At 45.4% G+C, this 57,671-nt stretch carries 46 protein-coding genes and 1 pseudogene (1 of these 47 running past the window's edge); 31 read left to right on the forward strand and 16 right to left on the reverse strand.

What is annotated here, in order from left to right:
* Window positions 1-199 precede the first annotated feature (199 nt).
* From A28LD_RS03105 to A28LD_RS03115, 3 genes are read left to right on the forward strand one after another with little or no spacing between them, the layout of a single operon-like run.
* Entirely contained in the window at window positions 200-1,756 is a 1,557-nt protein-coding gene (locus A28LD_RS03105; RefSeq protein ID WP_007419606.1) for a type I restriction-modification system subunit M, read from the forward strand.
* Window positions 1,746-2,927, forward strand: a complete 1,182-nt coding sequence (locus A28LD_RS03110) for a restriction endonuclease subunit S (RefSeq protein WP_007419607.1) — start codon at window positions 1,746-1,748, stop codon at window positions 2,925-2,927. The genes A28LD_RS03105 and A28LD_RS03110 overlap by 11 nt, the downstream gene beginning before the upstream one ends.
* Window positions 2,928-2,954: 27 nt before the next feature.
* Window positions 2,955-5,936 carry a type I restriction endonuclease subunit R gene (locus A28LD_RS03115; RefSeq protein WP_007419608.1) on the forward strand — a complete coding sequence of 994 codons (2,982 nt, stop codon included), beginning with the start codon at window positions 2,955-2,957 and terminating at the stop codon, window positions 5,934-5,936.
* A 352-nt stretch (window positions 5,937-6,288) separates the two neighbouring features.
* Here the strand turns inward: A28LD_RS03115 and A28LD_RS03120 are convergent, their stop codons facing one another.
* Complete coding sequence (locus A28LD_RS03120; RefSeq protein ID WP_007419610.1) at window positions 6,289-7,938, reverse strand: hypothetical protein; 1,650 nt, start codon at window positions 7,936-7,938, stop codon at window positions 6,289-6,291.
* 552 nt (window positions 7,939-8,490) lie between these two features.
* Here A28LD_RS03120 and A28LD_RS12310 point away from each other — a divergent pair.
* The 3 genes and pseudogenes from A28LD_RS12310 to A28LD_RS03135 all read left to right on the forward strand — a co-directional run bounded on the left by A28LD_RS12310 (window position 8,491) and on the right by A28LD_RS03135 (window position 11,322).
* Window positions 8,491-8,984: pseudogene (locus A28LD_RS12310) on the forward strand (tyrosine-type recombinase/integrase).
* 252 nt (window positions 8,985-9,236) lie between these two features.
* Window positions 9,237-10,697 (forward strand): hypothetical protein, encoded by a 1,461-nt coding sequence (locus A28LD_RS03130; protein WP_007419611.1) that lies wholly within the window; start codon window positions 9,237-9,239, stop codon window positions 10,695-10,697.
* 82 nt (window positions 10,698-10,779) lie between these two features.
* Window positions 10,780-11,322, forward strand: coding sequence for a hypothetical protein (locus tag A28LD_RS03135; protein ID WP_007419612.1), 543 nt, complete (start codon window positions 10,780-10,782; stop codon window positions 11,320-11,322).
* 17 nt (window positions 11,323-11,339) lie between these two features.
* Here the strand turns inward: A28LD_RS03135 and A28LD_RS03140 are convergent, their stop codons facing one another.
* Window positions 11,340-12,683 carry a hypothetical protein gene (locus tag A28LD_RS03140; protein WP_007419613.1) on the reverse strand — a complete coding sequence of 448 codons (1,344 nt, stop codon included), beginning with the start codon at window positions 12,681-12,683 and terminating at the stop codon, window positions 11,340-11,342.
* 482 nt (window positions 12,684-13,165) lie between these two features.
* Here A28LD_RS03140 and A28LD_RS03150 point away from each other — a divergent pair, with 482 nt between their 5' ends.
* Window positions 13,166-13,855: an aspartate/glutamate racemase family protein gene (locus A28LD_RS03150; RefSeq protein ID WP_007419615.1), complete on the forward strand. Its 690-nt coding sequence runs from the start codon at window positions 13,166-13,168 to the stop codon at window positions 13,853-13,855.
* A gap of 97 nt (window positions 13,856-13,952) precedes the next feature.
* Here the strand turns inward: A28LD_RS03150 and A28LD_RS03155 are convergent, their stop codons facing one another.
* Entirely contained in the window at window positions 13,953-15,347 is a 1,395-nt protein-coding gene (locus A28LD_RS03155) for a sensor domain-containing diguanylate cyclase (protein WP_007419616.1), read from the reverse strand.
* Window positions 15,348-15,462: 115 nt separating this feature from the next.
* Here A28LD_RS03155 and A28LD_RS03160 point away from each other — a divergent pair, with 115 nt between their 5' ends.
* Window positions 15,463-15,723, forward strand: coding sequence for a helix-turn-helix domain-containing protein (locus tag A28LD_RS03160; RefSeq protein WP_007419617.1), 261 nt, complete (start codon window positions 15,463-15,465; stop codon window positions 15,721-15,723).
* Between the two features lie 349 nt (window positions 15,724-16,072).
* Window positions 16,073-17,956 (forward strand): DUF885 domain-containing protein, encoded by a 1,884-nt coding sequence (locus A28LD_RS03165; RefSeq protein WP_007419618.1) that lies wholly within the window; start codon window positions 16,073-16,075, stop codon window positions 17,954-17,956.
* Window positions 17,957-18,078: 122 nt separating this feature from the next.
* On the opposite strand, the gene A28LD_RS03170 is transcribed toward A28LD_RS03165, so the two are convergent.
* Window positions 18,079-19,071 carry a sodium-dependent bicarbonate transport family permease gene (locus tag A28LD_RS03170; protein WP_007419619.1) on the reverse strand — a complete coding sequence of 331 codons (993 nt, stop codon included), beginning with the start codon at window positions 19,069-19,071 and terminating at the stop codon, window positions 18,079-18,081.
* Between the two features lie 155 nt (window positions 19,072-19,226).
* Here A28LD_RS03170 and A28LD_RS03175 point away from each other — a divergent pair, with 155 nt between their 5' ends.
* Window positions 19,227-20,120 (forward strand): LysR family transcriptional regulator, encoded by an 894-nt coding sequence (locus A28LD_RS03175; protein WP_007419620.1) that lies wholly within the window; start codon window positions 19,227-19,229, stop codon window positions 20,118-20,120.
* An 8-nt stretch (window positions 20,121-20,128) separates the two neighbouring features.
* Here the strand turns inward: A28LD_RS03175 and A28LD_RS03180 are convergent, their stop codons facing one another.
* Window positions 20,129-21,430 (reverse strand): GGDEF domain-containing protein, encoded by a 1,302-nt coding sequence (locus A28LD_RS03180; protein WP_007419621.1) that lies wholly within the window; start codon window positions 21,428-21,430, stop codon window positions 20,129-20,131.
* Between the two features lie 153 nt (window positions 21,431-21,583).
* On the reverse strand, window positions 21,584-22,558 hold the full coding sequence (locus A28LD_RS03185) for an ATP-grasp domain-containing protein (protein WP_007419622.1): 975 nt from the start codon (window positions 22,556-22,558) through the stop codon (window positions 21,584-21,586).
* A gap of 301 nt (window positions 22,559-22,859) precedes the next feature.
* Between A28LD_RS03185 and A28LD_RS03190 the strand changes: the two genes are divergently transcribed.
* The 3 genes from A28LD_RS03190 (at window position 22,860) to A28LD_RS03200 (ending at window position 24,171) form a co-directional block, all read left to right on the forward strand.
* Window positions 22,860-23,288 carry an organic hydroperoxide resistance protein gene (locus tag A28LD_RS03190; RefSeq protein ID WP_007419623.1) on the forward strand — a complete coding sequence of 143 codons (429 nt, stop codon included), beginning with the start codon at window positions 22,860-22,862 and terminating at the stop codon, window positions 23,286-23,288.
* Between the two features lie 255 nt (window positions 23,289-23,543).
* A complete protein-coding gene (locus tag A28LD_RS03195; protein WP_007419624.1) occupies window positions 23,544-23,774 on the forward strand; it encodes a type II toxin-antitoxin system prevent-host-death family antitoxin in 231 nt (76 codons plus the stop codon).
* Window positions 23,764-24,171, forward strand: a complete 408-nt coding sequence (locus A28LD_RS03200; RefSeq protein ID WP_007419625.1) for a hypothetical protein — start codon at window positions 23,764-23,766, stop codon at window positions 24,169-24,171. Before A28LD_RS03195 ends, A28LD_RS03200 begins: the two co-directional genes overlap by 11 nt.
* A gap of 20 nt (window positions 24,172-24,191) precedes the next feature.
* Here A28LD_RS03200 and A28LD_RS03205 read toward each other — a convergent pair whose 3' ends face one another.
* Window positions 24,192-24,524, reverse strand: a complete 333-nt coding sequence (locus A28LD_RS03205) for a YebG family protein (RefSeq protein ID WP_007419626.1) — start codon at window positions 24,522-24,524, stop codon at window positions 24,192-24,194.
* Window positions 24,525-24,770: 246 nt separating this feature from the next.
* Here A28LD_RS03205 and ppiC point away from each other — a divergent pair, with 246 nt between their 5' ends.
* From ppiC to A28LD_RS03220, 3 genes are all read left to right on the forward strand, one after another.
* Window positions 24,771-25,049 (forward strand): peptidylprolyl isomerase PpiC, encoded by a 279-nt coding sequence (ppiC, locus tag A28LD_RS03210; protein ID WP_007419627.1) that lies wholly within the window; start codon window positions 24,771-24,773, stop codon window positions 25,047-25,049.
* Between the two features lie 84 nt (window positions 25,050-25,133).
* Window positions 25,134-26,069, forward strand: coding sequence for a M14 family metallopeptidase (locus tag A28LD_RS03215; protein WP_007419628.1), 936 nt, complete (start codon window positions 25,134-25,136; stop codon window positions 26,067-26,069).
* A gap of 27 nt (window positions 26,070-26,096) precedes the next feature.
* Entirely contained in the window at window positions 26,097-27,149 is a 1,053-nt protein-coding gene (locus A28LD_RS03220) for a threonine aldolase family protein (protein WP_007419629.1), read from the forward strand.
* Between the two features lie 36 nt (window positions 27,150-27,185).
* On the opposite strand, the gene A28LD_RS03225 is transcribed toward A28LD_RS03220, so the two are convergent.
* Window positions 27,186-28,169 carry a phospholipase A gene (locus A28LD_RS03225; protein WP_007419630.1) on the reverse strand — a complete coding sequence of 328 codons (984 nt, stop codon included), beginning with the start codon at window positions 28,167-28,169 and terminating at the stop codon, window positions 27,186-27,188.
* A gap of 107 nt (window positions 28,170-28,276) precedes the next feature.
* On the opposite strand from A28LD_RS03225, the gene A28LD_RS03230 reads away from it, so the two are divergent.
* Window positions 28,277-29,272 (forward strand): hypothetical protein, encoded by a 996-nt coding sequence (locus tag A28LD_RS03230; RefSeq protein WP_007419631.1) that lies wholly within the window; start codon window positions 28,277-28,279, stop codon window positions 29,270-29,272.
* Here A28LD_RS03230 and A28LD_RS03235 read toward each other — a convergent pair.
* The 3 genes from A28LD_RS03235 to A28LD_RS03245 form a co-directional block, all read right to left on the reverse strand.
* A complete protein-coding gene (locus A28LD_RS03235; RefSeq protein WP_007419632.1) occupies window positions 29,228-30,103 on the reverse strand; it encodes a DUF1028 domain-containing protein in 876 nt (291 codons plus the stop codon). The two genes, A28LD_RS03230 and A28LD_RS03235, sit on opposite strands and share 45 nt — an antisense overlap.
* A gap of 4 nt (window positions 30,104-30,107) precedes the next feature.
* Window positions 30,108-30,968: an acyl-CoA thioesterase II gene (tesB, locus tag A28LD_RS03240; protein WP_007419633.1), complete on the reverse strand. Its 861-nt coding sequence runs from the start codon at window positions 30,966-30,968 to the stop codon at window positions 30,108-30,110.
* 64 nt (window positions 30,969-31,032) lie between these two features.
* Window positions 31,033-32,367 carry an alkaline phosphatase family protein gene (locus A28LD_RS03245; RefSeq protein WP_007419634.1) on the reverse strand — a complete coding sequence of 445 codons (1,335 nt, stop codon included), beginning with the start codon at window positions 32,365-32,367 and terminating at the stop codon, window positions 31,033-31,035.
* Window positions 32,368-32,595: 228 nt separating this feature from the next.
* Here A28LD_RS03245 and acnA point away from each other — a divergent pair, with 228 nt between their 5' ends.
* Window positions 32,596-35,313 carry an aconitate hydratase AcnA gene (gene acnA / locus A28LD_RS03250; protein WP_007419635.1) on the forward strand — a complete coding sequence of 906 codons (2,718 nt, stop codon included), beginning with the start codon at window positions 32,596-32,598 and terminating at the stop codon, window positions 35,311-35,313.
* Window positions 35,314-35,448: 135 nt separating this feature from the next.
* Here the strand turns inward: acnA and A28LD_RS03255 are convergent, their stop codons facing one another.
* Together A28LD_RS03255 and mfd are read right to left on the reverse strand one after the other, a co-directional pair.
* Complete coding sequence (locus A28LD_RS03255; RefSeq protein ID WP_007419636.1) at window positions 35,449-36,645, reverse strand: DUF2803 domain-containing protein; 1,197 nt, start codon at window positions 36,643-36,645, stop codon at window positions 35,449-35,451.
* 19 nt (window positions 36,646-36,664) lie between these two features.
* Window positions 36,665-40,141: a transcription-repair coupling factor gene (gene mfd / locus A28LD_RS03260; RefSeq protein WP_007419637.1), complete on the reverse strand. Its 3,477-nt coding sequence runs from the start codon at window positions 40,139-40,141 to the stop codon at window positions 36,665-36,667.
* 172 nt (window positions 40,142-40,313) lie between these two features.
* Here mfd and A28LD_RS03265 point away from each other — a divergent pair, with 172 nt between their 5' ends.
* From A28LD_RS03265 to A28LD_RS03275, 3 genes are read left to right on the forward strand one after another with little or no spacing between them, the layout of a single operon-like run.
* The gene (locus tag A28LD_RS03265) at window positions 40,314-41,561 is read left to right on the forward strand and encodes a lipoprotein-releasing ABC transporter permease subunit (protein ID WP_007419638.1); all 1,248 of its coding nucleotides are present in this window, start codon (window positions 40,314-40,316) and stop codon (window positions 41,559-41,561) included.
* Entirely contained in the window at window positions 41,554-42,258 is a 705-nt protein-coding gene (gene lolD, locus A28LD_RS03270; protein WP_007419639.1) for a lipoprotein-releasing ABC transporter ATP-binding protein LolD, read from the forward strand. Before A28LD_RS03265 ends, lolD begins: the two co-directional genes overlap by 8 nt.
* Window positions 42,255-43,493, forward strand: a complete 1,239-nt coding sequence (locus A28LD_RS03275; protein WP_007419640.1) for a lipoprotein-releasing ABC transporter permease subunit — start codon at window positions 42,255-42,257, stop codon at window positions 43,491-43,493. The genes lolD and A28LD_RS03275 overlap by 4 nt, the downstream gene beginning before the upstream one ends.
* A 1-nt stretch (window position 43,494) precedes the next feature.
* Here A28LD_RS03275 and A28LD_RS03280 read toward each other — a convergent pair whose 3' ends face one another.
* Window positions 43,495-44,049: a DUF2062 domain-containing protein gene (locus tag A28LD_RS03280; protein ID WP_007419641.1), complete on the reverse strand. Its 555-nt coding sequence runs from the start codon at window positions 44,047-44,049 to the stop codon at window positions 43,495-43,497.
* 82 nt (window positions 44,050-44,131) lie between these two features.
* On the opposite strand from A28LD_RS03280, the gene A28LD_RS03285 reads away from it, so the two are divergent.
* From A28LD_RS03285 to kdsB, 5 genes are all read left to right on the forward strand, one after another.
* Window positions 44,132-46,672, forward strand: a complete 2,541-nt coding sequence (locus A28LD_RS03285; protein ID WP_007419642.1) for a DNA internalization-related competence protein ComEC/Rec2 — start codon at window positions 44,132-44,134, stop codon at window positions 46,670-46,672.
* A 57-nt stretch (window positions 46,673-46,729) separates the two neighbouring features.
* A complete protein-coding gene (msbA, locus tag A28LD_RS03290; RefSeq protein WP_007419643.1) occupies window positions 46,730-48,472 on the forward strand; it encodes a lipid A export permease/ATP-binding protein MsbA in 1,743 nt (580 codons plus the stop codon).
* A 25-nt stretch (window positions 48,473-48,497) separates the two neighbouring features.
* Window positions 48,498-49,658: a tetraacyldisaccharide 4'-kinase gene (gene lpxK, locus A28LD_RS03295; RefSeq protein ID WP_007419644.1), complete on the forward strand. Its 1,161-nt coding sequence runs from the start codon at window positions 48,498-48,500 to the stop codon at window positions 49,656-49,658.
* Between the two features lie 99 nt (window positions 49,659-49,757).
* Window positions 49,758-49,937, forward strand: coding sequence for a Trm112 family protein (locus A28LD_RS03300; protein ID WP_040486982.1), 180 nt, complete (start codon window positions 49,758-49,760; stop codon window positions 49,935-49,937).
* Window positions 49,934-50,686, forward strand: coding sequence for a 3-deoxy-manno-octulosonate cytidylyltransferase (gene kdsB / locus A28LD_RS03305; RefSeq protein ID WP_007419646.1), 753 nt, complete (start codon window positions 49,934-49,936; stop codon window positions 50,684-50,686). Before A28LD_RS03300 ends, kdsB begins: the two co-directional genes overlap by 4 nt.
* A 91-nt stretch (window positions 50,687-50,777) precedes the next feature.
* Here kdsB and A28LD_RS03310 read toward each other — a convergent pair whose 3' ends face one another.
* Complete coding sequence (locus A28LD_RS03310) at window positions 50,778-51,050, reverse strand: DUF1289 domain-containing protein (protein WP_007419647.1); 273 nt, start codon at window positions 51,048-51,050, stop codon at window positions 50,778-50,780.
* Window positions 51,047-51,985: a helix-turn-helix transcriptional regulator gene (locus A28LD_RS03315; RefSeq protein ID WP_007419648.1), complete on the reverse strand. Its 939-nt coding sequence runs from the start codon at window positions 51,983-51,985 to the stop codon at window positions 51,047-51,049. Before A28LD_RS03315 ends, A28LD_RS03310 begins: the two co-directional genes overlap by 4 nt.
* A gap of 234 nt (window positions 51,986-52,219) precedes the next feature.
* Between A28LD_RS03315 and A28LD_RS03320 the strand changes: the two genes are divergently transcribed.
* The 5 genes from A28LD_RS03320 to A28LD_RS03340 all read left to right on the forward strand — a co-directional run.
* Window positions 52,220-53,716 carry a CoA-acylating methylmalonate-semialdehyde dehydrogenase gene (locus A28LD_RS03320; RefSeq protein WP_007419649.1) on the forward strand — a complete coding sequence of 499 codons (1,497 nt, stop codon included), beginning with the start codon at window positions 52,220-52,222 and terminating at the stop codon, window positions 53,714-53,716.
* A gap of 16 nt (window positions 53,717-53,732) precedes the next feature.
* Entirely contained in the window at window positions 53,733-54,890 is a 1,158-nt protein-coding gene (locus tag A28LD_RS03325) for an acyl-CoA dehydrogenase family protein (RefSeq protein ID WP_007419650.1), read from the forward strand.
* 30 nt (window positions 54,891-54,920) lie between these two features.
* Window positions 54,921-56,066, forward strand: a complete 1,146-nt coding sequence (locus A28LD_RS03330; RefSeq protein WP_007419651.1) for an enoyl-CoA hydratase/isomerase family protein — start codon at window positions 54,921-54,923, stop codon at window positions 56,064-56,066.
* A 100-nt stretch (window positions 56,067-56,166) separates the two neighbouring features.
* The gene (gene mmsB / locus A28LD_RS03335; RefSeq protein ID WP_007419652.1) at window positions 56,167-57,051 is read left to right on the forward strand and encodes a 3-hydroxyisobutyrate dehydrogenase; all 885 of its coding nucleotides are present in this window, start codon (window positions 56,167-56,169) and stop codon (window positions 57,049-57,051) included.
* A gap of 15 nt (window positions 57,052-57,066) precedes the next feature.
* Window positions 57,067-57,671: the 5' portion of an SDR family oxidoreductase gene (locus tag A28LD_RS03340; RefSeq protein WP_007419653.1), read on the forward strand. It continues 160 nt past the right edge of the window; 605 of the gene's 765 nt are visible here — the first part of the coding sequence; its start codon is at window positions 57,067-57,069; its stop codon lies off the right edge, out of view.

The following is a 57,671-nucleotide window of genomic DNA, read 5'->3' on the forward strand; positions in this document are numbered from 1 at the left end:
CACCATTAAAGCAATATGCGAAAAATGCATATGTTCCAGATTGGAACTTATGGTTGAGGACTTTGTGTTACTCAAGGCCGATAAATTAAAATACGAACCTAATAAGCAAAACGGCAAAACTACAGTACCAAAAATGAACGCAGTAGCCGTTTCAATTGAAGAACATTAATTTTCAGTAAGCACAAAAAAGGACACCACGATGTCAGAAGAACAGAAGCGCATATTGCAGCAACAGCTGTGGGCAATATGTAACCTGCTTAGGGGCCGCATGGCAGCGGATGATTTTAGGGATTATATTCTTGGCTTTATCTTTTATAAGTTTCTATCCGAGCGCCTGTATAGCATAGCGCAAGAGGCGTTATCACAAGATGGGTTAGATTACGCGTTGTTAGAGGAAACGAACCCAGAGCATGCGGAAATTATTGCGGCAATTCGGGAAGAGGCGATTGATACCTTAGGTTATCACCTGATGCCAAACCAATTGTTTATGAGCGTGGCTGAGCGCATGCAACAAGATGCCAATGCGTTCATTTTATCTGATTTACAGAGTGTGTTAAGTGATATTGAAAACAGCACCCGTGGCCAAGAATCAGAGGCTGATTTCATTCATTTGTTCGAAGATCTCGATTTAAACTCCACCAAACTCGGCAAAACCGTTGAAGACCGCAATAAGGTGATTAAAGAGATCTTGGTGCGTTTGGATGCCATTGATTTTATGATCGATGATACCGAGGCGGATGTTCTCGGTGATAGCTATGAGTACTTAATCAGCAACTTCGCCTCCGATGCCGGTAAGAAAGCAGGGGAGTTCTATACCCCACAACGCGTTTCAGAGATCCTTGCGCGTGCCGTATCACTGGGTAAAGATGAACTGAAATCTGTTTACGATCCAACCTGTGGTTCCGGTTCACTGCTGTTGCGTGTTGCCAAGCAGGTGAAAACCGTGGGTCGTTTCTATGGCCAAGAATACAACCGCACCACGTTTAACTTAGCCCGCATGAACATGATTTTGCATGGGGTGCATTATAAAGATTTTGATATCAAACAAGATTGCACACTAGAGCGCCCGCAGCATATTGAACAGCGCTTTGAGGCCATCGTCGCCAATCCACCGTTCAGTTTAGATTGGTCCGCTAATCCTTTATTTCTGAGTGATGATCGCTATTCTTCATACGGCAAACTGGCACCCAGAACTAAAGCCGATATGGCGTTTATTCAGCACATGCTGTTCCAGTTAGATGAAAATGGCACCGCAGCGGTGGTTGTCCCGCATGGGGTGTTGTTCCGTGGTAGTAGCGAAGGTCATATTCGCAAGCACATGATTGCTGAGATGAACGCTCTGGATGCAGTGATTGGCTTACCGTCTAACCTCTTTTTTGGTACTGGCATACCAGCGGCTGTGCTGGTGTTCAAGAAATGTAGGGAAGACAGTGAACACGTGCTGTTTATCGATGCTAGCCGCGATTTTGCACCCGGTAAGAACCAGAACACCCTCCGTAATCAAGATGTCGATAAGATTATTCACACTCTAGAAAACCGCACACTCATTGATAAGTATAGCTACCTCGCTACCCTCGATGAAATCAAGGAAAACGATTACAACCTCAACATTCCGCGCTACGTGGATACCTTTGAAGAGGAAGAAGAAATCGACCTGATGGCCGTTCAGTTAGAACGCGCAGATATAGAAGCCGAGATTGCACAACTAAATGAGCAGATGAAGGGTTATCTGAAGGAGTTGGGTTATGTTGCCTGAGGGGTGGAAGCTTCAAGTAGTTGGGGTGCTTTTCGATGTGCAGCTCGGAAAAATGCTTAACAAAGCAGCAAAAGAAAAGGAACCACAATTAAAGTATCTTACCAACTTTAATGTTCGTTGGGGCTCTTTTGATACTAGCAGATTGAATACCATGTATTTTTCAGAGCGAGAACAAGAGAAGTTTGGTTTGAAAAGTGGTGACATCATATTGTGTGAAGGAGGTGAAGTAGGTAGGTGCGCAATTTGGCTAGGAACTGATTTTCCGTGTTACTACCAAAAAGCACTTCATCGTCTGAGAACTAAGGGCGATATTTTACCTGAGTATTTTCAGGCTTACATGGCTTCTATTGCAGGATCAAAGTTATTAGATGATTATACAAGCCGTACTAGTATCGCTCATTTGACGCGTGAGAAGCTTGTAGAACTTCCAGTCAAAGTCCCGCCTCTCCCCGAACAAAAAAAGATCGCCCAGATTCTGAGCACATGGGACAACGCGATTTCAGCCAGCGAGCGACTGCTTGAGAACAGTCAACAGCGCAAAAAAGCCTTGATGCAGCAACTCTTGACCGGCAAGAAACGGTTGCCTGGGTTTGAAAGAAAATTCATAGATAATGAGCTAAGTAATATAGCTGATATGACAATGGGAACATCACCTAAATCTGAAAGTTATAACGAATATGGAGGTGGCCTTCCGGTAATTCAAGGTAATGCTGACATCAAGTATAGAAAATCAAGCCCTAGAATTTTCACATCTGAAATAACTAAAACTTGCTCACCTAATGATATTTTATTAAGTGTCAGGGCTCCTGTAGGAAGTGTTGCTATATCAGGACATGAAGCATGTATTGGTCGAGGAATCTGTTCAATCAGAGCAAAAAATGGTAACAATCAAAACTACTTGTATCAATGGATGCTCTGGTATGAACCACGATGGTCTAGTTTGTCTCAGGGAAGTACATTTGAGTCTGTAAATAGTAAGGATATTAAGAGTCTTAAGATAACAATACCTGCTGTGGATGAACAAAAAGCCATCGCCAACGTACTCACCACCGCTGACCAAGAAATCGACGCCCTACACAAGCGTATCAGCCATCTCAAGCAAGAAAAGAAAGCTCTTATGCAGCAGCTGCTCACCGGCAAGCGGCGGGTTCAGGTAGGCGATGCGGCTTAAGTGAATGACGATAAGGACCTCGAAAACATGAGCACCGAAAGCGAATTGGAAATGGAAAAGAAACTCGTTGAGCAGCTAGAGCGCATGGGCTATGAGCGAGTGGAAAAGTGCAACGAAGCAGATTTGGTGAAAAATCTCAAAGTTCAGTTGGAAAAACACAACCGTATCCAGCTCACCAGTGACGAGTTTGAGCAAATCAAAGACAAGCTAAAAAAAGGTGATGTTTTCGATAAAGCGCGAATGTTGCGGGGTCGTATTGATGTAATCGGCGCGGATGGTATCCCCAAGTACATCGAGCTTTTTTCCGTAAAGCACTGGTGCCAGAATCGTTTCCAAGTTGCCCGCCAAGTAACTAACCGCTCGGCAGTTGACCATAGCCGTTATGATGTGACCATCTTAATGAATGGCTTACCTTTGGTTCAGATTGAACTGAAAACCAGAGGTGGCGATATGCGCTCGGCCTTTGATCAAATCGATCGCTATCGCAGCAAATCTTACGAAAACAACAGCGGCCTATTTGGCTTTATTCAGTTGTTTATTATCAGTAACGGGGTAAACACGCGTTACTTTTCCAACAACCAAAAGCTGAACTACCAATTCACCTTTGAGTGGTCCGATATTGATAATCAACGGGTGAACCGGCTGGATGCGTTTGCCGAAACCTTCATGGAGCGCTGCCACCTCTCGAAGATGATTGCTCGGTACATCGTGCTACACGAAACCTCTCGTAATCTGATGATTCTTAGGCCATACCAATATTATGCGGTTGAACGTATTCTGGAGCGCGTTGGCTATGGCCGTGGCGATGGCTACATATGGCATACCACCGGTTCAGGTAAAACGCTTACATCATTCAAGGCGAGCCAGATTCTTAGCCAAGATTCGAATGTGGATAAAGTGTTGTTCGTAGTAGATCGCCGAGACCTTGATTATCAAACGGCTCGCGAATTTAATGCGTTTAGTGCCGACAGTGTGGATACCACAGAGAACACGAAAAAACTGGTTGAGCAATTAAACGATACGGCCAGTAAGCTGATAGTTACCACGATTCAAAAGCTCAATGCCGCAATATCAAGAGAGCAGTTTAAAAACCGATGCAAAGCAGTGGCAGATAAAAAGGTGGTCTTTATTTTTGATGAATGCCATCGCAGCCAATTTGGTGATACGCATCAGCGTATCTGTGATTTTTTCAATAACCGGCAAATGTTCGGCTTCACTGGCACACCGATATTTGATGCCAACACAGTGAAAACCAAGTTTGGCAATAAAACTACTCGCGATTTGTTTGGTGAAGCCCTGCACAAGTATGTGATTACTGATGCCATTCATGATCGCAACGTGCTGCGGTTCTCGGTTGAATACCGAGACATGGTGAAGCCATCCGATGTGGTTGAAATGAGCGATGGTAGCGCTGTGCCAGCCAACGCATTAAATGACGAACAGCTGAATCATAAATCGTTCATTAATTCACCGCAGCGAGTAAATAAAGTGGCGAGTGATATTCTTGCACTGCACCCTTCGAAAACTTTCAGCCGCGAATACACAGCAATGCTGTGCGTGAGCAGTGTGGATTTGCTGCGAGAGTACTACCTATCATTTAAACGGCTACAGGCCGAATTGCCTGATGATGAAAAACTGCGTATCGCCACTATTTTCAGCAGCGGCCCTGATGATTCGGAGGAGTTCACAGGTTTAGAAGAAACCACTGTACCCTCGGTAACAGGGCGCAATGTTGATGCTAGCCGCATGGAGTTTTTAAAAGGCTGTATTGGTGATTACAATAGCCTTTATGCAACCTCATTCGATGCTACCGACAGTAAATCTTTCTATGAGTATTACCAAGATATTTCCCAGCGTGTTCGGCGCAAAGAAGTGGACATGTTGCTGGTTGTAAACATGTTCTTAACGGGCTTCGATAGCCCACCCTTGAACACACTGTATGTGGATAAAAACCTACGACACCACGGCCTTATTCAAGCATTTTCGCGCACCAACCGCATTTATGATGCAAAGAAATCACATGGCAATATCGTGTGTTATCGGCGCTTGAAAGATGCCACCGATGAAGCGCTATCTATCTTTGCCAATCGTGATGCAAAAGCCGGCGGTGTGGAAGAGGTGATTAGCACCGTTATCATGCAGCCATACCCAGATTTGGTGGATTCGTTCAGAGAAGAGGTTGCGCAACTAAAAGCGATTGCGGCAACACCAGATGCCGTTGATGAGTTGTTCCAAGAAGAAGAGCAACTCAATTTCTTGGCTAAATTCCGTGATGTTCTGCGCATGCAAAACACCCTAAAAACGTTCAGCGAATTTCATGCAGATCTCGATAGCAGTATGCTGGATATCGATGAGCAAACCTTGCTTGATTATCAAAGTAAATACCTTGATAAGCGTGAAGAGATGGAAGCGGTACAGCGCGAGCTGAGGAAGAAAAAACCACTTGCTGATGCGCAGGACAAAGAACTGGCAGAAGAGGCAGAAGAATATCAAGTGGGCTTTGATTTCGATTTTGAAATTGACCTGATTAAGCGCGATGAGGTGAACGTAACCTATATTCTGCAGCTAATTGAGAAGCTAAAAGAAGGCGGCAGCAACCAGAAAAACTACGAGCTCACCCGCGATATGATTTTGAGTGTGCTACAAACCGATCCAGAGCTAAGGCATAAAAAACAGCTGTTCCAAGATTTTATCGACATCAAGCTACCGAAACTAAAAACCGAATCAGACGATAAGGTAGAAGGGTTCGTTAAAAAGCAGTTCAATACTTTTGTTAACGAGAAAAGAGCTGAGGCTATGGCAGCAGCCTGCGATGAACTTCATGCTGATGCCGAGGGATTTAAGAAACTTTACGATGAGTATATCTATCGGGGTAGGCTACCGGACATCAAAGAGCTGTTAGCCATCTTATCTGTGAAGCCAAGCATTATTGCGCGGAAAGCTGTTGCAGAGCAAATGCGTGAGAAAATGGAAAAATTAGCTTCGGTGTATGAGAGTTCTGAGGGATAGGGGGCCTACGATTGCGTTAGTCTACAAGCTTGTATTCGGGCTCCGGCTGGGCATCTCCGCCTACTTTAAGTTTGATTTGAATTTATATGGTCATCTTCGCAAACTAGGTCTAAGACATTCGAATTTTGGACAGAATGTGCTTTTATAGCTTTATTTTCGTACCCGATACTGCGCTCAAGGCATTTATTAAACTCAGAGTTGATACTAGAGTAGAAAAGCTTCTTTAACTCACCGTCATTTATGCTCATTTATTCTGTCCGAATTTTTACGGTTAACACTGCATGAAATGTAACGCCGCGCTCTGCGGCAAATTTGGAGCGCAGCGGATAATTTGTCCGACAGCAGCGCTTTGTTATGCCTGAGAGCTATCAACATTCTCTTGCAATCTTCTTCTTAACTCGTCAGATAGATCAAGGTCATATGGAATACGATCAAACTCTTCAAATGCATCAAGAAGATATTGAGCGTATTCATAAGATGTTTTGCCCATGCTAAATCCACCACACTGAATGGAGTTCATCAATGCATCTGCGTAAGGCTGTGTTGCGGCATCTTTTCGCAACTCGAAGTATCGTCGATATACGATATCTGTTATGTATTTTTTGAACCTGCCAGAAAGTGCATCAGTCATCAGTATTTGCTTGGCTATCTGACCAAGTGCCAACATGCTACTTTTAGGTATGTTCCCATTTTCGTGGTGTGCCGATGTCGTTTCTAGTGCAACGTTGTCTTGATCCAACGGAAGATGGCCAACAGCAGAAGCCCACTTACAAAGACAAGAGGTTATTTCATACAGTGCATAATGGTATTTAGTAGGCCACTCAGCATGAAAGTCGACAAGTTTCTCGTTGGGATCTAAATTTCTTAATATACGCTCAACAAAGTGCGTAAAGTAATAGAGCCACATATGCCATTGTATGTTCTGGTACAAAGCGCTTGTAACCATGATATCGAAAAATCTAATTCCTACCATAAGTTTTGAATCCCACTGGCCCTCCTCAAAAAAATCACCCATAGGTTCATTATATGGGTCAGGTAAGGAACTACTGTATAACTCATCTAGATGGGAGATAACAAATTCCCCAATAGGCTTATATACCCCGTATCTTTCAGCAACCTTGCAATCTTCGAATAAGTAATTGAGGAGCCGGTTTCTTTTAGGGAGGGCATAACGATCTCGGCCCGCCAAGTTCTGATTGTTGCGCAACTCATGGTACAAAACGCTTTTTGTGTCTTCTGCCAAGTATCTTAGGTACGTATCTACAAATTCATTATTCTCGTAAAATTCATAAGGGAATATTTGCAACGCGAAATACGGCCTTACTTCAGAAATCGCTTTGACGGTGTTTCTGTTTATCAAAACCTCATGCACAATTTCCGTTGCGACTTCCTTTTCTCTTTCATAGGTGGGAAGTACTCGAGCCAACAGCCCAGAGCACTTCCTTAGAACTGTATGGATTATATCACGCCCCATAGGCTCACGTTCGTTGGGAGAACCCCCTAACTCAGAAATCAACGATCGAATATCTGGATAGTCTCTTGAGCGCCGTTGAAGATAGGCTTGGAGTCTTGAGAGTACGAAGCGCCCGTTATATATACGTGCAACATGGTTGATATTTCTCTCAATCAACGAAAATAGCTCTGAGTATTTTTTCTCACGTGAAAGCTCAAAAACATATTCCCTGAATTTAACAATGTTAGATCTAGAGAGCCGTCTAAAACGCAGGTAAACGAATAAAGTCAGGGACATTAGCAGGATTATTAAAAATGAAGCATTAGAAGGCGTGATTGACCATCTAGAGAGATTTAAGCTTGGCGTAAGGCCCAAGGATCTAAATGTTTGGTAAAACTGCAAATACAGAATAGACGCCACGGAGATTAATAGTATTGCCCAGCCAACCTTTCCAAATCGAAGAGAGATCTCTAACCGTCTTACCCTAGGAATAATTGCATAAACTGCGACAAACAAACCCGCAACTGTTATCAGGCTATCTAAGTTCACGCATTACCTCTCAAGGGGGCATAACATTTAAATACTAAGCATGCGCGGTGTATTGAAGGTGGAAATTCAAAGGAGGGGCTTGTAGATACTGGGTCTTTCATAATACGCTCCCTGCGTTATCTGCGCACAAATCGTGCATGCCTGTTCGTCGCTCTTATAGCGATATTTTTGCCGCGCTTTTTATGTTCAATAGTTTGACTTTAGCCTGCTTCAAATCAATCATCAAGCCGATAATATGCGCCATTGCCTAGCAAAGTGAGCATTCTGGTCGGGGAAATGTGAGCTAATTTATTGTAATGGATGACAAACAACGGATGTTAACCAATAACTCAAAGCCCTTTCATGGAGATGTTGCGCTCTGAAATGCGCTTGTGCGGCAATCCCCTGGGCACTGAGAAATCTTATCTGTACTAGATTCGCCAATACATTCGCCTCCATAATTTCACCCACCCCCACGAGATGGGGGCTGACCAGGTCATTTCTATCTTGGCTCGCATATGAACGCTATGTTGCCGTCAATAACCAAAAGTGGCCCTGAACGCTCTAGTTTTCATGTATCACAAAGTGTTAAAACAAGAGCTCGGTGAGCTGAACTTTAAGCTAGCCCAAAAGCAGCGCCGTCTCCGAATTGTGTTGACGCCTGAAGAAGTCTTAAAGATATTAAATCGCCTGAATGGGCGAAACAGAATCATAGTTGAAATATTGTATGGTGGCGGCTTAAGGGTAAATGATTGCCTATCCCTGCGCGTACAAGATGTTTGCTTGAAAACCTGTGCGGTCACAATCTCTGGTGGCAAGGGCAATAAAGACCGGCAGAGCATTTTAAGCCAGCTGTGTTAGCAGTTGGCATTCATAAGAAAGTAAATTGCCATACGTTTAAGCACTCATTTGCCACGCATCTACTGCAAAACGGCTGTGATATACGTACCGTGCAAGAACTGCTCGGTCACAACGATGTTAAAACTACCCCAATATATACTCATGTATTTGGCCAACACTACGCCGGAACGATAAGCCCGTTAGACAGAATAAAAGGTATGCCGTAACCCGCCGCGTATCTCTACTCATCGTGGCACATTATCAACTTGCCTAATGGCGGGAAGCCGTTTATGGTTTACTGTATAAAATAAATAACAAGCATACTTGCGAATGGAAACAAGCACGCACAGATTGTGCTGCACGAACACAGGGAGTCGTTCATGAAATCCTCAGTATTTATCTCCCTAACGCTTGGTTTCGTGCCTCAAATACATTGCGCATGCTTAGTATTCAAATGTTAGATTACAAGGAGGGTTCGCTTGAACGTATATTTCTCGGATTGGTTTGATGTGTCCCCCAATGATTTGGAAGATTACGGTGCATTCAATGTATCACTTATCAACGACCTTCCTGTTTTCATTGACCCATTTCTTTTATTCAGCAGCGACAAGCCAGAGTATCAAGCGCTTCATGAAAAGATAATTAATTACATTACGTTTCTGCGAAAGATGTCGGAGTCAGGAACAATATCTAAAGGCCTCCTAAGGCACTGGTTTCTATTTCCAGAGGTTAAGCAAAATTGGCTTGGTTTTAGTAAAGTCGGTAACAGCGGTTCTGGACTTGGCGCAAAATTCGCGACCGCACTAAATAACAATTTATCCACAATATTTACTGATTTTGGTACAGAACAGGTTACCAGTGGTAGCCACCTGGAAAAACTATGCTTGGTAAAAGATGGCGTAGGCAAAGACAATGTAAGCGATTTTACTACCAATTTAATCAAAGGCTTTCTTTGTGAGTACACAGAAACATTTGCCCAAAAGCATATCGATCAATCACGCGTCAAATCAGTAATGGTTTCTCATGCCGAGTTTGACTATAGGACAAGAAGATGGCTTGGGAAGCGATATAAGCTGCCGTATATCGATGGTGACTATGTATTATTAACTCCAAAAGACATCCTTACAAAGGACGACGCATGGATAAACAAGCACGACATCATTGGTGATTTTGATGATATTTTGGAATCAATGCCTAATTTAGAACTACGTGCCCAAATCAATGAATATTTTCTAAGAAGAATACCTGAAGACGCCAAGCGAAGAGAAATAAATGAAGCTATTGCGAAGACGCTCCGTAAATTCCCTGAACTTATTGACTACTACATACGGCTCAAAGAAAACACAAGCGACAAAGCTTCATCAATAAGCAGCCAAAAGATACGTGAGACTGAAGCGGTATTTATCTCTCAGGTTTCAGAGCTTGTTGAGGATTTGCGCGACGATAGTGCGTTCTACGCAACACCTGATGATACTCATGAAGAAGCGTACAAGCGAGTTCTTTATCTCAAGCAGGTTATTGAAAACAACGATGGTTATCGCGTTTTCTACATGAAGGGTGAGCCTATAAAACGTGAGTCTGACCTGCAGCTGATGTTTCGTTTAACATGGTATGCCTCGGAAGACGATGTGAATGCTGAGGTCAATAATGGTAGGGGGCCTGTTGATTACAAAATATCACGAGGCTCGAAAGATTCAACGTTGGTCGAGTTTAAGCTGGCTAGTAATTCTAAGCTCAAACAAAATCTAGAAAAGCAGGTGGAAGTTTACAAGGCAGCAAATCAAACAAAGAAATCAATCAAAGTAATCTTGTATTTTAGTGACTCGGAGTTAGCCAAGACCTTAAAGATCATGAAGGGACTTGGACTTAAAGAGGGTAAAGAACTCGTGCTAATAGATGCTCAAGCATCAAATAAGCCATCAGGCTCAAATGCGAAATAATCTAACAATCCGCTGCACACGGACAAAATTACTCGCTAGCGCTCGCAATTTTGCCTGTGAGCGGCAACGTTAGGCATTCATTGTGAAGATTACCGAGCAACAGTTAATACGAGCCATATATTCGACCTGGGACTTTCAGCAAGCATTATCAGCTCTTACGTTTCTCCTCGAGGACTGTGATTTCACTCGTAATTACGACGTAGTTAGCCTACGCCGTTTCCGTTGCTATGAGTCGACACTGATCGTTTCTATGGCACGCCCATTTGAAACCACTAGAAGTGGGACGACTATTGGCCTGCGGGCTCTGGGTATAACCTTGTCAGAGGACGAGAAAGGATTAGTTGCAAAGATTCTTGACCTCAGACGGAAAATTGTCGCGCACTCCGCCGAAGAGGAAATGCATTTTAGGTCTACGTCATTTCCTGTAATGGACGGGGAGTTCAATTTCCCCCATTTTCAGTTCAATGAAGGGCTTCATTTAGAGGAACGCGAATTACAGGAGCTTGAGATCTTTCTGCGAAGTCTGAAAGGTAAGCTGGCGGAGTATTTCTTTCGCGTAGCGCAGAAACAGCCAGAGCTTCTAGAAAAATATACAGAACCAGAGTCCATATCTAAGTCTAAGTGACGCAAACGCCTCACAAGTTACTCCTCGGTTAAATCTTCCTCGCTATTCAATTCAACATCAGCTTTCTTAATTCGAGGAGGCGCAGGCTGGTATTGCTGAAGATTTTCCCCAACTGATTTGTAAAACATTAGCATTAACTCTTCGAGCTTTACGATAAAGCCGCGAGATTGCGAAAACTCCTTTGAGAAGTCAGCTTGCCATTTCACTTCAAAGCGACTGGGCTCAAGCTTCTTAGCTTCTCCCCAGAAATCATGGTTATCTTTATCTAAAATTTCACTCAATCTCTCGCAGAGCATTTGCGTTTTACGTTTACCATAAATATAAACATCAATTGGTTTATCATGCTGTTCTTTTAATTGCCGAGTAAGCCAGCCGATACGCCCTTTGTAGGTTGGAATATCTTGTGGAGCTTTTAAGTTCATTGAAAGTGTAACAACCTTTGATTGCACGTTTGCAGTGATACAGATATCTGAAGCTGCGTGGTGAACGTTAATATTTGCTATTAATGTCGATTTCTCAATGAGTAGTTTAATATCGTCATCCAAGCGTTTACTTGGATCATTAATATGATCACGACGAAGTTGAAGTGTAACAGGCTGTTTAAGCTCTCGAGCTAACATTAAAACGATATCACGGCACTCTTGATGCCAAGAGCCTACGGCATTCTCAGTAACTTCATTCTTGGGGATTTTAACTCCCTCGGTGCGAGCTTGCTTGATCATTTCAGCCCAATCTTTGTGCATTGAGTTAAATTTTGTAACCCCAGTGCTCTCTGACTGTAGGAAATGAATAAATTCGCGAAGGATATATCGCTTCTCTCTTTGTTCAAAATCGGGGTCTTCTAGCAACAGCACTGCTTGGGTTTCAATATTTGTCCAAGACCAATGGTACAGTTTAATTTTTCGGCGTTTATCGAGTAAGGACTTCAAGGGGTGGTGCGAAGGTACTGCCACGAATTGATTTGATATCGTAATAATAGCGTCGATAGGTAAGGTACTTGCTGTTGCCAATTGAATGTATCGTTTAACTTGGTCTGCTTTGATTTCTGCGTTATTTATTTTCGCTTCAATAACTGCTAACCAAAGGTTTTTTCCATTTTGATGAACAATAAGGCCATCAGGTCGATTTTCTGATTTGTTTGTTTTTCTATTGCGATTTAATTCAGGTTCTATATATGAACGTACCGATGATCTCAGGCCAACTCGAACTCCCACTGTATTTAACATTCTTTGCGCGAACTCTGGTATCGATTGAAATACCGCCAACGTGATTGATGTTAGCCTAGCCTCGGCATTTTTAATATTATTGGAAGGAAGAAGTCGAGCGCGGGTTAATTCCTTTTCTACGTTCAAAACTGACATTAAGTTATCCTCTGAGTAATGTTAATATTTTGTATCACTCAATGTAACTTAAGGCAAATTTCAGGTAACACACCCGAGTGCTCAGGCGATGTTAAATCATCGATGATGGCAATCAGGCGAACAGGTTGCGCAGCCGTCTACATTTTTGTAAATATGAGCTGCCGCTTTTAACGCTTCGTGGCAACTTTGGTGCTGTCCTAAACCTGTTTTGCTTTTTACCTTTGCAAGCCTCACGCAGCCAGTTTGGTGCACTTCATGCTCACCCGTTGATTGCGGGTTATCATTTACATAGAAGTATGCCATATCAGAGTACTCCATTACCGTTGCTTACCTAATGAGATATCAGTGTGGTTGTTTTCTAAACAATGTCAAGCTCAGGCGCAGCGTTATAAATGCTGTAGTTGAATAATATTGGTGCTAAGAGCAGCCCAGTATATAGTGTCGAAAACACCACATACTGAAATACGGGGAATTGTTTAATCATGAAAACCATTGGCCTTATTGGCGGTATGAGCTGGGAATCTACGCAGGTGTATTACCGGCTGTTGAATGAAAACGTGAAGCAGCGTTTGGGTGGGCATCATTCGGCGAAGGTGGTGTTGGTGAGTGTCGATTTTGCGGAAATTGCTGAGTTGCAGCATGCGGGTGATTGGCAGGCTACGGCGGATATTCTCTGCGATGCGGCGCAAGCGCTTGAGCGAGCCGGTGCGGATTTCATTCTGATTGGCACTAATACCATGCACAAAATTGCCGATGAGGTAGCTGCGGCGGTTTCTGTGCCGTTGTTGCACATCATTGATGTTACTGCGGCAGCGCTGAAGGCACGCAGCATTAAGCGAGTAGGGCTGTTAGGTACGCAATTTACTATGGAGCAAGGGTTTTATCGGGCGCGGTTACAGGCGCACGGCATTGAAGTGGTTATTCCAGAGCCCGAAGAGCGGGAGTTTGTGCATCGGATTATTTATCATGAACTTTGCCAAGGGCAATTTTTAGATGTATCAAAGCAAGCCTACCTTGAGATCATCGCGGGCCTTGCAGCGCGTGGCGCGGAAGGCGTAATTTTGGGCTGTACCGAAATTGGAATGCTGCTGCAAGATGGCGATGCTGCAATTCCGCTATTTGATACCGCCGCACTGCACGCGGAGGCAGCGGTGGTTAAAGCTCTGGCCTGATTAAAACCTTGGGCTAATCAAAACCGCTCACTTCAAACCGAGCGGTTTATATTTTTGCGAAACACCTTCCGAAACACCTTCCAAAGCACCCCGGAAACTAACCCGAAACCACCCGATTACGGCCTAAATCTTTGGCGCTATACATGCGGCTATCAGCTGCTTTGAATAGCGATTCATGGGTTTCACCGTCGGGGCCATACTGGGCAATGCCTAGGCTTATGGTGAGTTGTATTGGTGTTGCTTCGATTACGAACACTTCATCTTGTACTAACTGGCGTAAGCGTTCGGCCATGCTCATTGCGTTCTCGAATGATGTGTTTGGTAATAGTAAAGCAAACTCTTCTCCACCTATGCGGCCAAGCACATCGGTTGGGCGCAAGGTTTTCTGAATTAACTTAACGAATTCTTTCAACACGGTATCGCCAATGCTGTGGCCATATTCATCGTTGATCTGTTTGAAGTGGTCGAGATCGAGAGTAAGAAACGATAGCGGAGTGCCACTGCGTTCGGCGCGAGATATTTCTACCAAGCTTTGTGTTTCAAAGCCTCTGCGATTGGCGCAACCGGTTAGCGAATCGGTTGCGGCGATAATTTCGAGTTTTTTGTGGGCGCGCTGGAGTTCTAGCAAGGCTTCGTTGGTGCGCTCCTTTTCTGCGTGTAACTGCTCGAAAAGCTGGGCCTGGCTGTATACCCGAGAGAACGAGCCAGTGGTGAGATAGCCTTGTATAACGCTGTAGCTAAGTGCCATAAAGCCTATTGCGAATATACCGTGAGCGAGCCACCACAGGTGATTCCATACCCCGCTTAACATAAAAGCGAGGGAGGATAGCGCGAAGTACACAACGGCGATTGCGTATACGGTGATTAAGGGTGAGGGAATTCGGCGCAGAATAATGATGAATGCGCAGGTTAGCATGATGCCCATGGCGGCTAATTCCAGCAGCCACCGTGATAAATGAGCCCAATTTGATAATGCTAGCAGGAACACAATAACGCTAATGCCAATAAATACGCCAATTGAGCGCCACCAAAATTTGTTGGTTTTGGTGGCGCGCTGTTGTTGATTTGCGCGGCCATACGAGAGCAAACCAATGAACAAACAGCAGGCCATTACGAAGCGCGATGCGGGCCCAAATAGAATAAAGAGCATCATATGGTTATCTGCGAAGCGGGTGAATACGCCGTGCCAAGCATAAATTAGGGTAAAACCCAAAAAGGCGAGGGTAAGCCAGCACAAAAAGGGTTCTTTGGTGCGCAGGTAACACTGGTAGGTAACGTAGGCGATGAACGCGCCTTGCAGCAGCGAAATACCAATGGCAAGTTCATGAAAGCTATGATGCTCGAATAACAACTCTGGATTCTGAAAGATTACTAAATAAGCAATGGCAAAAGCGGGAATTATGGCTAGAGCAAACAAAAGAAACGCCGCATAGCCTTTGCTGAGGGCGCGGATAAAGCGTGCATATTTCGCCGAACTTGATGTCGCTGTCATATTAGTTTTGGTTCCAAGACGAGCGTACTATTTAGCGTGTGGATTATTAAATGGTTATTGATGGCTGATAGTAACGGAAATTGCGTGAGAACACTATAACTCAAGGAAGGGGAGCTTGTTTTATGCGGAAAGTGATTGGCCGGCGGCTAAATCCGAGTATGAGCAGTTAGAAAGTGAATTTAAGTTAATTGATCAGCTCCTTTCCATGAGAGCAAGTGCTGGGTTAACGCAAGAGCAAGTTGCTGACAAAATGCAAACTAAGAAGAGCAATGTAAGCCGTTTGGAAACAGGAAGCACCAACCCGAGTTGGTCTACTTTGCTTAAATATGCGGATGCTTGCGGATTTGAGTTGTCTTTGCGCTCTCACAAGGTGTAAACAAAAATATCGTTTCACCAATTCTGCTCAAAACCGCTCACTTCACAATAAGCGGCTTTAACCCAAGGAATATTACCTCGAAGCCAATTCTATTAAATAATCAGCTAATGCACCCATGCCGGTGCGCTCAACTTGCGCGCGTTGCTCTGCGGCTAGTAAAGGCGGCTATTACAGCGCACTAATCAAGCTTGAGCAAATTGAAAAAGTTATATGCAATATTGTGCAGATCTAACGCGATTTTGTATGTGTGCGCTACATGGTGTGCGTATCCGTGTTAATCTCGAGTTATCGGTTAAAAAAATACTTTAAAAAAGATTTTAGAAAAACCACAAACAACAGGAGAACTCTCATGTTTGCTTATAAACGTATTGTGCTGGCGGTTTCGCTAGTTTTAATTGCTAGCGGCTGCTCAGATGTGGGCCCAAATTCAAATTCTAGTGCGCCACAGCCAAGTGCCTCGGCTTCGGAAAGCCAAGCGCAAACGGCGGTATCAGCTGCTGAGATCGAAGCTGAATCGGCGAAAGCGAATGAACTATTTGAAGATATGTTTATGGAACGGGCTATGCGCAGCCCTATGTATCAATCGTATTTGGGTATCAAACGCGATCAAGATAAATGGGATGATATTTCTGAAGAACGTGCCCATGAAGATTTAGCTTTTCAGCGTGAACAGCTCGAGCGAGTGATGGCCATTGATGAAAACAAGCTCGATGCGCAAACGCGTATTAGTTGGTTGCTTGCCAAGCAGGGTTTAGAAGAAACGATTGCTGATTTCCAATGGCGCCACTATAACTACCCAGTAAACCAAATGTTTGGTATGCATTCGAGCGTAGCTTCGTTATTAATTAACCAGCACAGCATTGACGAAGTGGCCGATGCCGAAGCGTATATTGCGCGTTTAAATGCCTTACCTACTTTATTTTCTCAGTTAGGCGATAACCTAGAGTTACGTGCTGAAAAAGGCATTATTGCGCCGAAATTTGTTTACCCGTATGTAATCAGCGATAGCCGCAACATTATTTCGGGTGCGCCTTTCGATAACGGCGAACCAAGCACCTTGCTAGCTGATTTTAGTGGCAAGGTTGCGAACCTTGATATCGATGAAAGCCAGAAAAACAGTTTGTTGGCCGCGGCTGAGCAAGCGTTGCTGGAATCGGTAAAACCGGCTTATGAAAACTTAATTAGCGTAGTAGAAGATATTGCTGAGCAAGCCGATACCCGCGATGGTGCGTGGAAGTTCCCGAATGGCGAAGCGTTTTACAACAATGCTTTGCAGCGCACTACCACCACAGATTTAACATCTGATGAAATTCACGAAATTGGTTTAAGCGAAGTGGCACGCATTCACAATGAAATGCGGGTGATTATGGAAGAAGTTGAGTTTGCAGGTACTTTGCAAGAATTCTTCGTATATATGCGCAACAACCAAGATTTCATTTACCCGGCAACCGATGAAGGCCGCCAGCGCTATTTAGATGAAGCTACGGCTTACATTGATGCTATGCGCGAGCGGCTCGATGAGTTGTTTATCACTCAGCCGAAAGCTGAAATGATTGTGAAAGCGGTTGAACCTTTCCGCGAGCAATCGGCCGGTAAAGCGTTTTATCAGCAACCTTCTATGGATGGTTCGCGCCCAGGTGTTTATTACGCCAACTTGTACGATATGGGCTCTATGCCAACCTATCAAATGGAAGCGCTTGCTTATCACGAGGGTATTCCTGGGCACCACATGCAAATTGCCATTTCTCAAGAGCTCGAAGGTATTCCAACTTTCCGTAAATTTGGCCGTTACACCTCCTACACCGAAGGCTGGGGGCTTTACACTGAGCTATTACCAAAAGAAATTGGCTTTTATGAAGACCCATACTCAGATTTCGGCCGTTTGGCTATGGAATTATGGCGCGCGGTGCGGTTAGTGGTAGATACCGGTATTCACGATAAGCGCTGGACACGCGAAGAGGGCATTGCGTTCTACGTGAACAATACGCCAAACGCGGAAGCCGATGCGGTGAAAATGGTTGAACGCCACATTGTTATGCCAAGCCAAGCAACGGCTTACAAAATTGGCATGATTAAAATTTTGGAATTGCGTGAACACGCGAAAGCCGAATTAGGCGATGCGTTTGATATTCGCGAGTTTCACGATGTAGTGCTGGCAAGTGGCCCAGTGCCATTGAATGTGCTCGAGCAATTTGTGAATGATTACATTAGCGAAACGCAAGCTGCTATGTAATTCATAGTTTACGTAATTGTTTCAAATAACGAAAAGCCAAGTTGTTCGCGCAACTTGGCTTTTTTATTGCTGTGCTGCTAGCTAACAGCGCACCGAGTGCTGGGTATTAATATTTGCAAAGCTCAATAAGAGCCCAGCAGAAGGGCTAACACCGGAATATACACCAACACGTTTAACGGGAAAGTAATGCCCAGTGCGGCTAGCATGGCTTTGCCGATATCGGCGCTTGGAATTGCAGCGCGAATAGCGGCCGGTGCGGCAATGTAAGAAGCACTGGCGGTAAGGGCGCTGAGCACTAAAATAGAGCCGGTTGGCAGCTCTAGGTATATGCCAAGTAGTAAACCTGGCCAAAGCATCACTAATGGCGCTAAGGCGGCGAATAGCACTAAGCGCCATAGTTTGAATGGAAACGGCCGGCAAATTCGCGCGGTGGTGATACCCATTTCGAGCAAGAACAACGCTAACAGGGCAGAAAACCCGTTTAGTACCAACCCTTCAATAGAAGCTAGCCCGGCTGGGCCATACAACCAACCAATCGCAACGCCACCCATTAATAGAATAACGCCTCGGCTGGTGAGTGCTTCGTGCCAAATTGCGCCCATGCTGGCGGAAGAAGATGCATTTTTCGCCTGGGTATTTGCCGCCTGCAACGTGCCTTCTGCACCCGCCACCTCTTTTTGTGCGCGCCAGTGATAAAACGCTAGCATAAGTACAATGGCGGGTAGTTCAAGAATTACCAAATAAAGCGTGGTATCGGCGGCTAGCGGCAGTTGATAACTTTCTGCCAATGCCCAAGCTACCGCAAAGGTACCTGCACTTACAGAACCATAATGGGCGGCAATGCTAATAGCATCAACGCGGGGCAAGCGCACAAGCTTGCGCAATACTGGAAAAAGGATAGGGGGAAGTAAAAAACCAAGCGCCATGATCAGCAGTAAATTGCTCCATACAATGCTATCACCGCCGCTATGTAGCGCTAAGCCACCTTTGATGCCGATACTTAACATTAAAAGAATGGTGAGTATCTCGTAGATCTGCCCCGGTACTTTTAAATCAGATTTTACTAACCCTGCAATTAACCCGAGCGCAAAAAAGGCGACAACGATATCTGGCATGCTTCCTCCTATAATTATAGTGTTTTGAACTGCAATGTTTATTCAGCGGCAGGATTATGCAAAAATCTATCTATATATAAAAATAATTGATTACGTTATAAACTATAGATAAATATCTATAGTTAACCGTTTAGAGCGAATATGCAGGAGTGTTTATGCAATTGCGCCAGTTGAATTTCCGCCTACTTGAAGTGTTTCAGCACGTTGTGGAGCTAAAAAGTATTTCGGCCGCAGCGCGCAAGCTGCATTTAACCCAGCCTACGATTTCGGCGCAAATTCGCCGGTTAGAGGATGTGTGTGGTGCTGAGTTGTTGCAGCAAGAAGGCCGGCAGATGATACCTACACTGGCGGGTGAGCACCTATATCGAGCTTGTGGCGATATTATGCGGCGCATGCACGAATGCACGCAGGCAATTTCAGCGATTCGTGAGGGCGATCGCGGCACCTTGAAGATAGCGTTGGTGAATACCGCTCAATATGTAATTCCACCGCTGGTGGCGCGGTTTAATCGGCAGTATCCCGATATTGGTGTTGAGCTGAGTATTGGTAATCGCAGCAGCACCTTGCAGCGCTACAATAACAATGCCGATGATATTTATATATTTAGCCATCCGCCGAGCGATTCCATGGTAAAAGCTGAACCATTTATGGCTAATCGTTTGCAGCTTATTGCGCCCGTTCACCATTGGGCAGTGCAGCAATGTGCGCCCGTAAGCTTTCAGCAGCTGGTAGATGAACCATTTTTAATGCGCGAATTGGGCTCGGCTACGCGCATGGTATTTGATACTTGGTTGGCAGGGCGAGGTTTGTATTTGAATCACACCACACAAATAGAGAGCAACGAAGCTATTCGAATTAGTGTGGCTGCGGGAATGGGCTTGGCGGTGTTATCGGAACATATTATTGATCATGGCAGTGATGCCGTTGCGCGTGTTGATATTGAAGGGTTCCCGCTTCCGGGGCAGTGGTATATGGTAAGCCGCAATGATTCCAGCAACGCGAATATCATTGATAAGTTTCGGCTGTTGGCATTAACTGCCAATATTTAATCTTGGTTTTATAATTTCGTTTCCACGCGATTTCGGCCATTATGCTTGGCGAGGTAAAGCGCACTATCTGCCTGCGAAAGGAGCTTTTCCAGCATATCTTTTGCAGTTTGCTTTTCGGTAACACCAAAACTGCAGGTGAGTTGAAAAGGTTGATCATCAATTAAGCTCTTAAATTTCATTTGTTCTATTTTCATACGGAGTTTCTCGGCTACTTTAACGCCTTGCATCAGGTTTGTATCGGGCATGGTAATGGCAAACTCTTCGCCACCTATACGCCCGAGTACATCTTCAGAGCGAAGTGATGCCTTTACTTCACGGGATATTTCCTCTAATACAACATCGCCGGTAGCGTGGCCGTAGGTATCGTTCACTACTTTGAAGCGATCGAGATCAAACATAACAACCGATAATGGCCGTTCTAATCTATTGCATAATTTAATGGCACTTTCTGAGCGCTCAATGAAAAAGCGGCGATTATAAAGCTTTGTAAGCGGATCGGTGGTGGCTAACTCTTGAAGTTCGAGCTCATCAGCTTTTTGTTCCGTAATATCTTGAATGGTGCCGTGCGATATTCCGTTTAAATGATTAATTTCACCCAGAGAATGCACCCAACCAATCGTGCCGTTGGGCCGAATTATTCTATATTCGATATCGAGCTTTCCGGTAGCTTTTGCTTGCTCTAAACCTTCCTTAAGTATATTTACATCATCGGGGTGAACGTGGCGGTTTATGAGCTCAATGGAAGGGCTGGTATGTGCTTGCTCTAAACCGAAAATCTTAAAAACAATATCAGACCAATACACTTCGCCCGTTTCAATTTTGGCATACCAATGCCCGATAGAAGCCAGAGTTTGCGCTTCTTGTAAACGTTGTTCTGATTCCTGAAGTTTGAGCTGGGCGGCTTTTAAATCGCTGATATCTAGCAGCACGCCATTCCAGTGGGAGGAATTATCACTTCCTTTCTCTAGATCTGCTTTTCCTCTTATCCATTTGTTTTGATCATTGTGAGGAATTCGGAAATCGCATTGCCAAGGAAGTGAATTTTTGTGGGCAGTTAAAATTGAATCTTTTACGTATTCGAGATCATCGGTGTGGATTAGTTTTAAAATCTCTTTCACGCTTTCGGCGGCTATTGCGGTGGCACAATTAGTATCTTCAATAAGTTTTGGGCTAGCGTATCGGAAACTTAATTCGCCGTTTGCATCGAGCCTAAGCTGAAAAATAACGCCTGGCGTTACGGAAATAACATCATTGAGGTTTTTATTGGGATCGCTCAGTGCCTTTTTGCTTTCGCTAACGCGTTTACTCACGCCGAATTCCTCGTTGGTAGGCTCTATTTTACCGAGTGAATACTAATCACTAGCTGATTAATATCAAAAGGCAGCCACAACGCCGCAACATAATACTGAAATTAACCCTTCTTTCACCTTAGCTGCATAACACCATAGTTGCCAATTTAGGCTTCAGTTTGAAGCTACCCGAATCAAATAATCAGCAAGGGCACCCATGCCGGTGCGTTCAACACCTGCACGTTGCTCGGCAGATTGGTTGTAGTTGGTATTGGTATTCACATCGTAAACAAATAGCTCGCCTTCGGCGTTTTCAATGAATTCAATACCGGCCACATCAATGGCGTTCTCGCTTAAGAAGCCTTCAAGCTGGCTGATGATGTTGTGGTTATTAAAGCGCTCGGTAATAGCAAACTTTTGCGCTTCCGGGGCGCTGCTGGTGCCCGCACTTACACTCGGGTTGGGCTCCGCTCCCGTTGGGCAAAACTTATCTTCAATACTGCAATTATCGGCAGGGCAAAGCTCGAAGCCATCTTCGGTATTTACTTGCACGGTATATAAAAACTTGCGGCCAATGAATTCGGCGCGAGTAATGAAAGGTTCTTTCGGCTGAATATATTCTTGTAGCAGCCAAATACCATCGAGCGGTTCTTCGTGGTCCGTTCGTTCCACATAGGTTTGCAATTCAGCTAGTGAATTGAAACGTTGCACGCCAAGGCCTTTACCGCCGCGGTTCGGTTTTAAAATCAGAGGCCATTGGTTGAATTGTTCGGCAGCCGCTAAAACATGCTGCATACCGACTACTGCGTGGGTTTTCGGAACTTGTAAACCTGCCCGCTGGAGTGCGGCATACTGGGATATTTTGCATACTTCAAGGGCGAGCACGCCGGTGTTGTTCACTACGGTGCGCTGATAACCTTCTAACCAAGTAAGCACTGCACGGGTAAGCTCTGGTGCGAAACGGTGGCCGCGTGTATGCGAAGAGGCACTCATTCGGTTGTAGTAAACCGCATCTTCGGGCTCTTCGGTGAATGGCACTATGCCGGTATCTAGAAACATTTCGCGTGCGGTAACGCCGCGCTTCGCAAATTCTGCGCGTAAAGGTACCAACCATTCTTCGTTTTCATGAATAATAACAATCTCGCGCATTTTAACCCCTGCCTATGCCAACTAACATGATGCATTAATTTCAGTATTAACTTCTTGCACTAATGGCGAGCATTACACCGCGAATCGCTGGATAGGATCAAATTGAAAAAGTTATATATCAGATTCCGGGGTTCTAAGGGATCTGTAGCGATTACTTTACTGCCCGAACATCGGCAAATGGCGCTGTACCTGTTATAGTTGTTTGGCATGTAATGATTCAGGTGAGCGCCGCCATAGGCTAATGTTGGTTAGAACGCATTTAGCGAAAAGGGGCACGGCACCTGCAACCGAGGAGACTAGAATGGATAAATTAAAAGAAGTTGTTTATACCGCAAAAGTAACCACTAAAGGCGGCCGTACTGGTGAATCAGCCTCTGATGATGGGCGTTTGAAAGTATCGTTATCTACCCCGAAAGCAATGGGTGGCGATGATGGCAAAGGCACGAACCCAGAGCAATTGTTTGCGGCGGGTTATTCTGCTTGTTTTATGGGCGCGATGAAAGCGGTATCGGACAAGCTTAATCTTAAGGTTCCGAACGATGCTAAGATCGATGCGGCTGTGAGCTTCGGCCCAATCGAGCAAGGTTTTGGTATTGCAGTGAAGATGGATATTTCATTACCGGGCTTGGATCGTGCTGATGCCGAGAAACTCGTAGAAACCGCGCATAAGGTATGCCCATATTCCAACGCCACTCGTGGCAATGTTGATGTAAGCCTGAACGTGGTTTAACAGCCTATTTCAATGCGCCGTTTTAATAACGGCTGCATAATCTTAAAGCCGAACTACGCCCAAATGATACTGCGTAGTTCGGCTTTTTATGTGCCTGTTATTTATCGATTTTTTTTGAAAAAGAAGGTTTGGTTCAGCAGTGGCGAAATTGAATTATTGAGCTTATACTAAAGAACCTTTTAAAAGGCTTTTTAAAGCCCGCTATTTGCAGGTTACTGTTTACAAGTTGCGGCTTAAGGAGAAAGGACGCTTACTATGAAAACCGAAACAATTACTTATCTGAAAGAGAACGCCAATAGCTTGGAGTTACAGGAAGAATTGATGATTACGAAAAAAGGGAAGCCTGCTTTTGTAGTTCAATCTTATGCCGATTATGCCTTCCAGCAGGAAACATTAGCGCTTTTAAAGTTAATGAAGCTTTCTGAGAAATCATTAACTACTGAAAAACTTAGTATTGATGAAGCGTTTGAACAAGATGGCGCCTAACCAATACAAGATTGTTGCTTCGCCGGTGTTTAAGCGTTCGCTCCAGCGTTTACGTGCTTTTCTATCAGAGCAGTTTGGTGAGAAAGTGGCACACTCGGTAAGTGAGAACATTAAGTTAAAAATAACCGAGCAGCTTACTCAGAATCCTTTTAGCGGCACGATCAGTGAGCGGCTTTTTCAACTTGGTTTAACTGAATACCGGCAACTACTTATCGATGAACATAACCTTGTGTTCTATGTTGTGAGGAATGCTGTAAGGAATGCTGTAATTAATGCCAATAGCAGTGCCGATAGCCCAAAGGATACTGATAACGAGCAGGAAGTGCAGTTGCTCTTAGTTATGGATTCTCGGCAAAGCATTCAGAAGCTTTTATTCGAACTTAATTTACTGATGTAAATTAAGTTCTCATAGCTAACCTAGCTTGCTTCTTCGGTGGTTTCTGGTTTTGGATTGGCCGCAGGCACTGCTGGTTCTGGCTTGGCAGCCGGAGTTACTGGCTTAGGTGCTTTTTTCTTGGCGGGTTTCTTAGCACCCAAGGCTATCAATACTTGCTCGCGCTCGCGGGCTAAGAAAAATGCCATATCTTCAACCTGTTGTTCACTGCTAAGTGCTTCACAACTTTCTAGCAACGGCACTAACTCATCAACCATATCAAGCATTTTATCGTGCGCATCGGCTTCGGCTTTGCTGGTAAAAGTCATTTTTTCTTCTCCGTTGCGTACAACTACGTATTGCGTAATTACAGCCATTGGGATTCCTCGTGGGGTGCGTTTAATAAATTCAATATACTGGTTATTTATACAGTTAATTGGTTATAATCGCAAGCATAGATCGATGTAGAATTAGGCTTTTACGAGTGGAATTAAGCGCTTGTATAAAAGCCTGTTGATTGGTTTTCCAACGGCTAGTGCTGTGCGATATACTGCCCGAGGTTTTACAGCGCAGAAAGCTTGCGCGCGGATACAGAAAATAGCAGAGAATAATAGGGCAACAGAATGGCGAAAGCAGCTGCGGTACATATTTTGGTAAAAACCAAAGAAGAAGCCGAAAGGTTAAAAGTAGAATTAGCCAAAGGTGCGAATTTCCATGAGCTGGCGAAGAAGCATTCGATTTGCCCCTCAGGTAAAAAAGGCGGCGATTTAGGTGAGTTTCGGCCAGGGCAAATGGTGAAAGCATTCGATAACGTGGTTTTTAAGAAGCCCATTTTGCAAGTGCATGGCCCGGTAAAAACTCAGTTTGGCTTTCATCTAATTAAAACGCTTTACCGTAGCTAATGGTTTAGAAGCTAACTGCATATTAGTTAGATAATGAATTTGCTGTACTCACATGAAATAAGCAGCATAACTTTAGGAAATAACATGACAACAGAATCAAGCACATACTCTATTGGCAAACCTGGCGTTGCTTGGGGTATCGAAGAAAAGAACACTTGGTTGAATGAGCAAACACAAAAGCGCTCATATTTTGATGATGTAGTAGCGGTGATTGAATCGCTGGCAAATGATTTTGATGTTGAGCAGTATGGTGAGCTAGCGTATGCGGAACATGGTTTTGCCGATTATCCGTTGTTGCTATTGAAATCGAAGAATTGGCAAGCGAATAAGCCAACGGTAATTGTTACCGGTGGTGTGCATGGCTATGAAACTAGCGGTGTGCATGGCGCATTACGTTTTTTGCAAACGGAAGCGTTGCACTACACCAAGCAGTTTAATGTGTTAGTAGCGCCATGTATTAGCCCTTGGGGTTATGAAACAATTAATCGTTGGAACCCTGAAACTACTGATCCAAACCGTTCGTTTTTGCAGCCAAGCCCAGCGCCTGAGGCGGCACAAATTATGGCGTATGTTGCGAAAATCGAAGGCAAGATCGCTATGCATATCGATTTGCATGAAACTACAGATACCGATAACAGTGAGTTTCGCCCGGCACTTGCTGCCCGCGATGGCATTGTAAATGATAACTGGAACATTCCAGATGGGTTTTACTTGGTGGGTGATAGCCAACACCCTGCAGCGGCTTTTCAAAAGGCAGTGCTTGATTCGGTAGCGAAAGTAACGCATATCGCTGAGGCCGATGATGATGGCAAACTGATAGGGGTTCCTTTGGCGCAGTTTGGTGTTATTAATTACGATGGCAAGAAATACGGTTTGTGTATGGGCCTTTCGAGTGCCGATTACGTGACAACCACCGAGGTTTATCCAGATAGTGTTAACGCCACGCCAGAAGAGTGTGTGTTAGCTCAGGTAGCTGCGGTTGTGGGTGGTTTAAATTATGTGGCGGCGCACGCTGAATAAGCCTGTGAGCTAAGGGCAGGTTGCTGAATGAAACGAATATCAATGTTGCGGCAACCCGCCCGAAGCATGGCAGAAACACTACGTGCGTTGGCGCTCGCCGCTGAACAAGTACCCGAGCGTGATTGTTACGGAAAGGGCGCTTTAATTAACGATCTCGAGCAAGAAGTGGCTTCGATGCTGGGCAAACCAGCGGCGTTATTTTTGCCAAGCGGCACTTTAGCGCAGCCGCTAGCCCTAAAAATATATGCCGAGCAACGGCAATGCACACATATCGGTTTGCACCCAACATCGCATTTATTGCTACATGAACAACAGGGCTATCAGCATTTATGGGGCCTTGATGCGCTGCTAGTTGGTGCTCCTGAACGGGTATGGCAGCTTGCTGATTTAGAAGCATTGCCGCCACATCCTATCGCCGCAATGGTGTGGGAACTTCCGGCCCGCGAAATTGGTGGCCAGTTGCCTACTTGGGAAGCGTTGAGCGAGCAAGTGGCTTGGGCCCGAGAGCGCAATATTGCCGTGCATTTTGATGGTGCTCGGTTGTGGCAATGCCCAGAATATTATCAACGCAGTTTGGCTGAAATTGCCGCATTAGCCGATTCGGTTTACGTGAGTTTTTACAAAGATTTAGCGGGTATTTCTGGTGCAATGTTGGTGGGCGAAGAGCACTTTATTGAAGATGCCCGCATTTGGGCGCGCAGAGCGGGCGGCAATCTCTACTCGCAGTTTCCTTATTTACTGGCGGCAAAGCTTGGCTTACAAGAAAATTTAGCGAGTATTCCTGAAGCGGTAAAATACGCTCGTGAGTTGGCGAGTGCTTTTGCGCAATTACCCAACATTCGAATTAACCCAAACTCACCGCAAGTAGCCATGTTTCATCTGCATATTCAAGCCGATAAACAGCGCCTTGTGGATGCGATTCAAGCTTATAGTGATCAGCACGGTATTGAAGTACTGCCAGCACCTAGGGCTGAAGCTGATGGCTGGCAAATTTGTGAGATTCCAGTGGGGCGCAATGCTATGGCGCAGCCGGTAGCGTTTTGGCTGGCGCACTTAAAACAACTAATTGCCTTGATTTAAGTGCTCGTTATTGCCATCAGCGAACGCCAAGAGCTTTTAAAAGTTCAATAGCAAGAAACCAATACCTATCCGATTTTGCCGATGATTGTAATCCAGCAATGTTTCGCCATAGCCGGAAAACAACTGCAAATACGCACGAATGCCATCAGGCCGCTTCCCTAATGGATAAGTGTAATCAAACTGAATAGAGCCACGGTTAGCGGAAAAATCACGGGTAATCAGGGTAATACTGGCGGTACTGCGCCCAGGCAACCAAGAAACACGGGTTTCTACGTTGCCGCGGAACCGCACCAAATCAGGGTTATCATCATCATCGCCGGTTTCATTAATGCGCTGCTTCCACTTACTTTCAATCATGAATTCGCCATATTCAACAACACCACCTAAATAGGTGTAATTCCAGCTCCGTGAAAGTGGTTCGCTTTGGCCATTTGAATGATGGGCAAAACCTGCCTGAACCATACGCAGGCGTGCTGAGCCTGGAAGAATATCGAAATGCTCAGGAATTGGCACTGTATAAATAACCTCGGGGTTATGATCAGTGCTGCGAAACGGCCGTGAATCTTTTTTATCATACCCTTGCCACAAAGATACTTGTGTATACGCCCCCCATAAATCAGCATTGGGTAACAATAGGTTTTCCCATAGTTTGGTGCGCAAGGAAATTTGTAGTTTTATTTCAAGCGAACCGTAATTCGGTTGTTCCGGTGCGTCGCCGCGGCTGGGGCTGGTAGGTTGCTTATTAACTGAACTGGTGTAGTGCGCAGGTAAAAAGAAATTCGGTAGAAAAGTACGAATAACAAACGTACCCCGCTTATCTTTTTGCTCAAGCTCCCAGAACTTGCTGATAAAATCACTCGGATTAATACGCTCTTCTGCTTCTTCGCTTTCGCGGCTATCGGTTTCTTCGGCATAAGCAAACGAGCCAGTAGCCATTAAAAATAGGGCACCTGCAAGAATACATGAACGCCGGCTAAACTTGGCCGTTCGAGATAAAGTGGAATTATGTTTGCGTATCATACTGCCTTCCTTGTGGGATTGATGCTGGCGCTTCACTAATGAATTCGTTAGAGTTTATAAAATGCCAGAAAAATAATAATAAACATAGTATTTAAGGGACCCTTATCGTGGCTTTTTCTAAACAACAAAAGCATGGAAGCACTCTAAAGCGTAGCCGCAAATTAAAGCATCCGCAGAAAAAATTTAAGATTCGGCAATACATTGCTACGCGTTCTATTCTCCGCTTAGCGCTTGATTATATTGCCATCAATGCGGCCATCGCGATTTTACTTGCAACCGCCTTAGTGCTTATTACGGGCGATAGTAGCCAAGGAATCAACTACATTTACTTTATTTATACGGAACTGTTTGGAAAAGAGCCGAATTGGAGCTTGCCAGATCGATTCATGTATCAAAATATCCGAGCCTTTTTAGCTACGTTATCATTACTATCGCCTTCGTTGTTCTTGGGTATTATTATCTACAAGTTTTTTGTACTAAAGCGCGATAACATTGTTTTTCGTAGCATGTGTGATGTTGATGAAGAAAACGGCGAGCGTTTTTTAAATATTCACTTTTATATTTCCTCTTCGTTGCATCTATATAATCTGCGTTTTACCGCGTTTATTCGCACCTATGAAAAGTGTAGAGAAAACGCCTCGGGTAAGCTGTACCCAATGAATACGTTTCCTCTCATGCTCAATGGTGATTCGTTTTACCCGCTGCCATATAACTATGTACCGAGCCGTTTTCGCATAAAGATAAAAGAAAGCCCTATTAATGGAGTGCGCTCAGAGAACCCATCGATAGTGATTGGCGATGATCAAATTATTGAAGTACATACCAGCGATCGGAAAATAAGATTGGATCGAAAGGCAGGAGATTTTTGTGAACTTTACGTGGTAGCAGCCGGCGAAGTGCCTGATTTGCAATCACAGTTCAGTGAATTGAAATGCTATCGAATACCAGAAGATATTTCCGCAAGCCCGCTACCGGAAATGGTAACGCGCTTTGTGCGCGATGAAGATTGCTTTGAAGTTGATAATTGGCCAGATTTTGAAGGCAATAAGCTGAATCGTTCACAGCGCCGTAAGGCGAAGAAAGCCGGTGGCCTCGCTCAGTAGGAGTGAGCTTACTTGTAGTTTTTTGACATCGAAATTACTAGCTAAATTGTGTTTCTCTAGCAATTCAGCCACGGCGTTTGGTTGTTCGAGTGTTACCGGATCATCCGGGCTCAGTTGCAGCAAGAGATCATCGATTACTCGCAAATCAGCGGCGGTTAATTGTGCTAGCTCAAGCATGCGGAAATCGAACAGTTGTGGATTGTAGAGCTTGAATACGCTGTATAAATCGCGTAATTCGGCAAGTGGCCGAGCGGCGGCATCAACGCGTAAATCCACCACGGTATCAGAATCACCTAAATAACCACCATGCGGCCGCTTAATGAGCATGGCTGCGGCTAATTTACCGCGTAGATCGCCACCATGCTGCTGGCCTGCAAGCATGGCCTTAATCATAGCGGTGCCAAGCTCAAGGCCATCATGGCGTGCTTTAGTATACGCACTTGCCACTGCTTCGGTGGTGCCAGCAATCAGCATGTTGCCCAATACAAAAAAGTTATCGCCGCTAACACTCTCTGATGCTGGTGTGCATTCAGAACCGGTGTATAAGTGCACTTTTCCTGTGCTATTCATAATCCCAACTTGCCGAACCGCTGCCCGATCATCGGCAATTAAAAAATCATCGAGCGCTTGTTCAGGGCTACGGCCATCTCGTAACGATTCCAGAGCGGAGCCTGCGGCATCGGGGTTGGCAAAGCTTTGGCTTACCACCAAGCCAGCACGCGCGTTGATCCAAGGCACTAGAGCGCCTACGGCTAGAAAATTAGAAGCGGTAATAATACCTAAGCTTTCAGTTTCTGGATCTCGCACTGCTAACGTGTAGGTGGCAATCATTTGCTTAGTTCCTTTCTCGAATTAAACCCTCTTGCATGGTAGATGCAACCAAAATGCCATCGCGAGTAAATATTTGCCCGCGCACCAAACCGCGAGCACCTTGCGCCGTTGGGCTATCAATAGCATACAACAACCAATCGTCCATGCGAAATGGGCGGTGAAACCACATAGCGTGATCGATCGTTGCCATTTGAATTTTCGGATCGGCAAATGTTTTCCCATGTGGCTGCATGGAGGTTGGCAAAAAATTAAAATCGGATGCATACGCGAGCAAATACTGATGAACGCGCTGATCATCGGGCAGGGTGCCGTTCGCTTTAATCCAAACATAACGCACCGGATCGCAAGCTTTGGGTTTAAAAGGATTATATTCCGTAACAAAACGCATCATGATTGGCTTTTCGCTCGTAAATTTACTGCGAATAGCTTCTGGAATGAGCTCGGAATGCTCCCGATAGATATCTAAATCGGAAGGTAACCCTTCAGGCCCCGGCACTTCGGGCATGCAGCTTTGATGATCAGCACCTTTCTCGGGAATCTGATACGAAGCGGTTAAATGAAAAATAGGTTTACCGAATTGAATCGCTTTTACTCGGCGAGTAGAAAAACTTTTACCATCACGAATGTTTTCAACATCGTAAACAATAGGTTTTGAAGCATCGCCGGGGCGCAGAAAATAACTATGAAATGAATGTACAGCACGCTCTTCGGCAACGGTTTCTTTTGCTGCGGAGAGCGCTTGCCCCATTACTTGGCCACCAAAAACCGCAGCAAAGCCCAAATCTTGGCTTTGCCCACGATAAATTCCCTGCTCAATAGGCTCTAGGTGCAAAAGGTTTAATAAATCATCCAATACCTTGCTCATTCATTTTCCTTGTAAACTAATTTCACTTCTTTCTTAACATTATTGGTAACTTCTGAAAGGCAAATTACTGCGCTTCATGGTGTTCTTTTAATAGCATAGGCACTACTGCTGGGTTGCCATCGTTCGCGGCTGGCTCTAAATCTAAAATGGTAGTCATAACATTATAGATATCCACCATTTTAACAGGGCCCACGTTGCTGTTTTGCTTAAAGCTTGGGCCGTGGGCAATGAAGATGCCTTGCATATCTGGGTGCTCATTATCGTAACCATGGCTGCCGCGTGGGCGATAGAAATCGGCATCTGTTGCCATATTATCGAGCCAAAATTCGCGCACAAATATCCAACCCGGATCTGCTAAAACGAGGATATCGGCAATGCGATTGTTATTGGTAAAATGGAAGCGCTCAGGCATGGTATCTTTAGTGAATACTTGTGCATGAGGCAGGTTTGCCTTTAGTTCTGCAACAATATTATCGCGTTCACCATCTTTCGGGAAAATATGCGCGAGCTCACGTGAATACAACGCCCGTTCAGCACGTTCGGAATCATAGGCTTGATCGATAATCATATGCTTAGTTTGATCAACTCGCGCCATGCCGTGATCGGCGGTAATCATAATATCAACGCTGTTTAACCAACCACGTTGTTCAAGTTGCGCCATTAAGTGGCCGATTTCATCATCAATATTGCGCAACGCTTGGCCTACTTCACGCGAACCCGGCCCGTAGCCATGGCCCGCGGAATCAACATCGCTGAAATATAAGGTAATCATTTGTGGGCGTTCAGCTTGCGGTTTTTCTAGCCACTCAATTACCGTATTTACGCGTTCGCGGTTATCAACGCTGCCATCGTATGGGAACCAGTAAGTAGCTTGTGTATCTTTAATTGGGGCTTCTGAACCCGGGAAAAAGAAGGTTCCAGCAACCATGTTTTGTAATTCTGCGGTAACCCAGATTGGTTCACCACCCCACCAACGCGGGTTAGAAACTTCGTGGGCTAGGCTCATTCTAAAAACAGCATCAAACTCTGAATCATAAATACTGTTTTCAACAATACCGTGATTTTCTGGGTGTAGGCCAGTAACTAACGAGTAATGGTTTGGAAAAGTTTTACTCGGGAATACCGGCTGCAAGTGTTCTGCGCGCACGCCAGCGTTGGCTAAACGGTTTAAATTCGGGGCGTAGTAACGGTCGAGATAATCATGGCGAGTGCCATCAATAGAAATCAGAATTACGGTAGGCTCTAACTCATGCCATTGTTGCTCTTCAGAATCTTGTAGGGCAACCGCTGTTTGGGTGAAAGCCGCTGTGGTTATTAGGAGAGCCGCGATAGCGGTGTTGAACCAAGTTCTTTTCTGCGCGCTAGTTTGTTGTTGCGAACGTAAATCTGTAAATGCCATGAATACCACCGTTGCTAAAGCTGCGTTAGGGTTACTGCTGCTGCATAAATTTAGCGTATCAGTATACTAATATTTAGTGACAATTGCATGAAACAAAGCTTCCCAAATGTTTACCAGTGTTTTGTTTGTATTGGGTTATTAAAGGTGTATATAGTGGCTATAGCTTGAATTTTTTGAAATAAAGCCCAAGCTTAAAAGATAAGTACTAACACCAAGAAGGAATGCATTATGGCAGGGCAAGATAGTTTGAACACCCTTAGCTCGTTAAAGGTAGGGGACAAAGAGTTTCATTACTACAGTTTACCGAAAGCCGCTGAAGCATTAGGCGATATCGATAAGTTGCCGGTTTCCCTTAAAGTTCTATTAGAAAATTTGTTGCGTAATGAAGATGGCAGCACCGTGAAGCCTGAAGATTTCAAGGCAATGGTTGCGTGGCTTGAGCGACGAAAATCGGATAAAGAAATTGAATATCGGCCAGCCAGGGTATTGATGCAAGATTTCACTGGTGTTCCTGCGGTAGTAGATTTGGCGGCAATGCGCGATGCGGTTGCTAAAGCTGGCCTTCCTGCCGATAGAATTAACCCGTTATCCGCTGTAGATCTGGTTATTGATCACTCGGTGATGGTAGATAAATTTGCTACCCCGGAAGCGTTTGAAGAAAACGTGAAGATAGAAATGGTGCGCAACAAAGAGCGCTATGAGTTTTTACGTTGGGGGCAAAAGGCCTTTAATAACTTCCGCGTAGTGCCGCCGGGTACCGGTATTTGCCATCAGGTAAACTTAGAGTATTTAGCAAAAGTTGTGTGGTCGAGTGAAGAAGATGGCAAAACCTTTGCGTATCCAGATACGCTGGTAGGTACTGATTCTCATACCACAATGATCAATGGCCTCGGCGTTCTCGGTTGGGGCGTAGGTGGTATTGAAGCGGAAGCGGCCATGTTGGGCCAGCCTATTTCGATGCTAATTCCAGAAGTAGTTGGGTTCCGCCTCGAGGGCGCACTGCCAGAGGGCGTTACCGCTACCGATTTAGTGCTTACGGTTACCCAAATGCTGCGGAAAAAAGGCGTAGTTGGTAAGTTTGTAGAGTTTTATGGCTCTGGTTTGGCGAGTTTGCCGCTGGCTGACCGTGCAACTATTGCCAACATGGCGCCGGAATATGGTGCTACCTGTGGCTTCTTCCCGGTTGATGAAGAAACACTTACCTACCTTGAATTATCTGGCCGCGATCAAGAAACCATAGATTTGGTTGAAGCATATTCAAAAGCGCAAGGTATGTGGCGTGATGATAAGAACGAGCCGGTATTTACCGATACGCTTTCCCTTGATATGGGCACTGTTGAACCTTCATTAGCGGGGCCAACGCGGCCACAGGATAAGGTTTCACTAAGCCAATTGAGCGAGAGCTTTAACTTATTATTGGAATCAATAAAGGTAGCGGAAGACCCAGAAATGGGCGGTAAAGAATCGCTTAGCCGCGCTGATTTAAGCACCGATACCACCGTTCCGATAGAAGGAACCGAGCACAAGCTTAGCCACGGTGATGTGGTGATTGCGGCTATTACTTCGTGTACCAATACATCGAACCCAAGCGTAATGATGGCGGCGGGTTTGGTTGCCAAAAAAGCGATTGAGCGGGGCTTGCAACGTAAACCTTGGGTTAAATCATCGTTAGCGCCGGGTTCGAAAGTAGTTACTGATTATTTGGAAGCTGCTGGGCTTGATACCTATCTCGATAAGCTTGGTTTTGATCTTGTAGGCTATGGTTGTACTACTTGTATTGGTAACTCTGGGCCATTGCCAGATGATGTTGCCACCGCTATTGATAAAGGCGATTTAGTGGTTTCTTCGGTGCTTTCGGGCAACCGCAACTTCGAAGGCCGCATTCACCCGCAAGTGAAAGCCAACTGGTTAGCATCGCCACCCTTAGTGGTAGCCTTTGCGCTAGCGGGCAGCACCCGAATGGATTTAAATAAAGATGCGTTGGGTAATGATAAAGATGGCAACCCAGTTTATCTGAAAGATATTTGGCCAACTACTGCCGAAATTAAAACCGAGGTAGCGAAGGTTGTGAGTGGTATGTTCCGCAAGCAGTATGCGCAGGTGTTCGATGGTGATGAGCATTGGCAGGCATTGGAAATTCCAGATAGCCTTACCTACGAGTGGAAAGAAGAATCTACCTATGTGGCGAACCCTCCGTTCTTTATCGGCATTGATAAGCCGGCGGAAGAGCCGAAAGATATTGATTCGGCGCGGGTTTTAGCGTTGTTTGGCGATACCATTACTACCGATCATATTTCTCCAGCAGGGGCAATTAAGCCAGATTCACCCGCTGGTAAATATTTGCAAGAGCAGGGTGTTGCTGTAGAAGATTTTAACTCTTATGGCTCACGCCGTGGTAACCATGAAGTGATGATGCGCGGTACTTTTGCCAACATTCGCATTAAAAACTTAATGGTTAAAGGTTCGGAAGGTGGAGTAACGCGGCACATGCCTTCGGGCGACGAAATGTCGATTTACGATGCCGCAATGCGTTACCAAAACGATAAAACGCCGCTGGTAGTGCTTGCCGGTAAAGAATATGGCACCGGTTCAAGCCGCGATTGGGCTGCGAAAGGGACGCGTTTACTCGGTGTTTCTGCGGTAATTGCTGAGAGTTATGAACGTATTCACCGATCTAACCTAGTGGGTATGGGCGTGTTGCCATTGCAATTTAAGCAAGGCGATAGTGCACAGAACCTAGGCCTAGATGGTAGTGAAACCATATCGCTGAGTGGCTTAAATAAAGATATTAAACCTGGGCAGGAAATTAATGCCGTAGCGAAGAAAGATAACGGTGAAGAAGTGAAATTTACGCTAACGTGCCGTATCGATACACTAAATGAAGTTCATTACTTCTTAAGTGGCGGCATATTGCATTATGTTTTACGCCAGCTAGTAGCTGAGTAATTGCCAATACCGCAAGCATTCAGGCTAGCGTTCCGCTAGGTTAGATAGCAAAAAGCTCGGTGTGTGAAAACACCGAGCTTTTTTATTATTTGAAATCGCGAAAACGAGCGCGGCTTATTTATTCGCGGCCAGAAGCTATCTGCGGCCGGAAAGTTCGGTGCGCCGAATTTCAATAACAACAGCATAATTCGGGTGATCAAAATAGTGAGTTTCGTGCGAAATAACCCGGCGTAATTGCTTTAAAGGGTATGCCCGCAAAAACTCTAAGCTATCATCACTTTCAGCAATGAAATCTTGTATTTGCTCTTCTGGAGTGCGCACGGTTGGGTTTAATAAGGTTACTTCCCGTAGGCTAAAATCGGTATCGATATGCAAATAGTTACCGATCAAATAAATATCCAATAGCCCATCAAATTGCCAAACATCTTTCGGTGTTCCCGCTGGCTGTTGCATTGGCCGCACCGGTAAATCTTGCTCGGCGTTACGGTAATCAACAAATTGAAATTTTTGGCTATCAATGGCGTTGAACACGTAATCAATGCTCGAAAATACATCTTCTTTACCTTCTTCTTGGGCTGTTCGCGCCAGATGAAGAGTTTGCATTACTTGATCTCGGGCTGAAGATTCTACTGGAAATCCCGCATAGTCAAATTCATTACTGAAGTTTTTACCACCAAACAGGCGAATTTTACGGCCTACATTCTGATTGAAAACCGGTTGTCGCCAAGCTGTATGTAATAGAACTTCCGTATCTGAGCGTTGTTCGAATGCACGGCGTAATCGCTGAAAACGGAAGTTATCAATATGCACAGTAAATGGAGTTTCGGCTTTTAATAATTCCTGGCGCGTTCCTTTCTTTCTTCCGCTCATAATAACTGGCATAGCGTGGGGCATATCAGAATAGATCTCTGTTTGCCCTTGATACCAACTGGCCACTAGAGGCAGATGTGGCAAGCGCCGGCAGAAAAAAGAACTGCTGGAATAACTTTCGTATTCTGCAATTAATACCTGTGGAGTGAGCATGTTTTTTCGTAGTATCGGCACCCAACTTTTTGAACCTGAACACGTTGGTAGCGCATTCACATAACCACGTAAATCAAGACGAATTCTCTCGCTTAGCAGATCTCGGCTTGCAGCAGCATTGAATGGAATTACTTGCCGAGGAAATTGTTCAGGATCCGCATCACTTACTTCTGTGTAACGAAATACCATTACTTCAATTTCGAACCAACGGTAACCGCGATCGGTAATCTCTTCAGCAAACGCTTGGTTGCTCATGCTCGCGAATATGGCAACCATAGCGAAGAAACCGCAGCGGGTTGAAAATTTCATATATGCCTTTCTCCAAAACCTAGCGATTAGCTAATGTCATTAAAATCGACTGTACCAGTTTTATCCGCTCCTGGGTATCAGCAAACGCCTCGCGAACTTTCAACCGTTGCGAGCCTTCCATACCAAACCGCTGCGGGTTGCTTTGCAGCATAGCAATGATAGTTTCTGGCTGCACGGGCGTACGATCAGCAAAATCGATATGCCCACCCATAGGCCCAACCTCAATCTTACGAATCCCTAGCGGATCGGCCATTAATCGAATTTGACCGATTCGGAACAAGTTTTTCGCTGCATCAGGTAGCAGGCCGAAGCGATCGATAAGCTCAATTTGCAGTTCATCGAGTTCACGCTCAGAATCAGCGCCTGCGATGCGTTTATACATAGATAAACGAATATTCACATCACCAATATAATCATTCGGCAACAATGCTGGAATGCGTAAATCAACTTCTGTGCGATGTTTAAGCAGTTGATCAAGAGAAGGCTCTTTGCCTTCACGCAAAGCTTGAACGGCTTCATCTAGCATATCCATGTAGAGGCTGAAACCGATACTTTCAATTTGCCCGCTCTGATCATCGCCAAGCAATTCACCGGCGCCACGAATTTCTAAATCATGAGTAGCTAATACAAAGCCTGCACCAAGATCTTCTAATTGGCTAATGGCTTCAAGCCGCTTTACGGCATCTTTAGTCATGCGCCGAGGGTTGGGGGTAAGCAGGTATGCGTATGCTTGGTGATGGGAACGTCCGACACGGCCACGAAGTTGATGCAACTGAGCCAAACCAAGATTATCGGCGCGATCCATAATAATAGTATTAGCACTGGGAACATCGATACCCGTTTCAATAATAGTAGTACACACCAGTACGTTAAAACGCTGGTGGTAGAAATCGGACATTATAGCTTCTAGTTCGCGTTCGCCCATTTGCCCATGAGCGGTTTGAATACGCGCTTCTGGAACTAGTTCTCGCAGGTTTTCAGCGGTGCGTTCGATGGTTTCTACATTATTGTGCAGAAAATAAACTTGGCCTCCGCGTAGAATTTCCCGAAGCAAGGCTTCACGCACTGTGGCCTTATCGTATTCGCGCACGAAGGTTTTCACCGCTAAACGGCGAGCAGGCGGTGTGGCAATGATAGAAAGATCACGAATATTATTCATGGCCATATTCAAGGTGCGCGGAATAGGCGTGGCTGTAAGCGTGAGAATATCCACATCAGAGCGTAAACGCTTAATTTGTTCTTTTTGCCGCACGCCAAAACGATGCTCTTCGTCTACCACTAACAAGCCAAGATCATTAAATTTAATATCCGGTTGCAGTAATTTGTGGGTACCAATAACGATATCAACTTTACCGGCTTCAAGATCAGCGAGCGCTTTGCTGGTTTGCTTCCCGGTTCGAAACCGTGATAGTAGCTCAATGCTCACTGGCCATTCGGCGAAGCGATCGCGAAAGTTATCATAGTGTTGCTGCGCAAGCAGAGTAGTGGGCACGAGCACCGCTACTTGCTTGCCATCGTTAACGGCAGTAAATGCAGCGCGCATGGCCACTTCAGTTTTACCAAAGCCAACATCACCGCATACTAAGCGGTCCATGGCTCTCGGTTTACGCATATCGCTGAGAACAGCGTTAATGGCCTCGAGTTGATCATCGGTTTCATTGAATGGAAACCCAGCCGCAAAGCGTTCGTGATCTTCTTCACTGATAGTAAACGGATGCCCCGGTTTTGCTTCCCGTTGCGCATATACTTCGAGCAATTCAGCGGCCACATCACGAACCTTTTCGGCGGCACGTTTGCGCGCTTTTTCCCAGCTATCGTTGCCGAGTTTGCTGAGCTTCACTTTATCTTGATCGCCGCCACTGTAACGGCTAATTAAATGTAGCGATGAAACCGGAACGAATAATTTAGTGTTGTTATCATATTCAAGGGTTAGAAACTCAGTTTCAATACCCCCGGCATCGAGGCTAGTAAGGCCTTCGTAACGGCCGATACCATGGTCGATATGCACTACAGGCTGGCCAATCGAGAGTTCTGCTAGGTTTTTAATGAGTGCATCGGCTTGTTGCGCACTGCGTTTATCTTGGCGCTTACGCTGTGGCGGGCGATGGCCGAGTAATTCTGCTTCGGTAATTAGCCATAGGCTTATATCTTGGCTGATTTCTGCAAAAAATGAGTGTTCTAGCGGGCTAATCATGATGCCCAGATCGTATTCACTTTCGATAAAGGCCGAGAACGATTCTACTTCAGTGGGGTGAATATTACCTTTGCCTAAAAGCTGCAACATACTCTCGCGGCGGCCTGCTGATTCTACGCAGAAAAGAACCCGTTCACCTTTCGCCGCTGCCTTTTCCACGTGGGCTTGTACTTTCGCTAATGGCTCTTTTTGTTTACCATCAATCACAATATCGCTTACCGGCCGGGTTTTGAAATCGATCGGGCCGGGAGAACGCTGCCCTTCAATAACACCTAGGCGAATACGCGGATATTGTTTAAAGGCTTGGAATATTTGTTCATCGGCCATAAACAGCTGCATGGGTGGCAGAATTGGCTTTTGCTTATCCCAACGCCTATCTTCATAACGAAAGGTTAAATCGTGCCAAAGTTTACGAAGTTGCCCCTGCAAATCACCGTGGGTGAGCAATAGGGTATCACTGGGCAGATAATCGAATAATGTTGATGTTTCGGTAAAAAATAACGGCGCATAATATTCAATACCTGCCGGCATAATACCTTGAGAAACCTGCTGATAAATCGATTCTTTTGCTGTGAGGGCTTCAAATTGTTCGCGAAATTGGCGGCGAAACAATTCAATACCATCGGGAGTTGTGGGGAATTCACGTGCTGGTAATAGCGCTATTTCATTAATGGGCGCATCGGAACGTTGGGAATCCACATCAAATTGGCGAATGCTATCGATATCATCATCGAAGTAATCAATACGGTAAGGCGCTTCTGTGCCCATTGGGAATAAATCAACGATAGAGCCACGAACGCTGTATTCACCATGTTCCATAACTTGGTTTACATGGCGGTAGCCGGCGCGTTCGAGTTGCATACGCAGCGATTCTAACGAATGTTTTTCACCTGCTTTCAGTAACAAGCTATGGCCGGCAATAAAAGAAGCGGGTGGTAAACGGTGCATCAGTGTGTTCAGTGCAACAATTAAAATGCCATGCTGTTGCTGTGGGAGTTTTGCTAAAACACGAATTCGCTCAGAAACAATATCTTGATGCGGCGAAAAATTATCGTAAGGCAAGGTTTCCCAATCAGGCAAAATCTGAATTTCATCTGCGTATTCGGGTGTATAAAATTTCAGCTCTTGGGCAAAACGATAGGCCGATGGCGTATCGGTAGTAACCAACAGTATTTGCCGAGGTTGCTGTTTAAGTAATTGGCTAACGGCAAGTGCGGTGCTGCTTCCGGAAAGATGGCGCCAGGTTAATTCTTTACCGGCTTGCTCTGGAAAAGGTGGTTGAAGTAGCGAAATTTGGCTCATGAATACAGAATTCCCGCGCACTTGCGCACTGGTGTACTAAAACAAAAAAGGCGAATGCATAAAACACTCGCGCTATTATACCTGAAGCGAAGCCGCTCGGGCAGGTTGTACCGAAAGCCGGTTCACATTATCCTTGCGATATCACAGTTTTTTTACGGATGAACACCAATTCATGATCAAATTGCCGGTTTCGGTATTTCTCGCATTGCGCTACAGCCGTTCTCGCTCGCGCTCTTCGTTCACGCGCTTTATAAGCCATTTTGTAATGGCCGGCATTATGCTGGGTGTAATGGCATTGATCATTGTTACTTCAGTTATGAATGGTTTTGAAAATGAATTGAAAACCCGCATTCTTGGTGTAGTGCCACAAGTAACGATTACGCCAAAAAATGGCGAAGCAATGGCAAACTGGCAACAACAGCGCGAAGCATGGCAGTGGCCGCGTGGCGTGCATCATGTAAGCCCCTATGTGCAATCGGAAGGTTTGGTGCAAGGCCACAGCTACATGCAAGCGGTTATGCTGCAAGGTATCTACCCAGAATCTGAACCTGCCGATAGCATTTTGAATCAACATATTTTAGTAGGTAGCTTAAGTTCCCTTCGTTCAGGCGAGTACCGGGTGTTCTTAGGTAGGCCGTTGGCGCGGCAACTTGATGTGCAAGTAGGAGATAGAGTTCGTATTACTTCCGCGAAAGGGCAGCAGTATACCCCACTTGGGGTTATGCCTTCGCAGCGCCAATTCAGCGTTGCCGGCACTTTTGAAGTGGGGGCCGATGTTGATTCGCAAATGGTAATTTTGCACGGCGATGATGCCGCGCGCCTATTTCGTTACCCAGTTTCGCATGTAACCGGGCTAAGGCTGTGGCTTGATGATGCATTCGCCGCGGGGGGCATTACCGAAAGCTTGCAGCAACAGCTTTTAGCTGGTGAAAGTAAAAGCGATTTTGTTATCGATAATTGGCAACAGCGATTTGGCCAGTTGTTCGCGGCAGTTCGTATGGAAAAAGGCATGATGATGATCATGTTAGGTTTGATTGTTGCCGTAGCTGCCTTTAATGCGGTTTCGGCACTGGTGATGCTTATTCAAGATAAACGTGGCGATATTGCGGTGCTGCAAACCCTGGGGCTCTCGCGGCGGCGGCTTTACCAAACATTGCTCCTGCAAGGAATGTATAGCGGGGTGGTGGGAAGCTTGCTTGGTTTGTTACTTGGCGTGGTGATTAGTTTCAGTTTAAATGGTGTGTTGAACATTGTGGGTGTGGATATATTTAGCCAAGGTATGACATTACCGATCGTGATGAATGGTTGGCAAATTTTCCAAATCTTGTGCGCTGCCATTGTACTTACATTTCTAGCAACACTTTACCCTGCGTGGCGAGCCGCGCGTATGCAACCAGCAGAGATTCTTCGTTATGAATAATAAACCACAAGCGATAGTTCATGTGCGCGGCTTAGAGAAAAGTTACGCCGATGGAGAACAGCGGGTTACCGTTTTAGAAAATATCGAACTTGAACTGGGTACCGGTGAACTTTTAGCTATTGTAGGTTCGTCAGGATCGGGGAAAAGCACCTTGTTGCATATTCTCGGTGGTTTAGATAATGCGGATGCCGGAGAGATATCGGTTGCGGGAGTAACCCCAAGTGTATTAAGCGCAAATGAAATCGCCCAATGGCGAAATAAACATGTGGGCTTTATCTATCAATTTCATCATTTATTAAGCGAGTTTACGGCTGTTGAAAATGTAGCTATGCCGCTGTTAATAGCCGGTTGGCCCATGGCTAAAGCACAGGCAAAAGCCGAAGCCCTGCTAAAGCGAGTAGGTTTGGGCCACAGGTTAAGCCACGAGCCCGCTCGGTTATCGGGTGGCGAACGGCAACGTGTTGCCATAGCTCGCGCTTTAGTGAACGATCCGGCCATCGTGTTAGCCGATGAACCTACCGGTAACTTAGATGAGGAAACTGCGGCGGTTATTTACGATTTAATGTTGGATCTGAACCAACAGTTCGGCACCGCGTTTATTGTAGTTACCCACGATACAGAATTGGCGCAGAAGTTACCGCGGCAACTGCATTTGCATTTGGGTAAACTGCAAACTGCCTTCGAGGGTAATGCATGAACCTGCCGTTTTTATTAGCCCGCCGCTTTCGCAAAAGTAGAGAAAAAACGCGTTATTTAAGTTTTATTTCGGCTTCTTCTACCATTGGTATTGGCTTAGCCTGTGCCATTTTAATTATTTTACTTTCGGTGATGAATGGCTTTCAAAAAGCTTTAGAAACTGATTTTCTCTCTATGGTTCCGCATGTGGAATATCAGGCCGCGCAGGGTGGCCTAAAAGATTGGCGAGAAATTGTTGCTGCGGCGGAGCAACACCCCGGTGTAAAAGCGGCCGCACCAGCAATTAAGCTAAGTGCTATGGTGCAGCAGCCGGGCCGTTTTCGTGGTGTTCAATTAAGGGCGATTAACACCGATTTGGAACCTGCAGTTTCTGGTATTACCCGCTATTTACCAGCGGATGAATGGCGAAATTTTGTAGCTAATCCCGATGGTATTTTATTGGGTAAAGGTTTAGCGGATGCATTGCAGTTGGGCCTCGGTGACCGCATCAACTTAATTATTCCGCAGTTGCAACAAGGCAATGCACTGAGTGCACCTCAGCGTATAAATTCTGAAATAGTAGGCATTTTCGCCATGGGCGGAGAGCTTGATTTTCAGCAAGCTTATATTCATTTAGCCACAGGGCAGAGCGCAGCCAAAATTGCTACCGAAGCTGCAAGTGTAAGGTTAGCATTGCACAACGTATACGATGCGCCGCGGATTGCTCGGGAAGTTGCAGGCGATATTACAGACTATGCATTCATTCATGATTGGACCCGCACTGAAGGGCACCTTTACCGTGATATTCAGCTAGTGCGTACAATAATGTATCTGGTGTTGGTGCTGGTTCTTGCGGTAGCCTCGTTTAATATTGTTTCAACATTGATTATGGTGGTTCGGGAAAAACAGGCAAGTATTGCGATATTGCGAACCATGGGCGCAACACCAAAGCTTATTGTGGCAACCTTTGTGTGGCAGGGAAGTTTAAATGGAGTGGTTGGGGCGCTGCTTGGCAGTGCAATAGGCACTGTTGCGGCGGCTTTATTGCCGCAATTGTTAGGCTGGTTTGAACAGATTTTGAATTTCTCGTTGCTGCCGGCAGAGCTCTATTTTATCAGTAGTATTCCCAGCGATGTTTCGGTACGCGATGTGTTTTTGGTGGCGGGGGTAGCGATAGCAACCAGCGTATTAGCTACCTTGTATCCAGCATGGCAGGCAGCAAAACTAACACCTGTACAAGCTTTGCGTGGGCAATAAGCTAATCGTCGCTATCTTTTAGTTTTCTTTGGCGTTCAACAAGCTCTTCTTTAAGTTTTAAAAAGCGTGCTTTACGAAGTTTTAAGCGTTCATTCCAAGCGCTTTGCACTGCTTGCCGCCATATTCTACGCACCAAAAAGTAGGTTATTGCTGAGGCTAGGCTGCCTAATACTAATGAGCCGAGTATCAGTGGCGGTACAATAGTGGAAATGCTGGATTGAAACCAAGCCCAGGAAAGTTCAAAAATGAAAGGCTGTGGTGGCTGATTCAAAAGAAAGCTGCCGAGGCGATAGGAAGCATAAAGCATAGGTGTGAGGGTTAGCGGGTTACTAATCCAAACCATTGCCACCGCTAGCGGTAGATTAACACCAAAGAAGATAGCAGCAGCGGCGGCAAGTAACATTTGAAAGGGAACCGGCAAAAAAGCCATAAATACGCCAACAGCAAACCCACCAGCCGCTGAGCGCCGATTTAAATGCCACAAGTTCGTATTATGGGCTAGTTTACCAAAAGGCTTTAACACGCCATATTCATTCAATTTATGAATATCAGGCATGAACCGCTTTAAAAATTTTCTAGGCATAGTATTTGCTGTATCCGTGACCACCTGACTTCAAGCATGGACGCTGAAATCACACATGAAAACTTACCCCGATGCCTGGTTGCTAGGCTTTATTCCTGCAGCGTTATGTGCTGTATGGCTACAACCGCGCTGGCTTTCCGTAATTACAGGAATAATCGTAGTTGGGGCTATCCTTGCTGCTGCCTTTCCATTGTATTGCTGTTTGAATCAGATTCGAAATTATACAAAAAAATACCGAAGTTATCTGCTTTCAAGGGCAAATATTTTCTATTTTCTAGCCGGGCTATTGTGCGGTATTTGGTGGGCTTTATTCAATGTAAATAGTAAGCATATTGAAAATGTTTACATACAAAGCAAAGCCACGCTTGGCTATTCCTTAATTGAAACTGAACAGCCGGTAGAGTTTGATTTAAAAATCATAGGGATAGCTCAAGATGAAGGTTGGCGCTGGCGCTTTGATGGCGCGGTAAAGGGAATCAAAATTCGGTTGTATTGGTATCAACCTGAGGGCGAATTACCAAAGCCGAACGATATTTGGCGGGTTTCGGCACGAATAAAGCCAATATCAGGGCGTTTAAATGAGGGTGGATATAACTTTCAAGCGCATCTTTTGCGCCAAGGTATTTATTTTACCGGCTCAGTGCAAAGTGCAGAGCGCGTTTATGATTCGAGTGGCGGCGTTCGGTTGCAAGTTTATCAGTTCTTGGCCGAACAACAGCTGTTTTATAAAGATATTATGCTGGCGCTTATGATAGGCGATCGCCAGTGGATTCAGCCGCCGCGCTGGCAATTGCTGCAAGAAACAGGGCTAGCGCACGTAATGGCTATTTCTGGGTTGCATCTTACCCTAGTGTTCGCAACTTCTTGGTGGTTAGGGCGCATTCTAATCGGTTCTGTGATCGCGGCTTTTAGTTGGGTAATGGGTTTAACGGCAGGCCGTATGAACCTTTTACTAAAAAGTTTTACCGAGCGCCCACCACAACCGATTATTGATCGATATGCACTCCTTTTCGCCCTTGCTTTAGCTTTGTTCTATGCCGCGCTGGCTGGGTTTGCAGTATCAACATTGCGGGCATTTTTGCTGGTGTTCATTTTTAGCATTAGCCGCTGGTTTGCTTGGCGCCTGCCGCCACTTCGTTTGTTGCTGAGGTGTATAGGCTTAGTATTAATCCTTGATCCTCTAGCATGGCTTGATGCAGGATTTTGGTTAAGTGTTGGCGCCGTAAGCGCAATTTTCATTTGGCAATGGCGTGGCCCGGCATGGCTACCTGCCGTATCTGCGAATAGCCATGAAGACGGCAAGCGCGAATCGAAGTTGGGGTATTATTTTTCGCAACTGCTATCCCTTGAAATGGTATTAACTCTCGCCTTAGCGCCCTTTGCGGTGTTGTTTTTTCAAGGCTTACCTTGGATAGCTCCGCTCACTAATCTAGTAGTGTTGCCAATCTTTAGCGCACTAATATTACCCTTATGTTTAGTTGTGGTTGCCTTGCTGCTATCGATTCCTTCGAGTTGGGTTCTACACGAGCTGCTGCCGATTTTATTAAGGTTAACCGATATCGTGCTGCACATGGTTTTTTATGCATTAGAGGTTAGCCGACAATTACCTAACCATTGGTGGAGCAGCCTTGATCAACGCTTTGGTTGGCTATTTTTGTTACTACTATTACTTTGGTTTTGGCCAGCTGCTTTTTTACAACGATTAGCGGTAGCACTACTTTGTTTGCCATTTATTCACGTGTTTTTTAAACCGGTTCCAGCCCATAATTTTGCGGTACATGCACTTGATGTAGGGCAAGGCACCGCGATTATTGTGCAGCGAGGTCGCAAGGCTATGATCTTCGATGCCGGGCCGGGCTTTCGATTTGGCAGCAACATTGGTGAAACAACGCTAATACCCTTTTTGAATTACCACCAATTAACGCCCGAGTGGTTGATTATCTCTCATGATCATCAAGATCATACTGGTGGTGTGCAAAGCTTACTTACGCAATGGCCGCAACTTTCTATGCAACGTTCGCGGTTTCATACCGTAGAAGGGGAAAATTGGGGCTGGTTGCCGCAGCAGTTTCCTGAGCAGCATCAAGCTGGCGATAGTTGGCCTTGTGCTTGGGGGCAGCAGTGGTTGTGGCAAGGAGTGCGAATAAAGGCGTTAGCGCCCCTGCCGGGCCCTTCGTTTGGGCCCAATAATGATAGTTGTGTGTTGCAGTTGACGTATAACGGCCAAAGTATTTTGCTTACCGGTGATATTCAACGGCAAACAGAACTGAGAATGGTGGGGCGCTACGGTAATAGTTTACAAAGTGATGTGCTAATACTTCCGCACCATGGCTCTAGAACATCAACACAAGCTGAATTTTTAGCGGCAGTAAACCCGCAAGTGGCTGTGGTAAGCAGGGGCTATCGAAATCACTTCAAAATGCCGCATGCCGATGTTACAAAAAGGCTTGAAAAAGCCCAAGTTCCGCTATTCGACACTGGCCGCTCTGGTCAAATATCCATCATATTCAATGGTGAAGGGGTAAATATTCGTACATTTCGTGAGCAAATAAGGCGCCGATGGTATTCAACGCTGCTGAACGAAGTGGATTACTAGGAAAATGGATAAAATTCCGGTTACAATGCTGGCGTCTTTGTAAATAAATGGATTCCAATGGATTCGCAAATTAATCGCAAAAAGAATTTTCGCAGGCTGCTCTCCTACCTGAAGCCTTATCGGTTACCTTTCGCTGTCGCCATCATCGGTATGCTTGGCTATGCAGGGGTAGATACCTTATTTCTTGCTCATATTAAAACCTTAATTGATCAGGGCTTGGGTGCCAGTAACTCTACAGTGTTGGTTTATGCTGCGATTTTCGTGCCGTTTATTTTTATTCTGCGCGGCGTATTTAATTTTATTTCTACGTACTTTTTGAGTTACGTGGGCTTTCATATTGTAACCACAATGCGGCAGCAGCTCTTCGAGCATTTGATGCGTGTGCCGGTTTCTTATCACGATAAAGTTTCGACCGGCGATCTAATATCAAAAATCACTTACGATTCGCAGCAACTGGCGGAAGCAACAAGCCGTGCGATTCTCACTATGATTCGTGAAGGTGCTTTTGTTATTGGTTTGCTGAGTTTAATGATTTATCACAGCTGGCAGCTTTCGTTGGTGTTCTTTCTAATTGGACCCGTAATTGGCAAGGTTGTATCGGTTGTTTCACGGAAGTTCCGGGAAGTGAGCGGTAAAATTCAAACCGCCATGGGTAATGTTACAACGACTTCTGAACAAATGATTAATGGCCATCAAGTGGTTGTTATGTTTGAAGGCCAGGAGCACGAAGCTAAGCGTTTTCAGGCGGTGAATAACACAACTCGCCAACAGAATATGAAGTTAATCAATATTCGTACTGTGAGCACTTCGGTGATTCAGTTTATTGCATCGCTAAGTTTGGCCGCGGTGTTATTTATCGCCAGTTTTCCTACGATGATTGAGCAGTTAACGCCTGGTGCATTTACTAGTTTGCTGACGGCAATGATTATGCTGCTCCGGCCATTGAAGCAGCTGACCAATGTAAATGCTGATTTTCAACGGGGCTTAGCTGCTGCGGCGAGTATTTTTAAGGTGCTTGATGAAGAGCAAGAGAAAGATACGGGTTCGTTGAAAACTGACCGTGTTCGCGGTGAATTAACCGTTAAGAACCTTACCTTCAAATATGGTGGCGCCGATGCCCCTGCGTTGAATAACGTTAGCTTTACAGTGCCTGCGGGCAATACCATAGCGTTGGTAGGGCGTTCGGGGAGCGGTAAATCTACTATTTCCAACTTACTAACCCGCTTTTACGATTATGAAACCGGCTCGATTGAGTTAGATGGCGTTGATATTCGTGAATATGAATTAAAATCATTGCGCCGACAATTTGCTGTGGTTTCACAAAATGTAACCTTATTCAACGATACTATCGCCAACAACATCGCGTATGGCGGCCGTGGCGAAGTGAGTAAAGAAGATATTCAGCGGGCGATAAAACTGGCGTATGCCGATGAGTTTATCAATGAGCTACCGCAAGGGTTAGATACGATTGTTGGTGAAAACGGCGTAATGCTTTCGGGTGGCCAACGGCAACGAATTGCGATTGCTCGAGCGTTGCTGCGTGATGCGCCATTGTTGATTTTAGATGAAGCCACTTCGGCGCTCGATACTGAATCGGAGCGGCATATTCAAAAAGCTTTGGATAATTTACAACAAGATCGCACATCGTTGGTGATTGCTCATCGGTTATCAACAATTGAAAAAGCAGACGAAATTCTTGTGCTCGACCACGGTAAAATTGTGGAGCGGGGTACCCATGCTGATTTGCTCGATAAAGAAGGTGCGTATGCGCAACTTTACAACATGCAATTTGGTGATTAGATAGAGTTCAAGGATACAACTGAGAATGGGCAGTAAAGTTAAACCTGCGCAAACGTTTACAAAACAACCCGTGAAGAAGAACGCAGAAAAGCAAAGCAAAACTGAACAAAGGCTGGTGCGCTATTGGTATAAACGCCGATTAGTGTTGCCGTTGTGGGTTCTAGTACCCTTTAGCGTGCTTTTTCGTTTTCTAGCAAGTGTGCGGCGTTTGCTGTACTGGTTGAAAATAAAGCGCACATGGCAGGCCCCAGTGCCAATCGTGATTGTTGGTAATGTAACTGTGGGTGGAACGGGTAAAACACCAACCGTATTAGGATTAGTGGCGCTTTTGCAGGAAGCAGGTTATCGGCCGGGAATTATCAGCCGAGGGTATGGTGGTGAAGGCCCGTTTCCGATGTTGGTAAATGCCAGCAGTAATCCAAAAGCATGCGGTGATGAACCTGTGATGCTGGCAAGTTTAAGTGGCGTGCCGGTGGTTGTAGCGCCGAAGCGGCCAGATGCAGCTAAACTGCTTTTGGAGCGGCATGATTGTAATGTGATTATTGCCGATGATGGCTTACAACATTATGCGCTAGGCCGTGATATTGAATTAGCAGTAGTGGATGGTGAGCGTGGTTTAGGCAACGGCTGGCGTTTGCCCGCAGGCCCATTGCGCGAAAGTGCCCGGCGGCTAAGAAAAGTTGATTGGGTGATAGTAAACGGTGCCGAAGCTAGTGAAGTGAAAGCCTACGGTAAGCGGTTACATCTTTCAGCGGCAAAAAGCGTTAAGCATATTGTGGCAATGAAACTAGCACCTAATGGTTGGTTTCGGGTGAGCGACAACAAAGAAATTGACGTTCCAACGGGTGAAAATGTGCTTGCTATCGCCGGCATTGGTAACCCAGAGCGGTTCTTTAATTTGATTATGGAACACGAGATTGATATAGAAGAAACCCGAGTTTTTCCTGATCATTACCAATATCAACCGCAGGATTTTTATGATGTTGGTAACGAAACACCGATTCTTATGACGGAGAAAGATGCGGTTAAATGCGCACACTTTGCTCGCCCGCATTGGTATTATTTACAAGTGGCGGCAAATTTTTCCGCAGATTTTGCTGGTGATTTTTTGCAGCGTGTAGCGGAAATCACAGAAGAAAAAAAGGTAAATGCAGGGAAGGCAGCGAACAAGAATAACGCGAAGTGATTAATCACAGCGAACGATATAGTAATAATACGTAAACAGTTAACGTAAAAAGTAGAGCATTGATACTTAAGGAGTGGCATTGTGAATATTCCTACCAACATGTTGGCAATTTTGGCGTGCCCATCGTGCAAAGGAAAGTTAGTTTGGAATGGCGATAAAACTGAGCTTGTATGCCGTGGCGAACAACTCGCTTATCCGGTGCAGCACGGAATTCCAGCGTTACTTGCGAGCGCGGCTCGCGAACTAACCGTGTCAGAATTGGAGCAGTTAAAATCATGAGCTTTACCGTTGTTATTCCGGCGCGTTACGATTCCACTCGGCTGCCAGGGAAACCGTTAGCTGATATTCATGGAAAACCAATGATCCAGCATGTATACGAGCGCGCATTGAATAGTGGTGCCGCTGAAGTGATTGTAGCTACCGATGATGATCGGATCATGAAAGTGGTAAAAGAGTTCGGTGGCCGAGTAATGCGCACCTCTGTAGAACATCAATCGGGAACTGAGCGTTTAGCTGAGGTTGTTGATCGCTTGGCGCTTTCAGATGAACAAGTAGTGGTGAACGTGCAGGGTGATGAACCGTTCATTCCGCCGGAGATCATTTGCCAAGTTGCAGAAAATCTTGCCAGCCAGCGGCATGCGCCGATGGCCACGTTAGCAGTACCACTTACGGGTTCAGAAGAGCTGTTTAACCCGAATGTGGTTAAGGTAGTTTCTGATGCAAAAAACTATGCGCTGTATTTTAGCCGCGCCGCTATTCCTTGGGATCGTGAACGCTTTAATCAGAATCGTGATCAAGTAGAGCTGTTAGGCAATCTTTATCGCCGCCATATCGGCATTTACGCCTATCGAGCTGGCTTTGTGGCGCGTTATGCTGAGTGGGAACCTAGCCCTCTTGAGCTGGTGGAATCGCTCGAGCAACTGCGCGTGCTTTGGTATGGTGAACGCATTCACGTGGCTGAAGCGATTATTGAACCACCGGGTGGCATTGATACGCCCGAAGATCTTGAACGGGCGCGAGTGAAGTAGGTTTTAACGCTACATCGAGTTTTAAAGCTACATCGAGCCAGTTGAATATCCTAGAACCTGATTTTAGCTTGGTTGCTAACATCAGGTTTTTTTATAGCAAATCAAGTTGGTTCTTCGCCTGATCTTGCTGCGCTTGTTCTTTTTTCTCTTGTGCTGCCTGTTGCTGAAGAAAGGCTTCACGACGCTTTTGCCGGCCGGCGATAAGCTTCAAGATAAGAGAACGCTCTGCTTCCGGTTTGTTGTACCATTGAAAACGCTCATCACGGGAACGCAAGCAACCGCGACAATAACCGCGCGGGCCTGATTCGCAAACACCAATACATGGGTTTGGTAAATCGAACATTTCGATTTGGTTTGCGCTCATGATGTTAGCTTTCCTTGATTTAGTGCTGTAGTTTTTGCCTGTTCATGGGCTAGCAAAAACTGCTCGCGATATATCTGCGGTGAGCAGCCACTGATCTTTTTAAACAATCGCGAAAAATAATACGGGTCATCAAAGCCAAATGCTAGTGCTACCTGGCGTACACTTGCATTCGTTTGCTCGAGCATTCGCCGGGCGGCCGCAATTTTCATTTCATTAAAATAGCGTAATGGCGGAACGCCGGTAAGTTCTCGAAACTTTTTGCTGAAATAATAGCGTGATAGCCCAGAGAATTCGGCAAAATCATTTAATTCTAGGCTTCGATGGCTATTATCACGCATAAATCTATCGAGCGCTGTTAGGCTGAATCCTGTTTCTATTTTATCGGGATCGCGAACTAACAGAGGAAGTTGAATCAGTAGCTTGCGTAGAATAGAAGTTGCCAGCATTGCGCGCTCGAACGTAAGCCGCTGGTGTTGAAGATTAAGCAGATCAGTGACATCGGGTAACAGCGATTGCCATCTACGCAAAGTAATCACCGGCGCTTGCGTGTGGTTTGCCTTAATCCCAATATAATCCATGAATTCTTCTGCTTGAGAACCGGCAAAATGAGCCCAATAGATACTCCATGGGTTTTCCGGATCGCTGTGATAGCTATGGGCTATATCCTGGCGCAGGAATAATACTTGCCCGGCGTTAATCGTTCCTTGATAGCTATCAGTGCGAAAGAAGCCTCGGCCGGCATGGCAGAATATCAGCAAATGATCGGTGTGAGCGGTTCGCCTAACTCTATGATCGCGCGCTTCTAGGTAATGGCCATAAGCCACAGGGAAAAGCCCTTCGCTCAAGGGGTGTTGAGCAAGCTGCTGGTTCACCGCATGGGGAATGATTAGCCGTGAACTGCCGGCGGGTAGGGGCCAATCTGAAGGTTGACTCATAGAACAGTGTGCTCATCGTAAATAGCAAGATAATCCATTATAGCGCCAATTTTATCGATTCTAAAGTTAAGCTTATTTTGTTCTAATGCAGCACAAGTAAAAAATGCCAACGTAACCATGCTTCATAACCATGCTTGATAACCATGCCTTATGTAACAATGTGCACAACCACTGGCGGTGTATTTACGTATACGCTTTCCGTATACCTAATGCACCCGCTCTGAGAGGAAAATAATGAGTATTAAACGAGTTAAATTATTTATTGGCGGCGAGTTTGTAGAATCAGAAACTACGCAATATATTCCAGTTACTAATCCAGCTACCCAAGAAGTGATTGCTGAAGCTCCTTGTGCAACTCCTGCCGAAGTTGAGCGCGCAATTGCTAGTGCTAAAGAAGCCTTTAAAACTTGGCGCGAAGTGCCAGTATCAGAGCGTGCTCGGGTAATGATGCGTTACCAAGCGCTACTGAAAGAACATCACGATGAACTAGGCGAAATTCTGGCGAAAGAAACGGGCAAAACCTTTGAAGATGCCAAAGGCGATGTTTGGCGCGGTATTGAAGTTGTTGAACAAGCAGCCAATATTCCTTCATTGATGATGGGCGAAACAGCTGAAAACGTAGCGCGTGGCATTGATACTTACAGCTATGTTCAACCTTTGGGTGTGTGTGCGGGTATTACGCCGTTTAACTTCCCAGCTATGATTCCATTGTGGATGTTCCCGATGGCCATTGCGTGTGGTAACACGTTCATTTTGAAGCCTTCTGAGCAAGATCCGTTAACGCCAACGCGTTTAGTAGAGTTGTTTGAGCAGGCCGGCGCACCAAAAGGCGTGTTGCAGGTAATTCATGGTGGCAAAGAGCAGGTTGATATTCTGCTTCGCGATCCAGAAGTAAAAGCACTTTCGTTTGTAGGCTCAGTGCCAGTTGCAGAATATATTTACCGCACCGGTACCGAGCACCTTAAGCGCGTGCAAGCTTTTGCCGGCGCCAAGAACCACAGCGTAATCATGCCTGATTCGAACAAGCAAACGGTTATTAATAACTTAGTTGGTGCTTCAGTGGGTGCTGCGGGCCAGCGTTGTATGGCGATTTCAGTTGCTGTATTCGTGGGCAAATCAAAAGAATGGATTCCAGAACTAGCTGAGCAACTTTCGAAAGTTCAGCCAGGCGCTTGGGATAATAAAGATGCGGCTTATGGCCCACTTATTAGCCCGCAAGCCAAGCAACGTGTTGTTTCCATGATTGCACAAGGTAAAAAAGAAGGCGCGGAATGTTTGGTTGATGGCACTAACTGTGTTGTTGAAGGTTACCCTGACGGTAACTGGGTTGGCCCAACATTCTTCAGCAAAGTAACCGCTGATATGAAAATTTACCAAGAAGAAATTTTTGGTCCAGTTTTGTGTGCAGTAGAAGTAGATACTTTAGAAGAAGCGATAGCCTTGGTTAACGCCAACCCATTCGGTAACGGTACCTCAATCTTTACTGCCAATGGTGCATCGGCGCGTAAATACCAACATGAAGTGGAAGTAGGGCAAGTAGGGATTAACATTCCAATCCCTGTGCCACTGCCTTTCTTCTCGTTTACAGGTTGGAAAAACTCATTCTTTGGTGATTTGCATGCTTACGGTAAGCAAGCAATTCGTTTCTATTCGGAAACTAAAACCATTACTGCCCGTTGGCCAGAAAGCGAAATTGATAATGGCCCTAATATGACCATTAAATTGCAGTAATTCGGGAGATATTGTTGTGAATTTTAATCTAACCGACGATCAACAAGCATTCGTAGATACGGCGCGTGCTTTTGCGGAAAAAGAAATGGCACCATTTGCAGCAAAGTGGGATGCCGAACATTATTTTCCTATCGAAGTATTCCGGAAAGCTGGCGAAATGGGCTTTATGGGCATGTATACCCCAGAAAAAGCCGGTGGCTTCGGCATGTCGCGTCTTGATTCTGCGCTTATCTTCGAACAACTGGCTATGGGTTGCACCGCTACAACTGCGATGATGACCATTCATAACATGGTGAGTTGGATGATTGGTGAATTTGCGAAGCCAGAAATTGCTGAAGAATTCTGCAGCGGTTTAGTTACCGGTGAAAAGCTAGGTTCCTACTGCTTAACAGAACCGGGTTCTGGTTCTGATGCGGCTAATTTGCGTACTTCAGCCAAGAAAGATGGCGATGAATATGTATTAAACGGCTCGAAAATGTTCATTTCGGGTGCCGGCGCTACTGATGTATTGGTGGTTATGGCTCGTACCGGTGGTGAAGGCGCAAAAGGTATATCTGCGTTTGTTGTCCCTGCTGATGCGAAAGGCATTCATTATGGTAAAGCGGAAGAGAAAATGGGCTGGAACGCGCAGCCAACTCGCCTAGTTACCTTTGAAGATGTGCGTATTCCGGCGGATTACTTGCTTGGCGAAGAAGGCGAAGGCTTTAAATTTGCCATGATGGGCCTTGATGGCGGCCGCATTAATATTGCGGTTTGTTCTGTAGGCACTGCGCAGGCAGCGTTGAATACTGCCCGTGATTATATGCACGAGCGCAGCCAGTTTGGTAAGCCGTTGGCTACCTTCCAAGCTATGCAGTTTAAGTTGGCCGATATGGCTACTGAGCTTGTAGCTGCACGGCAAATGGTGCGATTAGCGGCGTTTAAGGTTGATGAAAACGATAGCGATAAAACCACTTACTGTGCAATGGCGAAGCGATTTGCCACCGATATCGGTTTCCAAGTGTGTAACGAAGCGCTGCAAATTCATGGTGGTTACGGTTACATTAAAGAATACCCACTAGAACGCCATGTTCGCGATGTTCGTGTACATCAAATTCTAGAAGGCACTAATGAAATTATGCGTTTGATTATTGCCCGCCGTATTTTAGCGGAAGGTTCTGCGGAACTGCTGTAGTTCGCATTTGCAGGCAAAGGAGAAAGCATAATGGAAGCAAAAATTACTAATCAAGAAGCCGTGCTATTTTCGGAAACGGAAACGGTTAGCGGTAAGAAAATCGGTATTGCGTGTTTAAATTCAGAGCGCTCTTTAAATGCGCTGAGTTTAGATATGATTTTGCTGCTTGAGCCGCAACTGCGTGCGTGGCAGGAAAACCCAGAAATAGCCTGTGTTTTACTCGAAGGCGCTGGTGAAAAGGCATTTTGTGCTGGCGGTGATATTGTTGCGATGTATCACGCTATGCAAGAGATGCCAAATGAGCCTGTTGCTGAAGTAGTGGATTTTTTCACTGCTGAGTATCGTTTAGATCACCTCATTCAAACCTACGCGAAGCCGATTTTGGTTTGGGGTGATGGTTTTGTAATGGGCGGCGGTATGGGCCTAATGAATGGTGCCAGCCACCGGGTTGTAACTGAGCGTTCTCGCTTGGCGATGCCAGAAATCAGCATTGGTTTATATCCTGATGTTGGAGCTACCTACTTTCTTGGCCAATTGCCGGATAACATGGGTTTGTTTTTAGGGCTAACGGCGGCACAAGTAAATGCAGCCGATGCACTTTATTTGGGTATGGCTGATTTTGCCATTGCTAGCGACCTTTATGCCAGCACGCTACAAGCACTTGTAAATGCAAGCTGGACCGATGATAACGATTTAAACCACGCTACTTTAACCGATACTTTACAACAGCGTATTTTCAGTGAAGATGAGCTTGCAGATGGCCCACTTTTTGAGCGCCGCGAGCTAATTAGTAAATTGCTTGAGGGTAACGATGTTGTAACTGTTTCGGAGCAGTTTTTGCGGCACGAAACTGATGATGAACTCATTAGCAGGGCGCAAAAAACATTAGCCCGTGGTTGCCCATTAACGGCGCATATTGTTTGGCAGCAGTTGCAGTTTGGTGGTTCGTTAGCGCTTGCCGATGCATTTCGGTTAGAGCTTACGCTCTCGGTAAATTGTGCTGTGAAAGGCGATTTTGTTGAAGGTGTTCGTGCGTTATTGATCGATAAAGATCGCAAGCCAAAATGGACGCATGCAAGTATTGCTGAAGTAACCGCCGATGATATTGATATGATGTTTATTTCGCCATGGGCGGAGGATGAACATCCGCTGCGCGATTTAGGCGAAACTGCATAATCGCTTGTTAATGCCGCGCTAAGTAATGTTAGCGCGGCATTTTTATTGATGGCGATGAATTAGCGCAAATATAATAATGATTAACATTGAGGGGCATAACATGGCTCGTATTGGATTTATTGGATTAGGAAACATGGGTGGCCCGATGGCTACCAACTTAGTGAAGGCCGGTTTTGAAGTGCAGGTTTTCGATTTATCTGAAATAGCATTAGCTACGCTTGATAAAGCTGGGGCAACGGTTGTAAAAAGCGCAGCAGAAGCGGTAAATAACGTTGATTTTGTTATTTCTATGCTGCCAGCAGATAAGCATGTATTGGCGCTTTACTTGGGCGAACAAGGCATAGTAGATGCCATTCCAGAAAGTGCGTTGGTTATCGATTCCAGCACTATCTCTGCTGAAGCTGCGCGTGAATTGGCCGCGGGTATCACTGCCAAAGGCCGCCGCTTTATTGATGCGCCAGTATCGGGCGGTGTAGGTGGTGCTGTAGCAGGAACGCTTACCTTTATTTGTGGTGGTGAGCCTGCAGATATTGAAGAAGCGCGCCCAGTTTTAGAAAAAATGGGTAAGAATGTGTTCAAGGCTGGTGGCCATGGTGCTGGTCAAGTAGCTAAAATCTGCAATAATATGCTGTTGGGTGTATTAATGGCCGGTACTTCTGAAGCCCTGCAGTTGGGTAGAGCGCATGGTTTGGATGCGAAAGTGTTGAGCGATATCATGTTACAAAGCTCTGGCCGCAACTGGACATTGGAAGTATACAATCCTTGCCCTGGTGTTATTGATAGTGTGCCTTCAAGTAACGATTATAACGGCGGTTTCTTAGTTGATTTAATGCTTAAAGATCTGGGCTTAGCTCGCAGCACGGCGGCATCGAGTGATTCTGCAACGCCAATGGGCGATATGGCTGCTAAGTTGTTCTCAGAGCACAGCGAAGCGGGCTTTGGCAGCAAAGATTTCTCCAGCATTTTCCGTAAGTTTGAAAAATAAAGGATACCGAATTTCATGCAAATTAATGAATCAGTAATTGTAGTAACCGGCGGCGCTCAGGGTTTAGGCCGTTCGATGGCGGAAGATTTCGCTGCTAGCGGCGCTAAGCTTGCACTAATCGATATGAACGATGAAATGTTGCAAGAGGCGGCTGCCGAGTGTTTGAAATTAGGTGCGGCTGATGTACAAACCTATAACGTAAATGTTACCGATGAAGCTTCTGTAGAAGCGGCTTTTGCAGATATCGATAGCCATTTTGGCGGTTTGCAAGTGCTTATCAACAACGCGGGTATCTTACGCGATGGCATGTTAATCAAATGCAAAGATGGTGAAATTACGCATAAAATGCCCCTGCAACAATGGCAATCGGTGATTGATGTAAACCTCACCGGTACATTCCTTTGTGGGCGTGAAGCTTCAGCTGTTATGGCAAAGCGTGGCATAAAAGGCGCGATCATTAATATTTCGAGTGTTGCTCGCGCCGGTAACATTGGCCAAACCAACTACGCGGCTACAAAAGCAGGTGTGGTAGCTATGACAGTAACTTGGGCTCGTGAGCTTGGCCGTTTTGGTATTCGTTGTGCGGCCATTGCTCCTGGCTTTATCGAAACGCCAATGAC

Origin of the sequence: Idiomarina sp. A28L, from assembly GCF_000218785.1 — a bacterium.
Taxonomy (GTDB): Bacteria; Pseudomonadota; Gammaproteobacteria; order Enterobacterales; family Alteromonadaceae; genus Aliidiomarina.

Coding starts and splice junctions, on each gene's coding strand:
- A28LD_RS03105 (WP_007419606.1), top strand. CDS start 200: ATGTCAGAAGAACAGAAGCGCATATTGCAGCAACAGCTGTGGGCAATA.
- A28LD_RS03110 (WP_007419607.1), top strand. CDS start 1,746: ATGTTGCCTGAGGGGTGGAAGCTTCAAGTAGTTGGGGTGCTTTTCGAT.
- A28LD_RS03115 (WP_007419608.1), top strand. CDS start 2,955: ATGAGCACCGAAAGCGAATTGGAAATGGAAAAGAAACTCGTTGAGCAG.
- A28LD_RS03140 (WP_007419613.1), bottom strand. CDS start 12,683: ATGTCAGTTTTGAACGTAGAAAAGGAATTAACCCGCGCTCGACTTCTT.
- A28LD_RS03150 (WP_007419615.1), top strand. CDS start 13,166: ATGAAAACCATTGGCCTTATTGGCGGTATGAGCTGGGAATCTACGCAG.
- A28LD_RS03155 (WP_007419616.1), bottom strand. CDS start 15,347: ATGACAGCGACATCAAGTTCGGCGAAATATGCACGCTTTATCCGCGCC.
- A28LD_RS03165 (WP_007419618.1), top strand. CDS start 16,073: ATGTTTGCTTATAAACGTATTGTGCTGGCGGTTTCGCTAGTTTTAATT.
- A28LD_RS03170 (WP_007419619.1), bottom strand. CDS start 19,071: ATGCCAGATATCGTTGTCGCCTTTTTTGCGCTCGGGTTAATTGCAGGG.
- A28LD_RS03175 (WP_007419620.1), top strand. CDS start 19,227: ATGCAATTGCGCCAGTTGAATTTCCGCCTACTTGAAGTGTTTCAGCAC.
- A28LD_RS03185 (WP_007419622.1), bottom strand. CDS start 22,558: ATGCGCGAGATTGTTATTATTCATGAAAACGAAGAATGGTTGGTACCT.
- A28LD_RS03190 (WP_007419623.1), top strand. CDS start 22,860: ATGGATAAATTAAAAGAAGTTGTTTATACCGCAAAAGTAACCACTAAA.
- A28LD_RS03195 (WP_007419624.1), top strand. CDS start 23,544: ATGAAAACCGAAACAATTACTTATCTGAAAGAGAACGCCAATAGCTTG.
- A28LD_RS03200 (WP_007419625.1), top strand. CDS start 23,764: ATGGCGCCTAACCAATACAAGATTGTTGCTTCGCCGGTGTTTAAGCGT.
- A28LD_RS03205 (WP_007419626.1), bottom strand. CDS start 24,524: ATGGCTGTAATTACGCAATACGTAGTTGTACGCAACGGAGAAGAAAAA.
- ppiC (WP_007419627.1), top strand. CDS start 24,771: ATGGCGAAAGCAGCTGCGGTACATATTTTGGTAAAAACCAAAGAAGAA.
- A28LD_RS03215 (WP_007419628.1), top strand. CDS start 25,134: ATGACAACAGAATCAAGCACATACTCTATTGGCAAACCTGGCGTTGCT.
- A28LD_RS03220 (WP_007419629.1), top strand. CDS start 26,097: ATGAAACGAATATCAATGTTGCGGCAACCCGCCCGAAGCATGGCAGAA.
- A28LD_RS03225 (WP_007419630.1), bottom strand. CDS start 28,169: ATGATACGCAAACATAATTCCACTTTATCTCGAACGGCCAAGTTTAGC.
- A28LD_RS03235 (WP_007419632.1), bottom strand. CDS start 30,103: ATGATTGCCACCTACACGTTAGCAGTGCGAGATCCAGAAACTGAAAGC.
- tesB (WP_007419633.1), bottom strand. CDS start 30,968: ATGAGCAAGGTATTGGATGATTTATTAAACCTTTTGCACCTAGAGCCT.
- A28LD_RS03245 (WP_007419634.1), bottom strand. CDS start 32,367: ATGGCATTTACAGATTTACGTTCGCAACAACAAACTAGCGCGCAGAAA.
- acnA (WP_007419635.1), top strand. CDS start 32,596: ATGGCAGGGCAAGATAGTTTGAACACCCTTAGCTCGTTAAAGGTAGGG.
- A28LD_RS03255 (WP_007419636.1), bottom strand. CDS start 36,645: ATGAAATTTTCAACCCGCTGCGGTTTCTTCGCTATGGTTGCCATATTC.
- mfd (WP_007419637.1), bottom strand. CDS start 40,141: ATGAGCCAAATTTCGCTACTTCAACCACCTTTTCCAGAGCAAGCCGGT.
- A28LD_RS03265 (WP_007419638.1), top strand. CDS start 40,314: ATGATCAAATTGCCGGTTTCGGTATTTCTCGCATTGCGCTACAGCCGT.
- lolD (WP_007419639.1), top strand. CDS start 41,554: ATGAATAATAAACCACAAGCGATAGTTCATGTGCGCGGCTTAGAGAAA.
- A28LD_RS03275 (WP_007419640.1), top strand. CDS start 42,255: ATGAACCTGCCGTTTTTATTAGCCCGCCGCTTTCGCAAAAGTAGAGAA.
- A28LD_RS03280 (WP_007419641.1), bottom strand. CDS start 44,049: ATGCCTGATATTCATAAATTGAATGAATATGGCGTGTTAAAGCCTTTT.
- A28LD_RS03285 (WP_007419642.1), top strand. CDS start 44,132: ATGAAAACTTACCCCGATGCCTGGTTGCTAGGCTTTATTCCTGCAGCG.
- msbA (WP_007419643.1), top strand. CDS start 46,730: ATGGATTCGCAAATTAATCGCAAAAAGAATTTTCGCAGGCTGCTCTCC.
- lpxK (WP_007419644.1), top strand. CDS start 48,498: ATGGGCAGTAAAGTTAAACCTGCGCAAACGTTTACAAAACAACCCGTG.
- A28LD_RS03300 (WP_040486982.1), top strand. CDS start 49,758: ATGTTGGCAATTTTGGCGTGCCCATCGTGCAAAGGAAAGTTAGTTTGG.
- kdsB (WP_007419646.1), top strand. CDS start 49,934: ATGAGCTTTACCGTTGTTATTCCGGCGCGTTACGATTCCACTCGGCTG.
- A28LD_RS03310 (WP_007419647.1), bottom strand. CDS start 51,050: ATGAGCGCAAACCAAATCGAAATGTTCGATTTACCAAACCCATGTATT.
- A28LD_RS03315 (WP_007419648.1), bottom strand. CDS start 51,985: ATGAGTCAACCTTCAGATTGGCCCCTACCCGCCGGCAGTTCACGGCTA.
- A28LD_RS03320 (WP_007419649.1), top strand. CDS start 52,220: ATGAGTATTAAACGAGTTAAATTATTTATTGGCGGCGAGTTTGTAGAA.
- A28LD_RS03330 (WP_007419651.1), top strand. CDS start 54,921: ATGGAAGCAAAAATTACTAATCAAGAAGCCGTGCTATTTTCGGAAACG.
- mmsB (WP_007419652.1), top strand. CDS start 56,167: ATGGCTCGTATTGGATTTATTGGATTAGGAAACATGGGTGGCCCGATG.